This is a genomic window from Salinivibrio sp. MA351, assembly GCF_001996065.1.
Taxonomy (GTDB): domain Bacteria; phylum Pseudomonadota; class Gammaproteobacteria; order Enterobacterales; family Vibrionaceae; genus Salinivibrio; species Salinivibrio costicola.
This window is the reverse complement of the sequence record NZ_MUFG01000007.1, coordinates 1-57,671: the sequence shown is the minus strand read 5'-3', so window position 1 is coordinate 57,671 and position 57,671 is coordinate 1. Positions and strand designations below refer to the sequence as shown.

The 57,671-nt window shown below is 49.7% G+C and carries 49 protein-coding genes and 3 tRNA genes (1 of these 52 running past the window's edge); 19 read left to right on the top strand and 33 right to left on the bottom strand.

Translation table 11 applies throughout. From position 1 onward, the window contains the following. The 3 genes from BZG78_RS05900 to BZG78_RS05890 all read left to right on the top strand — a co-directional run. Positions 1–1,420 carry the 3' portion of an NADPH-dependent 2,4-dienoyl-CoA reductase gene (locus tag BZG78_RS05900; RefSeq protein WP_021022291.1) on the top strand. Its footprint begins 593 nt before the window's first position, so the window shows 1,420 of its 2,013 coding nt (coding positions 594–2,013); the start codon falls outside the window, past its left edge; its stop codon occupies positions 1,418–1,420. A gap of 127 nt (positions 1,421–1,547) precedes the next feature. Then, positions 1,548–2,096: an NAD(P)H nitroreductase gene (locus tag BZG78_RS05895; protein ID WP_021022292.1), complete on the top strand. Its 549-nt coding sequence runs from the start codon at positions 1,548–1,550 to the stop codon at positions 2,094–2,096. Between the two features lie 115 nt (positions 2,097–2,211). Then, the gene (locus BZG78_RS05890) at positions 2,212–4,164 is read left to right on the top strand and encodes a DNA topoisomerase III (protein WP_077660650.1); all 1,953 of its coding nucleotides are present in this window, start codon (positions 2,212–2,214) and stop codon (positions 4,162–4,164) included. Between the two features lie 59 nt (positions 4,165–4,223). Here BZG78_RS05890 and BZG78_RS05885 read toward each other — a convergent pair whose 3' ends face one another. Then, entirely contained in the window at positions 4,224–4,982 is a 759-nt protein-coding gene (locus BZG78_RS05885) for a sulfite exporter TauE/SafE family protein (RefSeq protein ID WP_077660649.1), read from the bottom strand. A 232-nt stretch (positions 4,983–5,214) separates the two neighbouring features. Here BZG78_RS05885 and BZG78_RS05880 point away from each other — a divergent pair, with 232 nt between their 5' ends. The 3 genes from BZG78_RS05880 to BZG78_RS05870 all read left to right on the top strand — a co-directional run bounded on the left by BZG78_RS05880 (position 5,215) and on the right by BZG78_RS05870 (position 10,373). Next, positions 5,215–6,543, top strand: coding sequence for a PAS domain S-box protein (locus BZG78_RS05880; protein WP_077660648.1), 1,329 nt, complete (start codon positions 5,215–5,217; stop codon positions 6,541–6,543). Beyond that, positions 6,537–8,183, top strand: a complete 1,647-nt coding sequence (locus tag BZG78_RS05875) for an EAL domain-containing protein (protein WP_077660647.1) — start codon at positions 6,537–6,539, stop codon at positions 8,181–8,183. Before BZG78_RS05880 ends, BZG78_RS05875 begins: the two co-directional genes overlap by 7 nt. Positions 8,184–8,351: 168 nt before the next feature. Beyond that, a complete protein-coding gene (locus tag BZG78_RS05870; protein WP_199877168.1) occupies positions 8,352–10,373 on the top strand; it encodes an alpha-amylase in 2,022 nt (673 codons plus the stop codon). Positions 10,374–10,460: 87 nt separating this feature from the next. Here BZG78_RS05870 and BZG78_RS05865 read toward each other — a convergent pair. From BZG78_RS05865 to BZG78_RS05855, 3 genes are all read right to left on the bottom strand, one after another. Further along, positions 10,461–10,537, bottom strand: a tRNA-Pro gene (locus tag BZG78_RS05865). 104 nt (positions 10,538–10,641) lie between these two features. Further along, the gene (locus tag BZG78_RS05860) at positions 10,642–12,522 is read right to left on the bottom strand and encodes a DUF3413 domain-containing protein (protein WP_077660645.1); all 1,881 of its coding nucleotides are present in this window, start codon (positions 12,520–12,522) and stop codon (positions 10,642–10,644) included. 39 nt (positions 12,523–12,561) lie between these two features. Continuing rightward, positions 12,562–12,780, bottom strand: coding sequence for a YejL family protein (locus tag BZG78_RS05855; RefSeq protein ID WP_021022298.1), 219 nt, complete (start codon positions 12,778–12,780; stop codon positions 12,562–12,564). A gap of 77 nt (positions 12,781–12,857) precedes the next feature. On the opposite strand from BZG78_RS05855, the gene yejK reads away from it, so the two are divergent. Further along, positions 12,858–13,877, top strand: coding sequence for a nucleoid-associated protein YejK (gene yejK, locus BZG78_RS05850; protein ID WP_077660644.1), 1,020 nt, complete (start codon positions 12,858–12,860; stop codon positions 13,875–13,877). A gap of 56 nt (positions 13,878–13,933) precedes the next feature. Here the strand turns inward: yejK and nhaC are convergent, their stop codons facing one another. Next, on the bottom strand, positions 13,934–15,382 hold the full coding sequence (gene nhaC / locus BZG78_RS05845) for a Na+/H+ antiporter NhaC (RefSeq protein WP_077660643.1): 1,449 nt from the start codon (positions 15,380–15,382) through the stop codon (positions 13,934–13,936). Positions 15,383–15,945: 563 nt separating this feature from the next. On the opposite strand from nhaC, the gene asd reads away from it, so the two are divergent. Continuing rightward, positions 15,946–17,070 (top strand): aspartate-semialdehyde dehydrogenase, encoded by a 1,125-nt coding sequence (gene asd, locus BZG78_RS05840; RefSeq protein WP_021022301.1) that lies wholly within the window; start codon positions 15,946–15,948, stop codon positions 17,068–17,070. Positions 17,071–17,281: 211 nt separating this feature from the next. Here asd and sodB read toward each other — a convergent pair whose 3' ends face one another. After that, positions 17,282–17,866, bottom strand: coding sequence for a superoxide dismutase [Fe] (gene sodB / locus BZG78_RS05835; protein WP_021022302.1), 585 nt, complete (start codon positions 17,864–17,866; stop codon positions 17,282–17,284). 302 nt (positions 17,867–18,168) lie between these two features. Between sodB and grxD the strand changes: the two genes are divergently transcribed. Beyond that, on the top strand, positions 18,169–18,507 hold the full coding sequence (gene grxD / locus BZG78_RS05830) for a Grx4 family monothiol glutaredoxin (RefSeq protein WP_021022303.1): 339 nt from the start codon (positions 18,169–18,171) through the stop codon (positions 18,505–18,507). A 127-nt stretch (positions 18,508–18,634) separates the two neighbouring features. Here grxD and BZG78_RS05825 read toward each other — a convergent pair whose 3' ends face one another. The 3 genes from BZG78_RS05825 to rnt all read right to left on the bottom strand — a co-directional run bounded on the left by BZG78_RS05825 (position 18,635) and on the right by rnt (position 22,636). Next, on the bottom strand, positions 18,635–19,957 hold the full coding sequence (locus tag BZG78_RS05825; protein ID WP_077660642.1) for a Na+/H+ antiporter family protein: 1,323 nt from the start codon (positions 19,955–19,957) through the stop codon (positions 18,635–18,637). A 275-nt stretch (positions 19,958–20,232) separates the two neighbouring features. After that, positions 20,233–21,531 (bottom strand): outer membrane protein transport protein, encoded by a 1,299-nt coding sequence (locus BZG78_RS05820; RefSeq protein ID WP_077660641.1) that lies wholly within the window; start codon positions 21,529–21,531, stop codon positions 20,233–20,235. A 436-nt stretch (positions 21,532–21,967) separates the two neighbouring features. Beyond that, entirely contained in the window at positions 21,968–22,636 is a 669-nt protein-coding gene (gene rnt, locus BZG78_RS05815) for a ribonuclease T (protein WP_021022306.1), read from the bottom strand. Positions 22,637–22,849: 213 nt separating this feature from the next. Here rnt and BZG78_RS05810 point away from each other — a divergent pair, with 213 nt between their 5' ends. Continuing rightward, positions 22,850–23,761: an OmpA family protein gene (locus tag BZG78_RS05810; RefSeq protein WP_021022307.1), complete on the top strand. Its 912-nt coding sequence runs from the start codon at positions 22,850–22,852 to the stop codon at positions 23,759–23,761. Between the two features lie 192 nt (positions 23,762–23,953). Here BZG78_RS05810 and gloA read toward each other — a convergent pair whose 3' ends face one another. The 10 genes from gloA to BZG78_RS05760 form a co-directional block, all read right to left on the bottom strand. Continuing rightward, positions 23,954–24,370 carry a lactoylglutathione lyase gene (gloA, locus tag BZG78_RS05805; protein ID WP_021022308.1) on the bottom strand — a complete coding sequence of 139 codons (417 nt, stop codon included), beginning with the start codon at positions 24,368–24,370 and terminating at the stop codon, positions 23,954–23,956. Between the two features lie 44 nt (positions 24,371–24,414). Further along, positions 24,415–25,056 (bottom strand): endonuclease III, encoded by a 642-nt coding sequence (gene nth / locus BZG78_RS05800; protein ID WP_021022309.1) that lies wholly within the window; start codon positions 25,054–25,056, stop codon positions 24,415–24,417. 12 nt (positions 25,057–25,068) lie between these two features. Continuing rightward, positions 25,069–25,767: an electron transport complex subunit E gene (locus tag BZG78_RS05795; protein WP_274533714.1), complete on the bottom strand. Its 699-nt coding sequence runs from the start codon at positions 25,765–25,767 to the stop codon at positions 25,069–25,071. Next, on the bottom strand, positions 25,764–26,402 hold the full coding sequence (gene rsxG / locus BZG78_RS05790; protein WP_077660640.1) for an electron transport complex subunit RsxG: 639 nt from the start codon (positions 26,400–26,402) through the stop codon (positions 25,764–25,766). The genes BZG78_RS05795 and rsxG overlap by 4 nt, the downstream gene beginning before the upstream one ends. Beyond that, a complete protein-coding gene (gene rsxD, locus BZG78_RS05785; RefSeq protein WP_077660639.1) occupies positions 26,399–27,478 on the bottom strand; it encodes an electron transport complex subunit RsxD in 1,080 nt (359 codons plus the stop codon). The genes rsxG and rsxD overlap by 4 nt, the downstream gene beginning before the upstream one ends. Positions 27,479–27,483: 5 nt before the next feature. Further along, on the bottom strand, positions 27,484–29,640 hold the full coding sequence (rsxC, locus tag BZG78_RS05780) for an electron transport complex subunit RsxC (protein WP_077660638.1): 2,157 nt from the start codon (positions 29,638–29,640) through the stop codon (positions 27,484–27,486). Further along, a complete protein-coding gene (gene rsxB / locus BZG78_RS05775; RefSeq protein WP_021022314.1) occupies positions 29,640–30,215 on the bottom strand; it encodes an electron transport complex subunit RsxB in 576 nt (191 codons plus the stop codon). Before rsxB ends, rsxC begins: the two co-directional genes overlap by 1 nt. Beyond that, positions 30,212–30,796 (bottom strand): electron transport complex subunit RsxA, encoded by a 585-nt coding sequence (gene rsxA / locus BZG78_RS05770; RefSeq protein ID WP_021022315.1) that lies wholly within the window; start codon positions 30,794–30,796, stop codon positions 30,212–30,214. The genes rsxB and rsxA overlap by 4 nt, the downstream gene beginning before the upstream one ends. Positions 30,797–31,148: 352 nt before the next feature. Further along, positions 31,149–31,224, bottom strand: a tRNA-Asn gene (locus BZG78_RS05765). A 36-nt stretch (positions 31,225–31,260) separates the two neighbouring features. Next, positions 31,261–31,336: transfer RNA gene (locus tag BZG78_RS05760), tRNA-Asn, on the bottom strand. A gap of 646 nt (positions 31,337–31,982) precedes the next feature. Here BZG78_RS05760 and uvrB point away from each other — a divergent pair. From uvrB to BZG78_RS05740, 3 genes are all read left to right on the top strand, one after another. Next, the gene (gene uvrB / locus BZG78_RS05755) at positions 31,983–34,010 is read left to right on the top strand and encodes an excinuclease ABC subunit UvrB (RefSeq protein WP_021022317.1); all 2,028 of its coding nucleotides are present in this window, start codon (positions 31,983–31,985) and stop codon (positions 34,008–34,010) included. Between the two features lie 401 nt (positions 34,011–34,411). Continuing rightward, positions 34,412–35,875 carry a quorum-sensing sigma-54 dependent transcriptional regulator LuxO gene (luxO, locus tag BZG78_RS05745; RefSeq protein ID WP_242412989.1) on the top strand — a complete coding sequence of 488 codons (1,464 nt, stop codon included), beginning with the start codon at positions 34,412–34,414 and terminating at the stop codon, positions 35,873–35,875. 13 nt (positions 35,876–35,888) lie between these two features. Further along, positions 35,889–36,248 carry an Hpt domain-containing protein gene (locus BZG78_RS05740; protein WP_021022320.1) on the top strand — a complete coding sequence of 120 codons (360 nt, stop codon included), beginning with the start codon at positions 35,889–35,891 and terminating at the stop codon, positions 36,246–36,248. Here the strand turns inward: BZG78_RS05740 and BZG78_RS05735 are convergent. Further along, positions 36,195–37,187 carry a YvcK family protein gene (locus BZG78_RS05735; RefSeq protein WP_077660636.1) on the bottom strand — a complete coding sequence of 331 codons (993 nt, stop codon included), beginning with the start codon at positions 37,185–37,187 and terminating at the stop codon, positions 36,195–36,197. The genes BZG78_RS05740 and BZG78_RS05735 overlap by 54 nt on opposite strands. Positions 37,188–37,408: 221 nt before the next feature. Next, a complete protein-coding gene (locus BZG78_RS05730) occupies positions 37,409–37,981 on the bottom strand; it encodes an LON peptidase substrate-binding domain-containing protein (RefSeq protein WP_021022322.1) in 573 nt (190 codons plus the stop codon). A 779-nt stretch (positions 37,982–38,760) separates the two neighbouring features. On the opposite strand from BZG78_RS05730, the gene BZG78_RS15400 reads away from it, so the two are divergent. The 4 genes from BZG78_RS15400 to oppC all read left to right on the top strand — a co-directional run bounded on the left by BZG78_RS15400 (position 38,761) and on the right by oppC (position 43,193). Next, positions 38,761–38,925 (top strand): hypothetical protein, encoded by a 165-nt coding sequence (locus BZG78_RS15400; RefSeq protein WP_158009963.1) that lies wholly within the window; start codon positions 38,761–38,763, stop codon positions 38,923–38,925. 601 nt (positions 38,926–39,526) lie between these two features. Beyond that, positions 39,527–41,197 (top strand): ABC transporter substrate-binding protein, encoded by a 1,671-nt coding sequence (locus BZG78_RS05725; protein WP_077660635.1) that lies wholly within the window; start codon positions 39,527–39,529, stop codon positions 41,195–41,197. A gap of 153 nt (positions 41,198–41,350) precedes the next feature. Beyond that, positions 41,351–42,271, top strand: a complete 921-nt coding sequence (gene oppB, locus BZG78_RS05720; protein ID WP_021022324.1) for an oligopeptide ABC transporter permease OppB — start codon at positions 41,351–41,353, stop codon at positions 42,269–42,271. A gap of 10 nt (positions 42,272–42,281) precedes the next feature. After that, positions 42,282–43,193 carry an oligopeptide ABC transporter permease OppC gene (gene oppC, locus BZG78_RS05715; protein ID WP_077460389.1) on the top strand — a complete coding sequence of 304 codons (912 nt, stop codon included), beginning with the start codon at positions 42,282–42,284 and terminating at the stop codon, positions 43,191–43,193. Positions 43,194–43,300: 107 nt separating this feature from the next. Here the strand turns inward: oppC and BZG78_RS05710 are convergent, their stop codons facing one another. From BZG78_RS05710 to BZG78_RS05690, 5 genes are all read right to left on the bottom strand, one after another. Continuing rightward, positions 43,301–44,449, bottom strand: coding sequence for a cupin domain-containing protein (locus BZG78_RS05710; RefSeq protein WP_077660682.1), 1,149 nt, complete (start codon positions 44,447–44,449; stop codon positions 43,301–43,303). A 109-nt stretch (positions 44,450–44,558) separates the two neighbouring features. Further along, positions 44,559–45,926 (bottom strand): adenylosuccinate lyase, encoded by a 1,368-nt coding sequence (gene purB, locus BZG78_RS05705; RefSeq protein ID WP_077660634.1) that lies wholly within the window; start codon positions 45,924–45,926, stop codon positions 44,559–44,561. Between the two features lie 25 nt (positions 45,927–45,951). Then, a complete protein-coding gene (hflD, locus tag BZG78_RS05700; RefSeq protein WP_021022328.1) occupies positions 45,952–46,596 on the bottom strand; it encodes a high frequency lysogenization protein HflD in 645 nt (214 codons plus the stop codon). A gap of 13 nt (positions 46,597–46,609) precedes the next feature. After that, positions 46,610–47,719, bottom strand: a complete 1,110-nt coding sequence (mnmA, locus tag BZG78_RS05695; RefSeq protein ID WP_077660681.1) for a tRNA 2-thiouridine(34) synthase MnmA — start codon at positions 47,717–47,719, stop codon at positions 46,610–46,612. Between the two features lie 311 nt (positions 47,720–48,030). Then, a complete protein-coding gene (locus tag BZG78_RS05690) occupies positions 48,031–48,678 on the bottom strand; it encodes a pseudouridine synthase (protein WP_242412988.1) in 648 nt (215 codons plus the stop codon). Between the two features lie 235 nt (positions 48,679–48,913). Here BZG78_RS05690 and icd point away from each other — a divergent pair, with 235 nt between their 5' ends. Beyond that, the gene (icd, locus tag BZG78_RS05685; protein ID WP_077660632.1) at positions 48,914–50,164 is read left to right on the top strand and encodes an NADP-dependent isocitrate dehydrogenase; all 1,251 of its coding nucleotides are present in this window, start codon (positions 48,914–48,916) and stop codon (positions 50,162–50,164) included. Between the two features lie 85 nt (positions 50,165–50,249). Here icd and pseI read toward each other — a convergent pair whose 3' ends face one another. The 7 genes from pseI to BZG78_RS05650 form a co-directional block, all read right to left on the bottom strand. After that, on the bottom strand, positions 50,250–51,299 hold the full coding sequence (gene pseI / locus BZG78_RS05680; RefSeq protein ID WP_077660631.1) for a pseudaminic acid synthase: 1,050 nt from the start codon (positions 51,297–51,299) through the stop codon (positions 50,250–50,252). Then, positions 51,283–51,861 (bottom strand): UDP-4-amino-4,6-dideoxy-N-acetyl-beta-L-altrosamine N-acetyltransferase, encoded by a 579-nt coding sequence (gene pseH / locus BZG78_RS05675; protein WP_077660630.1) that lies wholly within the window; start codon positions 51,859–51,861, stop codon positions 51,283–51,285. The genes pseI and pseH overlap by 17 nt, the downstream gene beginning before the upstream one ends. Next, positions 51,852–52,946 (bottom strand): UDP-2,4-diacetamido-2,4,6-trideoxy-beta-L-altropyranose hydrolase, encoded by a 1,095-nt coding sequence (gene pseG / locus BZG78_RS05670; RefSeq protein WP_077660629.1) that lies wholly within the window; start codon positions 52,944–52,946, stop codon positions 51,852–51,854. Before pseG ends, pseH begins: the two co-directional genes overlap by 10 nt. Continuing rightward, entirely contained in the window at positions 52,943–53,647 is a 705-nt protein-coding gene (pseF, locus tag BZG78_RS05665; RefSeq protein WP_077660628.1) for a pseudaminic acid cytidylyltransferase, read from the bottom strand. Before pseF ends, pseG begins: the two co-directional genes overlap by 4 nt. Before the next feature lie 3 nt (positions 53,648–53,650). Beyond that, positions 53,651–54,796, bottom strand: a complete 1,146-nt coding sequence (gene pseC, locus BZG78_RS05660) for a UDP-4-amino-4,6-dideoxy-N-acetyl-beta-L-altrosamine transaminase (RefSeq protein WP_077660680.1) — start codon at positions 54,794–54,796, stop codon at positions 53,651–53,653. Between the two features lie 12 nt (positions 54,797–54,808). Further along, positions 54,809–55,804, bottom strand: coding sequence for a UDP-N-acetylglucosamine 4,6-dehydratase (inverting) (gene pseB, locus BZG78_RS05655; RefSeq protein ID WP_025738853.1), 996 nt, complete (start codon positions 55,802–55,804; stop codon positions 54,809–54,811). A gap of 88 nt (positions 55,805–55,892) precedes the next feature. Next, positions 55,893–56,207 carry a HigA family addiction module antitoxin gene (locus tag BZG78_RS05650; protein ID WP_077660627.1) on the bottom strand — a complete coding sequence of 105 codons (315 nt, stop codon included), beginning with the start codon at positions 56,205–56,207 and terminating at the stop codon, positions 55,893–55,895. Positions 56,208–56,705: 498 nt separating this feature from the next. On the opposite strand from BZG78_RS05650, the gene BZG78_RS05640 reads away from it, so the two are divergent. Beyond that, positions 56,706–57,668, top strand: coding sequence for a Gfo/Idh/MocA family oxidoreductase (locus BZG78_RS05640; RefSeq protein ID WP_077660625.1), 963 nt, complete (start codon positions 56,706–56,708; stop codon positions 57,666–57,668). Positions 57,669–57,671 lie beyond the last annotated feature (3 nt).

Here is a 57,671-nt window from a genome sequence, read left to right as displayed (position 1 = left end):
GGTTGAAGTGATGCGAGCGGTGCGTCAAGCGGCCGGTGATGACTTTATCGTTATTTTTCGTCTGTCGATGCTGGATTTGGTCGAGCAAGGCAATACCTTTGAAGACGTGGTCACGCTCGCGAAAGGCCTAGAAAAAGCAGGCGTCACTATTATTAACACCGGTATTGGCTGGCATGAAGCGCGAGTGCCTACTATCGCGACCCAGGTGCCACGAGGCGCATTTAGCTGGGTCACTGAAAAACTAAAAGGCGAGGTATCGGTGCCGTTAGTCACCTGTAACCGTATTAATACCCCAGAGGTTGCCGAGTCGATTCTCGCCAAGGGGCAAGCGGATATGGTCTCCATGGCGCGCCCATTCTTAGCCGATGCTGAATTCGTTGCGAAGGCCAAAGCCGACCAGTCGAATGACATTAATACGTGTATTGCCTGCAACCAAGCCTGTCTGGACCATGTCTTTAAAGGCAAGCGTGCCAGTTGTTTGGTTAACCCTAAAGCTTGTTATGAAACCGAGCTCGTGGCAACGCCTGTACGCCAAGTGAAACAAGTGGCGGTAATTGGTGGCGGAATGGCCGGGATAAGCTGTGCCACTGAAGCGGCTGAACGCGGACATGACGTGACCTTGTTCGAAAAAGCGGATCGGCTCGGCGGCCAGTTTAATTTAGCGATGACGATTCCGGGAAAAGAAGAATTTAAAGAAACCATTCGCTACTACCTTAGACGATTGGAAAAAGCAGGCGTGACGGTCAAGCTTAATCAAGCCACTGATGTCGATACATTGCGTGCGTTTGACGATATTGTTGTCGCCACGGGTGTGAAGCCACGCCGTCCCGCCATTGAAGGCATTGATCACCCGAGCGTTATTGATTATCAAACCTTTATTCGTGAACAGCCTGAGCTGGGGAGTCATGTCGCCATTATCGGTGCTGGTGGGATCGGCGTTGATGTCGCGACCATGATTACCGAACCCAAAAATCAAAGTTTGGACGCTTGGCTCAATGAGTGGGGAATCGATAAGACTATTACCCACGAAGGCGGACTCTACCCTGGGCACGATACGCTTAGCGACAAGCAGGTGTGGGTATTGCAGCGTCGCGAAGGACGAGTCGGAAAAGGTCCGGGCAAAACCACCGGTTGGATCCATCGAAAAACGTTACAAAAGCGTGGTGTGAATCTTGTCGGTGGCGTGAGCTACCATAAAATTGATGATGAAGGCCTGCATATCAGTGTTAAAGGAGAAGCACACCTGATCCCTGCCACCCAGATCATCTTGTGTGCGGGGCAAGAATCTGTGAATACGTTGGCCGAGCAGCTTGATGATGCCAATGTCTCTTACCATTTAATTGGTGGTGCCGAGCATGCGGGAGAGCTCGATGCGAAGCGAGCCATTCGCCAGGGGATTGAGACAGCCTTGGCACTTTAGTCTCGGACGCTTTCATTCTGGTTGCTCTAAACCCGGATAATCTTCACGTCTTTAGCGGCGGACGTCTGTGCTAACATGCTGCTATCCGCTCATGCAGTGAGCACTAAACGGTTAAAAAGGATAAACCATGGACGCACTTGATTTGCTATTAAAGCGCCGCTCTGTGCCACGATTAGCAGCGCCAGCGCCGAGCGGTGAAGCACTAGAAAACATTATTCAAGCAGGATTACGAGCCCCTGATCATGGCGCACTAACGCCGTGGCAGTTTGTGATTTGCGAGGGCGATGGGCTGACGCGGCTTTCAACCATTTTAGCCGAGGCAGCACAGGCCAACGGCGCGGATGAAACGGCAGTGAAAAATGCCAAAAACGCACCCTTTCGGGCCCCGATGGTGGTGGCCGTGATTGCGCGTACACGTGTGCATGACAAAGTTCCGACCATTGAGCAGCATATTTCTGCGGGATGTGCGACGCATGCGATGCAAATGGCAGCGGTCGCACAAGGGTATCAGGGCTTTTGGCGCACCGGCGCATTTGCATACCACCCTGCTGTGAGAGAGGCGTTAGCCGTTGAAGGCGATGATCATATCGTGGGTTTTTTGTACTTAGGAACGCCTGATTGTGCGGCGGCTAATGCGCCTAAACGCGATACTAGCCAGTTTGTCTCTTATCTTTAAGCCACGAGAAGGGCTTGGTTAATCGAGAAAACCTGTGCATATGTACAGGTTTTTTATTGCGCCTCGATCGTGCTTTGCATACCATGCGGACAGCGACTGATAAAGAGACTCTGTCATGGCACGATTATTTATTGCGGAAAAACCGAGTTTAGGGCGCGCAATTGCCGCAGGCCTGCCTAAGCCTCATAAAAATCAGAAAGGATACATTGAAACAGGGCAAGGCGATGTGGTCACCTGGTGTATTGGCCACTTACTCGAACAAGTCGAGCCCGAGGCTTATGACAGCCGCTATAAAAAATGGCATCTGGCTGACCTTCCTATCGTGCCTCAACAATGGCAATTGCGCCCACGCAAAGCCGCCTCGGGCCAGCTGTCCGTGGTTAAAAAACTGATTAAGCAATTTGATCAGCTGGTTCATGCCGGCGACCCAGACCGCGAAGGGCAGCTGCTGGTGGATGAAGTGATTGACTATGCGAAGGTCAGTCAGAGCAAAAAAGCCAATATAAAACGCCTTTTGATCAGTGATTTAAACCTCTCTGCGGTGAAAAAATCACTCAGCAACATGCAAGACAATAAGGGTTACATACCCTTATCTGTTTCCGCGTTAGCTCGGTCACGTGCCGATTGGGTCTATGGGATGAACCTAACGCGCGCTTATACCCTGCTAGGGCAACAGGCCGGTTATCAAGGCGTATTGTCGGTCGGGCGGGTACAAACGCCGGTGCTTGGCCTGGTGGTGCGACGCGATCAAGCAATCAAACATTTTATTCCCCATCCGTATTATCAGCTCGACGCCATCATTGCTCATCAAGGGAGTGAAATACGCGCACGATGGCAGCCCAGTGACGCCTGCGCCAAATGGCAAGACGAGCAAGGGCGCGTACTTTCTCGGTCACTCGCCGACAATGTCGCCAATCGAATTACGGGGCAGCCAGCTACGGTCACTGACGCGGAACGTCAGCAGCGAAAGCAAGCGGCGCCACTGCCTTATAACTTGTCAGCCTTGCAAATAGACGCATCAAAGCGATTTGGTTTTAGCGCCCAAAAAGCCCTGGATGTGTGCCAACAACTGTATGAGCGCCACAAGATCATTACCTATCCGCGATCGGATTGTCGTTACTTACCTAAAGGGCACTTCGCTGAGGCGCCCAAGGTGTTGGCAGCGATTAAAAAGGGGTGTCAGACACTGATCCAGGCTTGTGACAATGCGGATCCAAAACGCAAAGGCAAAGCATGGAACGATGCCAAAGTTGGTGCGCACCATGCGATTATTCCAACCGCGAAAGCTGCGCCTGCGAGCTTGTCAGGCGATGAAGCGAAAATTTATCAGCTGGTGGCGCGCCAATATGTGATGCAGTTTTATCCGCCTGCCGAGTATGCAGAAGGAAAACTGGTGTTCGATATTGCCGGTGGCTGTTTTATTGCCAAAGGCAAGGTGCTCACTCAAGCGGGCTGGCGCGCGCTATTGCCCTCCACGCAAACCGCAGACAGTGACGCCACGCCTTTGCCCTTAATGGAGAAAGGTGAGCAAGCGCAGTGTGAGCGTGGCGACATTAAAGACTGCATGACCGAGCCACCGGCTGCGTTTACCGAATCCAGTTTGTTACAAGCGATGACCGGCATTGGCCGCTATGTGCAAAACAAAGCACTGAAAGAGATACTACGAGAAACCGATGGGCTCGGGACCGAAGCCACTCGGGCTGGGATTATTGAGCTGTTGGTAAAACGTGGTCTTTTGAATCGACAAGGAAAAACACTTCACGCGACAGCCAGTGGAACGGGATTAATTGATGCCTTACCCGACAGTGCGACCTACCCGGATATGACCGCTGATTGGGAGCGGCAGCTGCAAGATATGGCGGACCGACAATGCGCGTATCACCCCTTTATGCAAGCGTTAACCGACAAGGTCGCTGGCTTGATTGAAAGTGTAAAAACCTCACCACCGCCTGCCTCTTTGCAAGGTTTACCGGCTGCGCCGGCAAAAACATTTAAACGTAAAACACGGCGCACCAGCAGTCGTCGTAAAGGAGCGGCGAAATCAACGGGTAAGACCGCGGCACAATAACCGCACCAGTATACTCGAGCAAAAAATGCAGTGATCGCCCGATAACAGACTCGCTGTCACTAAAATAAATAGGCGGCGAGACAACCGACCAACGTCATCACAAACAAAAAGAGTTTTAATAGCTTGGGATTCGCGGAGATAGCAAATCGTACCGCAATCCGTGCCCCGACCATGGTCCCTATCGCCAGGATCAGCCCTGGCGCCCAGCGGATCAGATCATCGGCAATAAACACCAGCAGTGAAAGAGAGGTGAAAGCTAAGGTGCATGCCAGTTTGAGTGCATTACCACGGACCAAGTCGTAGTGTAAGGTGCCACATAGCGCGGCGAGCAAAACAAATCCGACCCCTGCTTGTACGAATCCGCCATAAAAGCCTGCGAGCATAAGGCCAAACCATGCGGTGGGTGTGTCAGCCACCTTTTTGACTGGCGTACCGGCGGGGGGGCCAAAAGTGGCTGGCTTAACCAGCATCACTACCGTCATGGTCAGCAAGGTACCGAGTAGCAAGGGTTTGACCCAACTGGTTGGCAACCATGCAGCGGCCAATGCGCCGCACAAGCCCCCGATTAAATTCGGTATCAATACCGGAATGATATCCTGAGTATCGAGCTTGTCATGTTGGCGAAACCCGCTCATCCCTGACGCACACTGTAGCCATACCGCCACCCGATTGGTGGCGTTGGCGACATCGGCAGGCATGCCCATCACCATCAATGCAGGTAATGTTAGGTTAGAGCCACCACCCGCGAGGGTATTGATAATCCCGGCGATCACGCCCAAAACCACCAAGATAAAACTGTATTCGAGGCTGATTGCCATACACGCTCCTTGTTTGCAATCTCTTGTGTTTTTTGGATAAAGGCGGTTTGATTGTATCGCCAATATGTGTATGTAACCGTTTGATCCTACGCATACAGAGCCTGTGTAATGCGGTGAAACTGACCGGTAACACTGGCGATTCTCTCTATGCCCTTTATAATCACGTGCTACACCTGAGGTTTTTGGTTAATGTTCGCTCCATAAGCAGAGCGAGATAAGGTTGTACCAGGTCATGCAGCAAGCTGTTCCATCGGCACTTGATAAAGTCGCCCGCCGCTCGGTGCGAGTCGGATTCATTTATAATGTGGTTATCTCCGTGATGGTTTTCATGTTTGCGGTGGCTTCCGTGGAGTTTTGGCTATATCAACAAGCCCATGACCAAGAAGTAAAAGACGTCCGTAACGCCTTGTTGGCCTACCGCTCGCGGATTGAGCTTAAAGTGACGCAGAATGTCGATTTAAGTCATGGACTAACCACCTATATCAGCTTAAATCCAGATCTGACGCAAGACCAATTTTCCCGCTTTGCCAGCCAGTTAAAAGCCAAATCTGCTCATATCCTCAATTTTGCCGCTGCCAGAAATTGGGTGATCAGTCATGTGTATCCTGCGTCGTTAAAGCGTATCTTAGTCGGGACGCGTTACCATGATGTGCCTGAGCAATTAGCCAGTGTACGTGCGGCGTATGCCTCCAGTGAGCCCGTGATTTCAGGGCCGGTCGATCTTCTTCAAGGCGGAACCGCCTTAATTGCACGTCAATCGATCATCAATCAAAACACAGGGTTACCCTGGGGCGTGTTATCCACGGTGCTCGATATCGATAGCCTTTTCTCCGCAAGCTTTGCCGAAGGCGAGGCGTATCCAGTGCGTGTGGTGTTGCAAGAAAAATCGACCGCCGAGGGGAGGTTTACCCCCATTTACGGTGACCCCTCGATCTTAGCGCAATCCCCTGAATCCGTCGCAGTGAGCTTGCCCTCCGGCCACTGGCGCTTATTGGGGATCCCGCAAGACGGTTGGAAAAGCTTGCACCCTCACCCCATGGTATGGGGAGTTGGCTTGATTATCTTAGGGTTTTGGCTCGGCGGATTATATGCTCGATTAAATGCTGGACGCAGCTTTGCGCAGTCGATTGGTCGCATGGTTGATGATAGTTACCGCTTTAGGAGTATCTTTAAACGCCATGATGCGGTGATGATGTTACTGGATGCCAAAAGTGGCGAAATTTTAGATGCTAATGACAGTGCCCAACGTTTTTATGGCTATGACCATGCAACGCTCACAGCGATGCGTATCAGCGAGATTAATACACAAGTCGACAGCACCCTCAAACAAAGCCTTTCACAGGCGAGACAGCGCGAGAAAAACTGCTTTATTTTTGAACATCGGCTAAAAAACGGTGAGAGTCGCCAGGTCGAGGTTCATTCATCCCCGATCACCGTTGGTAACGCCCGCCTGCTGTTCTCGGTTATCCACGATGTATCTGAACGGTTAGAGGTTGAACGTAAGTTGATGCTCAATGCGAAAATCTTTGAGCAATCGAGCAATCGAGCGAAGGGGTGCTGATCACGGATGCGCAAGGTGCTATCGTCGCCGTCAATGGTGGCTTCAGTGCGATCACCGGGTATCAAGAAGAAGATGTCGTCGGCGCAATGCCATCCATCCTGAATTCGGGCCGTCATGACGCACATTTTTTCGCCGAAATGTGGCAGCAGATACATCAAGAGGGACATTGGAAAGGCGAAATCTGGAATCGCCGTAAAGATGGTATCGTGTATCCACAGCTTCTCTCGATCAGTGTGGTAAAAGATGACGCCGGTGACGTGGTGAATTATATCGGTGTTTTCTCTGATATCACCCAGCTTAAAGACTCAGAAAAAAAACTGATTGATTTGGCCCACTATGACTCGCTAACCGGATTACCGAATCGCCTGCTGCTTACGTCGCGCATTCGTCAAGCGATGAATAGGCAATCGGTCCAGCGTAACCAGCTGGCGTTGATGTTTCTCGATCTTGACCAGTTTAAGTTCGTCAATGATAGCCATGGCCATACCGTCGGTGATGAACTCCTTAAATTAGTCAGTCAGCGCTTAGAGGGTCTGTTAGAGGAGGGCGATACCTTAGCCCGTCTCGGTGGCGATGAATTTGTGATCCTACGGGTGATTCATGCTGATGATAATGCCTGTATTCGCTTATCTGAAGATGTGATCCATGCCATGAATCGCCTGTTTATGCTCAAAGGTGGGATCGACGCTCAAATCGGTGTCAGTATCGGCATTGCCCAATATCCAGAGAATACCGCGAGTACCGATGATCTGCTGACCTTTGCCGATTCGGCGATGTATCACGCGAAAAAATCGGGGCGAAACACCTATGCGTTTTACAATGATGCGTTGACGGTAGAAGCGAATCACAAGTTACGTTTGGCGGTCGAGCTACGTCAGTGTGTGCAAAATGAAGAGTTAGAATTATATTACCAACCCCAGGTCGATCTGGTGACCGGCGATATTATTGGCGTCGAGGCGTTATTGCGGTGGCATCACCCAGAGCGGGGGCTGTTATCACCGTTTCACTTTATTGATGTCGCCGAAGAGCGCTCGATTATCCACGATATCACGCAGTGGGTGGTTGAGACTGGATGTCAGCAATTAAAAGCCTGGCAGGATGCGGGCCTCAACGTGTCTATGGCGGTGAATATCTCGCCGCGCAACCTTGCCGACGTGGCCTTTACGCAAGTGGTGTTTGAGGCCTTGGACCGCACCGGCGCCGATCCGCGCTTTTTAGAGTTAGAAATTACCGAAAATACCTTGATAGAAAACCAAGCCAACGCGTTAAAAGTGCTGGAGCAATTACGTGATAAAGGGGTTGGGATTGCGATCGACGATTTCGGCACTGGCTATTCATCGATGGCTTATCTCAAGCGCTACCCCATTTCAAAATTAAAAATTGATCGTCATTTCATTAAAGACATACAAAGCCAATCACCCGATGAACAAGAAGTGGCAATTGTGTCGGCTATGATTGCCATGGCCGATAGCCTTGGGATGGGGGTCGTTGCTGAGGGCATTGAGACCTTGCATCAACAGGCGATTTTGCATGAATTGGGCTGCACCTTTGGTCAAGGGTTTCTCTATCGCCGTCCTATTCCCGCCGTGGAGATGAGCGAATTGTTAGGTCTGGATCCAGAGGGAGAGTGCGGCGCGTAATCGGCTCCTCCTCTAACTGTCATTGCTCACAGTTTTAGGGCGCAGAGGCAGGAATGATGTCAATGCCTTGCTGTTTTTTTACCCTGATAGAAAATGGCAAGGAGCACAATCATGACTTTTTTCTTTCCTCGACAGCGGCTGGCCATCGCGGTAGCGGCCTCGTTGACTATGGCAGCGTCGTTTTCCACTGCGGCGGCCCCGCATATCACGGTAACCACAGCAACGACACAGTCTGACCGACCGCTTGATCCCAACGCCCCAGCGGTCTTCTCGTTAGGTAAGAACACCTACCAAATCAGTGTGGAAGGGATAGAAGGTGACTGTCAGGCCGCGTCTCCCGAGAACGCGAAATTTAATACGCCTATTCCGCTTTCTTGCCAAGATCAGACAAACTTTGAACTTACCGTGCGTTTTGCTGGGGATTATGGGTTTTATTATCAGCCAGAGACGCAAACAATCCGCGTTAAACGTGAACCGAAAAAGACCGCATCAAGGTTTAAACGCCCGTTGCCCGATGTCCAGTGTCACCGCTATCAAGGTGGGCCGGTCACCCTCTCTTTGGGAGAGAGTTTTGCCGATGGCACGCAATTAAAAGAGGCGCTCAGTGGGCAGGTTGTCACGGTGAAAAATCACAGCGTGACGCTCACCCCAGCCTCTGAAAGTGGCGGGTTGGTGTTGCTCGCCCCGGTTACAGCACCAGAGCCAGATTTTACCTATCGCAATGCAAACATTTATTTTGTCATGGTGGACCGATTCAGCAATGGCGATCCGAGTAATGATCACAGCTATGGGCGGCGTCAGGATAAAGCGCAAAACATTGGTACCTTTCATGGCGGAGATCTACAAGGCGTGATCGACAAATTGGATTATATCCAAGCGCTCGGCACCGATGTAATCTGGTTATCACCGATCGTAGAGCAGGTTCACGGGTTTGTCGGTGGTGGCAGTCAAGGGGACTTTCCGTTTTATGCCTACCACGGCTATTGGTCGCGTGACTTTACCCAAGTAGACAACAACTTTGGTGATGATGCCACACTAAAAAAATTGGTCGACGAAGCGCATCAACGCGGACTAAAGGTGTTTCTGGACGCAGTCGTCAATCACCCAGGTTACGCAACGCTCGCGGATTTACAGCAAGACGGGATTGAGGTAGTCAATGACACTGAATTACCGGCGCAATGGCAAAATTGGCAGCCCGGTGACGGACAAAGCTGGCATGACTTTCATGATGCGATTGATTATAAGAGCACGAATTGGCAGCAGTGGTGGGGAAAAGACTGGGTACGCGCAGGATTACCGGGGTACGATGAGCCTGGCAGCAGTGATAAAACGCTGACCTTAGCCGGATTGCCTGACTTTAAAACTGAATCTTCGCAACCGGTGACCCCGCCACAATGGTTGCTCAACAATCCCGGCACGCGAGTAAAGGTGCGAGACAATTACACAGTGAGTGATTACTTACTTGAATGGCAAACCCAGTGGGTTGCGCGTTTTGGTATTGATGGTTTTCGTGTTGATACCGTCAAGCATGTTGATGGTGAGGTTTGGCGAGCGTTAAAAGCACACGCCTCGGAGGCATTGAAAAGCTGGCGCGCCGCTAATAATCAAACGGGCGAGCCCTTTTGGATGATGGGAGAAGTATGGGGGCACAATGCCTACCGGAGCCCTTATTTTGACCAAGGCTTTGATGCACTGATTAACTTTGATCTGCAAAAGCGGATGGACAAAGGGGCGTATTGTTTAAGTGAAATGGAAACCACGTATCACGCGTACGCTGAGACCATGCAAACAGAAGCGGATTTTATTCCGGTTAGCTATATGTCGTCTCATGATACCGAGCTCTTTTTTAGCCGTTTTAAAGATGCCAGCATGCAACGCGGTGCTGCCAACGCATTACTTCTGGCGCCCGGTGCGGTGCAAGTCTATTACGGTGATGAAGTTGGACGTGATTTAGGCCCTTACGGCGATGACTTTCACCAAGGAACACGCTCGGATATGGTGTGGCAGCGTAACGCCATGCAGGCGGGGTTATTAAACCATTGGCGAAAAGTGGGGCAGTTTAGGCAACGCCACCCTGCGATAGGCGCGGGCGCGCACCAAGTGATCCCTCAACCAGGCGCGTATGTCTTTTCCCGGCAATATGGAGAAGACACCATTGTTGCCGCGTTTGTCGGGCGTCAAGCCGAATAAGTGTCCGCCGCGAACAGGATGTTTATCCTTGTTGAACGTACCATACGAAAAAGCCCGTCACTCATTGAGTGACGGGCTTATATGTATTGGTCGGTCTGACTGGATTTGAACCAGCGACCCCTGACACCCCATGACAGTGCGCTACCAGGCTGCGCTACAGACCGACTAAGCGCTATATTACGAATCGACCTAATGGCTGTCAATTGCTAAACGCGGTTGTTTCCCCGTTTTTCAATTGTTTGGCTACTTATGCGCCACTTATTGGCCATTATTGCGGCTCGTGATCCTCAGGATAATAGAAACGCTTTAATTCGTGCATCACTTGCATCAATAGTGACAACTGGGGCTTACCTTCGGGAAGTGGGGTATAGTGGCGATCATAGACTTTATAATTGCCAAATTTATCCACCACCGTGGTTTTTTGTGGCTGTATCACCACAATGTCGCGACTGTCACCGGCCAACACCCATTTGCGTGATTGGCTCTCGAGTTCAAACAGATTCACACCGCTACTGTAACTGTTGGCGGGTGAGCTCACCGATAGCATCGACTCCATCAATGTTGGTGCCACATCAAGGTGGCTACTGTAATGATTGATCTGCTCGGCCGGTTGATTAGGCCAGTGCATCACCATCGGTACTTGAAGCTGATAACGGCTGTAGTTTGAGTTCGAACCCCAACTATTCATCCCGGTTTCATTAAATTCCATGCCGTGGTTTGCCGTAATCATCACTACGGTATTGGCTAGCTTTCCCGAAGCCTCGAGCTGTTGAATCAGTTCGCCCAATTGCTCATCCAGATAGTGAGCGGCATTGTTATAGCTATTTTTGAGGACCAAGCCTGTTTGCTGGTCGACACCGGCCATTCCACTGTTAAGCGCCGGTTGGAAAGGTTGCGCATAGTCGCCGCCTTGCTCATATTCATTCACCGTGGCGAGCTCTAAATAACCAAACCAAGGTGTATTTGCTTGGCGCCCTTGTAGCCAGCTTTGCATCGAGGTGATCGCACTGGCATCGGCCTGCCAAGCCGGTGCCTCTGACTGTGTATCTCGGTCGAGTGCGCGACTAAAAATACTTTGATAGTAAATGGGGTTAGAAAAGTTATCGCCACTGAACAGCCCGAGTTGATAGCGACGTTGATTGAGTGTATCCATCAATACAGGACGCAAACCCTCAGTTCGCGCGCTTTGCGCATAGCTGCCCGGCAGTCCATAAAAGAAACCAAACAAACCGGCCATATCATCGTTGCTGCTACTGAAGTGATTCTTAAACCACAGATTATCGGTAGCGAAACGATGCAGGTGAGGCATGGTGACTGGGTTAAGCATATCGGCACGCAACCCTTCAACCATCACCACCAATAAGTTTGGGCGGTATTTGTTGGCATCTGGCGCAAACGACAGTGGCTCCAACGGATAACGAATCACCTCGCTGGTTTCTTGGCCGCGCTGCTCGCGTAGGCGTTGATACTCTTGTCGATCGAGCAAGCCATACTTTTCCATAAAGGTTTTTGCTGTCATCGGATACGAGACAGGAAAGGTCGAACGCTGTGCCGTGACCGGGCTATAAATGAACGCATCGGCCCATATATGGATTAAATGGCTGGCAATAAAGCAAAGAGCAAACACGCTGGCAACCGGAACACCAACGCGTTTACGGGTTAATTTACGCAGCTTACGCCACACCCACTCGGCCATGACCAGCTCTAAGATAAAGATCACCGGCCCAGCAATAAATAAATACTGCCAGTGGGCATTCATATCGGTTTTTTCGCCGCTTAAAAGCAGCTCCCACACCAAGGGATTAAGATGTAGGTGTAAGGTTTGATAGGCGTAAATATCTAGCAGCAATACCATCATTCCGACAGTCGCGACTATTACCGCAAAAAGCCGCATAAGACGCTGAGACGGGATGATAAAACTGGCTGGAAAAATGATCAGAATATAAAGCGCAAAAACCAGGAAACCGAAGTGGCCGACCCAGTTAAAGATCAAGTAGCTTTGCCCTAATAGGGTGTCTGGCCACCCAGATTGGCTGATATAGCGGGTGCCCAGCAACATAGCGGCAATGATGTTGAAAAAGCTAAACCAATGCCCCCAACTGATCAGCTGGGATACTTTGTCGCGATACGATGTTCCGCTATCAACCATACAAATTTATTCTTCTCTGATTAGATACTGCTGCAAGCGTTATTGGTTATCGATGGATGCCATTAATGCTTGGGCGAACTTCTCGGCAAATGCCTGACGTTGTGCGGCAGGAATATTGTGGTTAAGGATATTGGTGGCGACATTCCCAATCACCATCAGTGATAAATCCGTCGATGCATCGTGTTGCTCTAACACATTGACAACATCACTGATAATACGTTCCACTTGCTTATCATCATATTTTGAGGTTACAGGCATAAAATCGTCTTGTCTTCTTAAAACCAAAGCAGCGTATAATAACCCACACTTTAGTCTTACTGAAAATCTTTTCAATCATGACCCTCACGCTTTCTAACGTAATATTACATCAAATTGTCAAACAAGCTGATGATTCGCTTAATGTTCAGCTTCGCGACGGACCATTACCGCTCAACGAACAAACCGAAAATCTGATGGCCGATGTACATCGGGTTTATCATGCAAAAGCAGGCAAAGGGTTTGCGTTGTTCGACACCGAGAGTGAATTCCAGCAATGGTTAAAGGCTTACCGCGCTGACGAACTGGACTTTCGAGCCTTTTCTGAACGTGCCGTTGAACGTCTGCGCGCTGAGCTCGCGAAATACCCATTTGCCGATAGTGGCACCTTGGTGATGGCGCATTATCGTGCCTTAGCCACTGACTACGTATTTATTGGTGTGGTGGAATCAAAGCACAGTTTACGTGTCACGGACGAGCTTGACGTTAACGCCACCGAATACCTAGATGTCAGCAAAATGGATATCGCGGCACGGATTGATTTGTCTACCTGGGAGACGGATCCGGCATCAAATCGTTACTTGTCGTTTATCAAAGGGCGAGTTGGGCGCAAAGTTGCAGACTTCTTCCTTGATTTTTTGCAAGCGGAAGTGGGCATGGACAGTAAACAGCAAAACCAAGTGCTGATGCAGGCGGTTGAGGATTACTGTGATGATGCCCGTTTGGATAAAGAAGAGAAGAACAACTACCGCAAGCAGGTGTATGACTACTGTAACGATCAGCTTAAAGCGGGTGATGAAGTGGTGGTCAAAGAGCTCGCGGAGGAATTGCCAGCGACCCCCGAAGGAACGGACTTTTATCAATACACCAACCAGCAAGGCTATGAACTGGAAGCGCAGTTTCCTGCCGACCGCACCACCATGCGCAAGTTAACTAAATTTGTCGGATCGGGGGGTGGCTTATCGGTCAACTTTGATGCCATGTTGATGGGGGAGCGCGTGTTCTACGATCCAGACACAGACACCCTTACCATAAAAGRGACGCCCCCAAATTTGCGTGATCAACTACAACGCCGTTTATCCAGTCGAGACGATGAATAAAAAAAGCGGGACACGGCTAGCGTGTCCCGCTTTATTTTAAGCGCTTCTATTGCTCGTTAGGCACGCTCTGGCGCAGACGCTATTGCGGTTGTATCTTCTTGCGCTTGCGCTTGCGCGGCCTGGTTTGGCTCAACCTTATCGACAAACCAACCGAAGTAGCTGGTCACGATGGTGACGGCAATACACACAAAGCTTAACCACATGAAGGGTGCATAAGACAAGGTGGCGATGCCAAGAATACTGGCCATATAAATACCGTTATCACTCCATGGCACCATGCCTGAGGTTAACGTGCCACCAAATTCAGCGTTACGAGACAAGTTTTTACGTTGATAACCCAGTCTATCGTAGTTTTTGGCACAGATTTTAGGGGTTAAGATCAGCGACACATACATGGCCGAGCCGAATACGTTCCCCATAAAGGCGGTGCCGATGGTGGAGGTTGCCAAGCTACCTGCACTGTTAACGCGACGCTCAAACAAGCTGGCAATGGTATGCAAGACCCCGACTTTTTCGAGTAAGCCACCAAAACCCAGACCAAACACAATCACAGCCACGGAACCGAGCATTGAAGACATGCCACCGCGGTTGAGAATGGCATCGATAAAGTCGACACCCGATGAGATAGAAAACGGCGCCCACGCGGTATTAATGGCGTTCACGGGGGTCATATCTTGCAGCATTACAGCCCAAACCACACCCAGTAATGAACCAAAACTAATGACTGGGAAAGACGGTAATCGCATTGCCAGCAGCGCGAGGACAATCAGCACCGGCACAAAGGATAGTGGTGAAATCACAAACTGATCTTGCATCGCTTGCTTCACCATTTCTACTTGGCTCATATCCACATTGCCTGCGTAGTGCCAGCCAATCAGAGTAAACAGAATACCGGTAATGATGTAACTGATCAGTGCAATCGGCAGCATGCCTTTAATGTGCTCAACGATTTCGACGCCAGACATTGACGAGGCAAGGATCACTGAATCAGACAATGGCGACATTTTATCACCAAAGTAGCACCCTGAAAGAACGGCACCTGCCGTCATTGGGGCAGGGATCCCAAGGCCTTGACCAATCCCCATCATAGCAATACCCGCGGTTCCGGCAGCCCCCCAAGAGGTGCCCGTCGCTAAAGCGGTTAACGAGCAAATCAACATGGTCGCTAAAAGGAAGATAGAAGGGTGGATAGCTTTAAGACCATAGTAAATAATAGTGGGGACGATCCCGCCTGCAATCCAGGTACCTACCAATGCGCCAACCGATAGAAGTATTAAAACGGCGCCTAAGCCGTTAGAAATTCCTTTCGTGGCAGCACTTTCAAGATCTTTGTATTGATGGCCAAGTTTTAACCCCAATCCCATAATCACAAACCAGCCGATAAATAAGGCCAGTTGAATGGGGAGGTCTAATTTGGCGGTAAACGAAAACGCGAGCGCCAAAAAGGCGCCAAGTGCTAATACCACCTGAATGATGGAGGGTAATCGAGCTTGCTGTGTTGTCATAACTTAACCTTCTTCACGTCGCTTGCTGGGTAACCGGTCGCTTGCGGGTTACCGATAGCGTTGAGCGAGTCAATATCATTATCGGAAGGTGGATCGTCTGTGATTGCGCGACTACTCCCTGCGCGATTTAGCGATGCCTTAAGCAACAACCAAACTCACATCACTGTCCTTGTTTCAGTATCCTTTGTTCCATTTGTGAGGGGCCCTACTCTAGCTAACAGAGTAAAGTGATGGGAAACATTTTTGTCGCTTATGTGAGTCGCGCGCGAATTAAGTTACATCCTGACATAATTAGTTAATATATGGTTATTTTAAGGGTGTTTAAATGTTTCAATATTTTGTTTTGTCTGTGTTTTTCAGTTTGTTTTTTAGACGCCTGTACGTTAAATCAAGTTAGACATAGGTGACGGAAACTTGAAAATGAGGTCATTTAATAAGCAGGCAGAGGCGTTAACCTGACGACCGTGATAAGACGTGTTAGTATCAAAAACGTTTTTTCACTGACTGTCAGGCAACCATATGCTGTTGTTAACGGCGGTCACACAACATGGAGTGTGAAAATTATGATGCGAGTAGGTTTAGTTGGCTGGCGCGGCATGGTGGGATCGGTGCTGATGCAGCGCATGGTAGAAGAAAAAGACTTCGACCATATCGAACCTGTGTTTTTTAGCACCTCACAAGTCGGGATTGCAGCGCCGAATTACGGCAAAGATGCAGGCATGTTACAAGATGCTTATGACATTGAAACGCTCAAAACCCTCGATGCTATTATCACCTGCCAAGGCGGCGATTACACCAACGATGTTTACGCAAAACTGCGTGAATCAGGTTGGAAAGGCTATTGGATTGATGCAGCGTCATCATTACGAATGGCAGATGATAGTATCATCACCTTGGATCCGATTAACTTCAAACACATCCAAGCGGGGATCCATAACGACACGCGCACGTTCGTCGGCGGTAACTGTACGGTTAGCTTGATGCTGATGGGCTTAGGCGGTTTGTATCAAAACGGTCTGGTTGAGTGGATGACCGCGCAAACGTACCAAGCGGCGTCTGGCTCAGGCGCAAAACACATGCGCGAGCTGATCAGCCAGATGGGTGTCATCAATGATTCAGTGAACACTGACTTAGCAAGCCCTGCAACATCTATTCTAGATATTGACCGCAAAGTGGCTCAAACCCTACGCTCGAGCGATTTTCCTAGCGAGCAGTTTGGTGCGCCACTCGCAGGCTCATTGATCCCTTGGATTGACGTCAAGCGTGACAACGGCCAAAGCAAGGAAGAGTGGAAAGCTTCGGTTGAAACCAACAAGATCCTAGGGTTACAAAACAATCCGATTCCTATCGACGGGACTTGTGTCCGTGTGGGAGCCATGCGCTGTCACAGCCAGGCGCTGACCATTAAGCTGAAAAAAGCGGTGCCGATGGATGAGATTGAAGACATGATTGCGTCGCACAATGACTGGGTGAGCGTGGTGCCTAACGAGCGTGACGTGACCATGACGGATCTGAGCCCAGCGAAAGTGACAGGCACCATGTCTGTGCCAGTGGGTCGTCTCCGTAAGCTGGCGATGGGGGATGATTTCCTTAATGCCTTTACTGTGGGTGATCAGCTGTTATGGGGAGCGGCAGAGCCGCTACGCCGCACGCTGCGGATTATCTTGTCAGAAAAAGAACAAGATTAATTCTCTTGGACTTATCAAGTTCCGTTAAGCCGTCAACCTAGTTGGCGGTTTTTTTTGCCTAAAATGCGAGTTTGCAAAGCGTATCAGGCATAAAAAAGGAGGCGATAAACGCCTCCTAGTGATTGGTAAGCCTGGGGTTACAAGCGCCTAGGTTTGCAAGAGCCAGGGCTTGCAACAGACCTTTTTCGTGCTCGGTCTGTTGGCGATTGGTTTAGCCTGCGAAGTTTTTCGCGACGAAGTCCCAGTTAACCAGTTTCCAGAATGCAGCGAGGTAATCTGGACGCACGTTACGATAATCGATGTAGTATGCGTGTTCCCAAACGTCGACAGTCAACAATGGCGTTTCACCATCGTGAGTCACGGGCGTTTCGGCATTCGAGGTGTTGACGATTGCAACTGATCCGTCTGCTTTTTTCACCAACCAAGTCCAGCCTGAGCCGAAGTTAGTCACAGCAGCATTGGTGAACTGAGTTTTAAACTCGTCAAACGAACCAAATGCTTTGGTGATCGCGTCTGCAACGTCACCTGTTGGCTCACCGCCGCCATTTGGGCTTAGGCAGTGCCAGTAGAAGGTGTGGTTCCACACTTGGGCCGCATTATTGAACACGCCACCTGACGAGGTCTTGATAATGTCTTCGAGTGATTTACCTTCGAAATCTGTGCCTTCGATCAAACCGTTCAACTTCACCACATAGGTGTTGTGGTGCTTGTCGTAGTGGTAGTCGAGTGTTTCTTTTGAGATATGTGGTTCTAGTGCGTCTTTTGCGAAAGGTAATTCAGGTAGTTGGAATGACATTGCTATATATCTCCGTTTTTATCGTGAGAGTGCTTCCTGTAGTCGATCACTGACAGTGCAGGGGCAAATACGAATGACTGACAACGGATGATCACTGACTACCCATTGCCGCTATCGCCACCTAACCATCGAGTGTGACTACTATTTTCGTTTTGCTAAGTCTAGTTTAGCAAGTTTTTACTTTATTAAAAGGAGCGCAGCAAAATTTTTACGCTTAATCCCACAAAACATTTAGGCATTTTTTTCCAGCCTGTTAACCAGTAGAATCAAAATAAGATTCACAGACAGTGTTCGAGGAAGCAATGGAAACAATGGACAAAATTAAGCAGCAAATCGAAGAAAACGCGATTCTGCTATACATGAAAGGGTCGCCGAAACTACCAAGCTGTGGTTTTTCGTCACAAGCCTCTCAAGCGCTGATGTCGTGTGGCGAGAAGTTTGCTTACGTGGATGTGTTGCAAAACCCAGAGATCCGCGCAGAGCTACCTGTTTACGCACAGTGGCCAACATTCCCACAGTTGTGGGTTGACGGAGAGCTGGTTGGCGGGTGTGACATCATCTTGGAAATGTTCCAAAAAGGTGAGTTACAGCCACTGGTCAAAGAAGCGGCCGCGCGTCGTGATGCGAGTGAAAACGAGTAATTGTTCGCGTTTATCCGGCTCTCGCCGTATCACTGAAACGAGCCGTATCAGGTAAAAAGCCACGTTATAAAACGTGGCTTTTTTTCTTGTCTATACCGCCTTTTTACTCACATAGCGCGTTTACGCCCTAGAGCATCATCGCGGCTAACCAGCCGAAGGCAATTAATGGCAGGTTATAGTGGATAAAGGTGGGGACCACGGTATCCCAAATGTGTTCATGTTGGCCATCGGCGTTCAGGCCCGACGTTGGACCCAAAGTAGAATCCGAAGCGGGTGAGCCAGCATCGCCCAGGGCGGCGGCCGTTCCCACCAAGGCAATGGTTGCCATCGGCGAGAAGCCAAACGCCAGTGAGAGTGGCACATAAATGGTAGCGATAATGGGAATGGTCGAGAACGACGAGCCGATCCCCATGGTCACTAGTAAACCGACAATCAACATCAAAAACGCCGCGAGCGGTTTGTTATCGCCAATCGAGCCTGACAAAGAAGCGACTAAGGACTCCACACCACCCGTTGCTTTCATTACCGCGGCAAACCCAGCAGCGGTGATCATAATAAAGCCGATCATCGCCATCATGTGTACCCCTTTGGTAAACACATCCTGGGTGTCTTTCCAACGGATCACGCCGCCAAAGGTAAACACCATAAAGCCGGCCAATGCGCCGACAATCATCGACCCTGCCATCAGCTGCACGCTTAACGCCGCGACAATCGCAATGCCTGCAACCCACAGGTTACGGGGGCTAATGGCGTGGTTTTCCGGCTCAGCAGTGAGGACGTCCCCTTCACTGTATTGGCGTGGCTGGCGATAGCTGATAAAGGTTGCGATCAGCAAGCCGACTACCATCCCGGCTGCCGGTAATAACATTGCCGTCGGCACTTGGCTGGCGACCACGTTTAGGCCATTGTCATTGAGGTTTTTCAGCAAAATATTATTCAAAAAGATGCCGCCAAAGCCGACCGGCAACACCATATACGGCATGATCAAACCAAAGGTCAGCACACAGGCGACCAGGCGACGATCGAGCTTTAAGCGTTGGAACACATGCAATAAAGGTGGGATCACAATAGGAATAAAAGCGATGTGGACCGGAATCGCGTTTTGCGACGAAATAGCCAAAAGGCCTAATAAGACCAAGACCACATATTTAAAGGCGGCGGTATTGGCATCGGTGGGGCGCGCGTTAAGCTTGCGGATCACCGAGTGCGCAAGCACATCCGTAATACCTGAGCGACTAATGGCGACCGCAAAGGTACCGAGCATTGCATAACTGAGCGCAATAGTGGCACCACCGCCAAGGCCGCCTTCAAAGGCACTGATGGTCTCGGAAATACTGAGCCCACCGACCAGGCCACCAAGGACAGCACTAAAGGTGAGTGCGACGACGACATTGACGCGCATAAGGGCCAGTGCCAGCATGACACAGACTGAAATGACTACCGGGTTCATGGAAACGTTCCTGTTATAGGGGTTATCACTGCAGCGTTGCCGCAGGGGTTATCTATGATTTTGTAATTAAGCTACCCAGTTTGCGCAAAATTTTGTCTGTGTCGAGGGGAAATCGTTTTTTTTTGGTTACTTTCTTTCATGCTTGTCGGTTTTGCTCGCGTTATTCCATCATAGCGGCCAGCAATCGCTTCTAATGTCATTTAGGGCGGGATACTAGATCGAAAAAAGCCGGCCTATGTAGGCCGGCTCGTTGGGTTATGGCTAGGTAGCAGTATTTAGAACAAGTAGTTCAGCTGCAAACCGTAGATGTAAGCATCGCCACCGGCACTAAAATCGGTCGCCGTTGCGGCGTTACCAGATACTAGTTCCTCGGTACCACCGACTTGATCACCATCAAGGAAGGCAAAGCCGGCATCAATCGAGAGGTTTTCATTGGCAGTATAGGTGGCACCCAGGCTCCACCAGTGACGGTCAGAATCTGGAATACTTAGCGTGCGTTTTTCTGCTGACACCGGGCTTTCATCATAGGCATAGCCCGCACGGAACGCCCAGTGATCGTCCATGGTGTAAGTCGCACCCAGCGCATAACGCCAGCTGTTATCCCAACCTTCTTCTTTTCTCAAGCACTGGCCTGACGTTCCATCATTACATTGTGCGCTGGTTGCTTTCAGCTCTTTAAAGGTATCCCAACCGACATACATCGCACTATAGTGCATTGCAATTTGTTGATTCAGTTGGTGGAAACCAGAGAATTCAATAACCTCAGGAAGGCTGAGCTCCAGTTCACCATCGACCTTTTGGTTGGATGATGATAATCCCTGATAATCACCTTCAAGGGTTACATCGGTTTGTGAGCGATAGGTGAGACCAAAGCGATTATTTTCATCCACTTCCCAGAGGGTACCGAGATTCCAACCAAAATCCCAACCATCACCTTTAAGGTGCGCGATACGATCCGTTGGTGACGATGTACTAGGTAGTGTTCCCGCGGCGGAGCCTGCAAATCGATTCAACTCTGCATCGGCGTAAATGGCACTGATACCGGCACCGATACTCCACTGTTCATTAAGCTTGTAGGCTATGTTGGGATTAAAGTTCATGGTGACTAATGATGTATCACCCGCTGCGGGTCCTGCTGCGAAATCTTTAGAATATTCGGTTGATAAACCGAAGTTAGAAAAGGCTGAGAAGCCAACGGCGAGTCGATCATCAATCGGCTGAATTAAATGGAAGTTCGGGACATACTCAGTAGGAGCCAGATCTTTTTCATTTGTCGATAGCCCTGCTTGTTGCAAAGTAGCGGCATTAGCAGCCCCTACATTATCTACGTCCGCATGCACATCGGGATCAATAATGGTCAAGCCGCCCGAGAATGCGGTGGTGTTAAAACGGGTTAGGGCAGCCGCGTTGCGTGCGCCGACGGCGGCATTGTCTGCGATAGCGGCTTCACCGGCAAAAGCACGCCCCAAACCGGATACCGAGGTTTCTGATACTTGGAAGCCGGCACTGTGTGCTTGTACGGCTAACAAAGATAAACTGGTTGCCACTAGCGATTTCTTAAATAGTGATGACATAACGCGCCTCACTCCTATGTTAATTAAGCTTCTTGTTCTTTGGGGCCGCMGCTTCAAAGCCCATCTTACGTGGGCGAGAGAAGTGGTCGGATGTTCTACAGGTTCAATACTGGCACCAATTTCGCGTTTGTTAAAGGTTGGTTTCAAAACGGATACCGCACGATGTCACCTGGTTGGGCTGATAATGTTTCTATCGATTGTTTTAAGTAAATACTCTAAAGCGTTTATTGCTCATCTCAGCCCGTGTTTGGCGTAATATGGATAAATTAATTCTGTCGCTCACTCCTTATGTGCCTGTTTAATCGTGGTTAATATGCTGGCTAAACAGAGGCCAAAATAAGATCACAAAAATGTGACAACAAACAAGTTGTTAACAATTAAAGCATGCATTTATTGCTGCAACGGATAACCGTGGGTCGACTCACGCGCTGGGGTTTTATTCGGGCGTCTCTTCCTGCGCGTCAGGCGCAGAGGGCAAAGGCCAGCCGCCTAGGCGCTTCCAGCGATTAACAATTTCACAAAATAGCTCGGCCGTACGCTCGGTATCGTAAAGGGCGCTATGGGCTTCTTTGTTATCAAAAGCAATATCAGCGGTTTTACAGGCTTTAGCCAGCACGGTTTGCCCGAGAGCCAAGCCGCTTAAAGCCGCCGTATCAAAGGTGGCAAAAGGGTGGAAGGGGTTACGCTTTAGTTTCGCGCGCTCGGCGGCGGCCATCACAAAGCTGTGATCAAAATTGGCATTGTGGGCGACCATAATGGTGCGCTGGCACTCTGCCGCTTTTTGCTCTTTACGGATCAGTTTAAAAATCTCTTTTAAGGCCTCGCCCTCATCAACCGCGCCGCGCAAGGGGCTGTAGGGATCACGAATGCCGGTAAATTCAAGGGCCGCTGGCTCTAAGTTGGCGCCTTCAAAAGGCGTGACATTAAAATGCAATGTTTTATCCGGAGCGAGCCAGCCTTGCTCATCCATTTTTAAGGTTACCGCGCAAATTTCGAGTAATGCATCGGTGTTGGCGTTAAACCCGGCTGTCTCCACATCAACAACAACGGGAAAGTAACCACGGAATCGGGCCTTAAGGCTGTTTAGATCGCTTTCTTGGCTCATGCAATGTCACTTTACTTACAATAATCAGAGCGTGATTATCGCAAATCCGGACGATAAGCTAAAGTCACCATCTTGCCGGTCGATATCTTTATCGTTACTCTTGTTGGTTAAACCGTCTCTCACTGCTGGGTGCATCCTCTTTAGGTGTGCAAATATGCCACTCCAAGGATCATAAAGCCTGTGCAGAGCCTCATGCGAAGTTCGGAGTCCAGAATGGCGTCTCGCCTTTTTAAGCCATGCCTGATTAATAATGTGTTGCCGGGCGCGCTGGCCCTCACCGTGGGTCTATTGAGTGCGGGTAATGTTTATGCAAACAAGCAATATGTCGCATCGCTTGGCGAGTCGAACTGGGCGGTGACCATAGATACACCGATCGAGTGCCGCCTGCAGCACAATATTCCTGGATACGGGCTCGCGTCGTTTACCTCGCGCGCCAGCAAAGACATGAATGTAGATTTCGAGTTGGAGATGCAGCGCCCTATGGGCGAGACAGCGCCGGTATCTTTGCTATCCATGCCGGCCGATTGGATGCCCGGTGAACCGGCCCGATACATGGACCAGCTTAAGTTTTTCCAACAGTTTGATGGTTATGTCGGCGGCCAAACGGCCTGGTCGATGTTGAGCGAATTGGAAGAAGGTCGCTTTCCTACCTTTAGTTTTCAAGATTGGCGGCGCCAACAGCGTCAAATCGATGTTGCCCTGTCTGCGGTGGCGTTTGGGGCACCGTACCAAGAATTTAGCCAATGCTTAAACACCTTATTGCCTTACGCGTTTGAGGACATTTCCTTTACCGTGTTGCGCTATCAAGAAAACAGCGATGAACTCACCAAAGCGAGCCGCCAACGCTTAACCCAAATTGCCGAATTTGTCCGCTATAGCGATGATATTGATTTGGTCCTGGTCGCCACTTATTCCGATGCACGAGGCACACGCGCCGCCAATCAACAAATGTCGGAGCGGCGGGCGAAGAAATTACGTGACTACTTTACCTCTTTGGGCTTGCCTGAGGACAGGATCACCGTTGAAGCCTATGGCGAGCGCCGGCCGGTCGCCGATAACGAGGATCCCATTGGCCGAAGTAAAAACCGTCGTGTGGTGATCTCTCTGGGTAGGACCTTGTTATAAGGCACAGTCAACGTTCAGCGAGTAGGCGGACGTTCAGCCGAGGTGGGATGACAAACCAAAAGCAAACCTTGTTTCCGAGCGACAGAAATAACAAAGCCCTGCGGTTAAAGCAGGGCTTTGTTGTCTTGGCTATGTCGCTATCACTAAGGCTCACTCTGTTAAGCGTGTGAGCTTCATGAGAGCAGGTGTCAGTTAACCGTTTAGGCCAGCAGACGCGCTCTTGTTTTGAATAAGTTCGAGCTTATAACCATCAGGGTCAGTGACAAAAGCGATTTCAGTGCTGCCACCTTTTACTGGACCTGGCTCGCGAGTGATATTGCCGCCGGCTTGGCGAATTTGATCACAGGTGGCGTAAACATCGTCGACACCGATCGCAATATGACCAAAGGCGTTGCCGTGATCGTATTCCGATTCGCCCCAGTTATAGGTCAATTCGATTACTGCACCGTCAGACTCATCGCTGTAACCGACAAACGCCAAGCTATATTTATACTGCTCGTTTTCATTGGTGCGTAACAAACGCATACCCATTACGTCGGTGTAAAATTTCACTGCGCGATCCAGATCACCGACGCGGATCATGGTGTGTAGAATTCTGCCGTTAGACATGACGTTGCTCCTTTATTACTTGCCAGTGCTCGCCTGAAATAGCGTTAGCTGTCTGGATAGACTTTATCTTTATATTCACATAAATCTTCAATGATGCAACTGCCACAGCGGGGTTTGCGTGCCAGGCAGGTATAGCGTCCGTGCAAAATAAGCCAATGGTGCACATCGACCTTAAACGCTTTGGGCACCACCTTGTTCAGTTTCTCTTCCACGTCATTGACGTTTTTACCCATCGCAAACTTGGTGCGATTAGATACCCGAAAAATATGGGTATCGACCGCAATAGTGGGCCAACCAAATGCGGTATTGAGCACAACATTGGCCGTTTTTCGCCCGACACCGGGTAAGGCCTCCAGCGCTTCGCGGTTTTCTGGCACCTCACCACCGTGCTGTTCGATCAGCGCACGACAGGTCTTAATCACGTTCTCGGCTTTGGAATTAAACAGGCCGATGTTTTTGATATAGGACTTCACCCCATCCACACCTAGTGCCAATAAGCCCTCTGGAGTGTTGGCCACCGGGTAGAGTTTATCGGTAGCTTTATTGACACTCACATCGGTAGCCTGGGCAGACAGTAACACTGCAATCAACAACTCGAAAGGGGTAGACCAATGCAGCTCTGTTTGCGGTGTTGGATTGTTGTCTCGCAGCCGCTCCAAAATCTGTTGTCGTTTTTCTTTATTCATTTCCCTATCCTGTCACTGATTGCCGGTGATCCGCGCGCGTTCAATCACTGGTTTCTGCTCGGATTCTGTCTTACTGGCAAGATGGGTATCAATGATGTTCTTCAGAGCGATCAAAAAGCCCACCGCTAAAAATGCACCGGGTGGCAATATCGCCAATAAGAATTTGGTATCGAATTGGAAAATTTCAATCCGTAGCGCCGCGGCCCAGTCACCGAGCAACAGATCGGCGCCATCAAACAAGGTGCCGTTACCAATAATCTCTCGAATCGCGCCGAGTATCACCAGCGCTGCAGTCATGCCCGTTCCCATCCAAAACCCATCACTAACCGATAAGCCAACCGGGTTTTTTGAGGCAAAGGCTTCAGCGCGGCCGATAATAATACAGTTGGTGACAATCAAGGGGATAAAGATCCCGAGTGACTGATAAAGGCCGTAAGCATAGGCATTCATCACCAATTGCACACAGGTGACCAATGAGGCGATCACCATCACGAAAATTGGGATACGCACTTCTTTAGGCACCCATTCTCGGATCACCGACACGATTAAGTTGGAACCCACTAGCACAGCCAGTGTTGCAATGCCGAGGCCCAGCGCATTGGTGACGGTGGCAGAGACTGCCAGCAGTGGACACAACCCCAGCAGCTGCACAAAGGCGGGGTTGTTGCTCCATAAGCCATTTTTCATCAGCGCTTTGTGGTCACTGTTCACGACGCACCTCCGCAATTGACAGGTTGGTTAAGCAAGGTAGCTTGTTGCTGGCTGACAAACCAGGCCGCTTTTTTTACCGCAGTAACCACCGCCCGGGGGGTAATGGTCGCACCGGTAAACTGATCGAACTGACCGCCATCTTTTTTGACCGCCCAGCGTTTATCGTCTTCACTGGTCACTGTCTTGCCGCTAAAGCTCCGTACCCAGTCCGACACACGTAAGCTCACTTTGTCTCCCAGGCCTGGGGTTTCATTGTGCTCGAGGACCCGTACGCCCAAGACTTGATGACTGGTGGCATCCATCCCGATCAGCACTTTTATCGCGCCATTGTAGCCATTGGGGGCGATGGTTTGAATGGCGACCGTGGTCACCTCATCGTTCAAGGTGCCGACATAAAAAGGTTGCGCCTCGTCAGTGCCGAGTGCGTCCGAGTTTGTCACCAGGCGGCAGCTTTGGTGAAGCGGATTATCATGGCGCGCTTTTGGGATCACTTGATTGAGCGCTTTGGATAACTGAATTTGTTGTTGCTCTTTTATCGTGTCTTCAGTCAGCGCATTGGTAACCGCCACTAATGCGGTGGATAAGAGGGCTGCGATCGCCAAGATGCCCCCATGTTTTCGTATTGTTTCAATCATGACGGTGACTTCTTCTCTGCCCGCTTATTCGCATGGCCGTAAGTTCTCGGTTTGGTGTAGTAATCAATCAAAGGCACGCATAAGTTAGCGATAATCACTGCAAACGCGACACCGTCGGGGTAGCCACCCCAAGTACGGATCAAGTACACCAACACCCCAATGAGGCCGCCGAACCACAAGCGCCCTTTGTCCGTCGTGGATGCGGAAACCGGATCGGTGGCGATGAAAAATGCCCCCAGCATGGTCGCACCAGACAACAAATGAATCAGCGGCGACGCTAATTGATCGGGCGCAATCAAGTGGCCCAACAGTGAGCTTGATAATAAGGCGGTGAGTACCGCAACCGGAATATGCCAGTTGATCACACCGCGTTGAATCAATACCAAACCACCGAGCAGATACAGCGTATTCACCCAGGCCCAGCCTTTGCCACCAACGGCAGAAAATATAGGCTGTTGCAAGGCCTCACTGACGGTTTGTCCGCCGGCTAATGCGGTTTTTATGGTGTCCAGTGGCGTGGCCATGGTCGCACCATCGACGGTCATACGGAGTTGGTTAACACTAAAACCGTCCAACGTATAGCCACTGAAAATAGCGGCTAGGGTATCACCGAACGTTAACGCATGGGTGGCAAGGCTTTCGGGTGGTAGCCAGGTGGTCATTTGTACTGGAAATGCGATCAACAGTACTACATAGCCAACCATAGCAGGATTAAACAGGTTTTGACCCAGCCCGCCATAAATATGCTTGGCAACGATGATAGAAAACGCGGTACCAATTACGATCACCCACCAAGGTGCCATCGGGGGGATCGCGACGGCCAAAAGAAATGCAGTGAGCAGCGCGCTATTGTCACGTAAATAGGCCATCACCGGGCGGCGACGTAACCGCATCACCAGTGCTTCTGTTGTCCAGGCGGTTAACACGGCGAGCGTTAGCTGGATTAATACTCCCCATCCAAAGAAATACCACTGTGCCGCGAGTCCTGGTAATGCGCACAGGAGAACGGTCAGCATAATATGGCTGGTGGAGCGCTTATTGTGGGCGTGTGGTGAACTTGCAATGAAAAACGCCACGTTGATTATTCCTTATTATCTTGTTTTTGTTGAGCGGCTTTACGCGCTTTGGCACGGGCAACGGCAGCGGCGACAGCGGCTTTTTTATCGCTGGMYTCGCCAGTGTCTGACGTKTTGTTGGCTGTTGCGGTTTGGCTTTCAGYYGAAGCCGAYGAATCAGCGCTTGATTCGCCTTGTTGCGCCGCTTTTCGGGCCTTAGCACGGGCAACGGCAGCGGCGACAGCGGCTTTTTTATCGCTGGMTTCGCCAGTGTCTGACGTTTTGTTGGCTGTTGCGGTTTGGCTTTCAGYYGARGCCGATGAATCAGCGCTTGATTCGYCTTGTTGCGCCGCTTTTCGGGCCTTGGCGCGGGCAACGGCAGCCGCTACGGCGTCTTTTTTACCATCTTGGTTGTCAGTGTTTTCTGATCCTGCCTGCGACGCTATGGCTTGCGCGGGTTTTTGCGTCTCTTTCGCCGCCTTACGCGCTCGGGCTTGTCGTTTGCGCTCCTCGCGCAACTTCATCATTTCACTGTTATCTGGCTCATCACTGCCGGTTTTCGCTGCCTCGGCTTGCTTGGCTTTTGCGCGTGCAATCGCAGCGGCGACTGCAGGTTTCACGTCGTTATCGGCCGATTGCGCCGCTTTTTTCGCCTTCACCCGTTCAACTGCAGCGTTTAAGGCATCGCCAGAGCCGGCATTTTGCTGTGCAGCTTGTTTGCGACGTTCCGCTGCTTGGCGGTGTTTTTCTTCTCGCTCTTGCTTTTCTCGTTCCATCCGCGCTTTTTTGGCTTCAAAGCGTTGGCGCGCCCGTTCGGCCGCCTCTTTTTCTGCTTCAATCTCGCGGATTTCGGCTTTGGCTTGGCGATAATATTGCACCAGCGGAATCTCACTAGGACAGACGTAGGCACACGCGCCACATTCAATACAATCAAATAGATCGTAGTCTTGGCATTTGTCATAGTCTTGATCTTTCGCGTACCACTGCAGCTGCTGCGGGAGAAGATGCGCGGGGCACACATCGGCACAGGCACTGCACCGAATACAGGCCATTTCTTGTTTGGCTGGTGCTATTTCTTTGCGGGTTGGCACCAACACACAGTTAGTCGTTTTGGTGATGGGCACCTTGGCGTGAGGCACCGTAAAGCCCATCATCGGGCCGCCAATAATCACCCGTGGCTGTTTTTTATCCGCTTTATAGCCGTGCTGAGCTAATAGTTCGCCAATCGGCGTGCCCAATAGTGCCCAGCGGTTTTGCTGGGTTTTGAGCGTTTTCCCGGTCAGGGTTACCACGCGCTTGATAAGCGGCTCACCGTCTAGCACGGCGCGCTTAATCGCGTATGTGGTGCCAATATTTTGCATCAACACGCCGATGCTGGCCGGAAAGGCTTTGGCCGGTACCTCTTTTCCTGTGATCAGTTGGATGAGCTGTTTTTCACCCCCTGATGGGTATTTGGTCGGCACCACTTGAATGAGGATGTCGTCCTCAACCGCGTCGACGGCGGCGTTTAACGCAGCAATCGCCTCGGGCTTGTTATCTTCAATACCAATCACCGCCAGTTTTGGCTTCACAATGTGGTTGAGAATTTGGATGCCCGCGACGATTTCATCGGCGCAATCTTGCATCAAGCGATCGTCGGCGGTGATATAGGGCTCACACTCGGCGGCGTTGATGATCAGTATCTCGGTTCGTGCGAGGCCGGTTTGTAGTTTACGGGCGGTAGGGAAACCCGCTCCCCCCATTCCCGCAATGCCCATAGCGCGAATATGGTCAATCAGGCGTTCAGGTGTTTGGGTGTGATACTCAGCAAAAGCGGGTTTTGCGCCCCATGTATTGTTACCGTCCGGTTGAATCACAACACAGCGATCGGATAACCCAGAAGGGTGGGCGATGGTTCTATCTTCAATTGCAATCACGGTGCCTGAGGTTGGAGCATGCACCGGCACACATTGCTGAATGTCGGTTTCGGTGAGAGCTTGTCCAGCGAGGACCTGATCGCCTTGGCTAACGAGTAGTTTGCCTTTACTGCCAATATGTTGTTTTAACGGAATAACCAGTTCAGATGGCAGTATGTGCTCAAGAATCGCGTTTTGGTTAGATTGGGTTTTGTGCTCGGGTGGATGAATACCGCCGTGAAAATCCCAGATCTGACCGTGTTTAATTTGTTCAATGAGACTTTCCATCAGGCGCGTGCCCCCTGATTGTCGGTTATGTTTACTACCGGAATTTGGTCGAGCTGCCACTTCCAGGTTTCTGGTGTGTCCTGGACGGGGATCATTTCAATGCAATCGGTCGGACAGGGTGCTACACAGAGATCGCACCCAGTGCAATCTTGTTCAATCACGGTATGCATGGCTTTGGTGCTACCGACAATCGCATCAACAGGACACGCTTGAATGCATTTAGTGCAGCCAATGCAGTCTTCTTCGTGGATAAAGGCAACGGTTTTGATGCTTTTTTCTTCATCATGCGCCAATTCTGTCGCTTCAACGCCCATCAGGTTGGCGAGGTTCTCGATGGTTTGTTGCCCGCCAGGGGGACATTTATTGATTTCATCGCCATTAGCAATCGCTTCGGCATAGGGTCGACAACCAGGATAACCACATTGGCCACATTGCGTTTGTGGCAGGATGGCATCAATTTGATCGACAATGGGATCGGCCTCGACTTTAAAGCGGATCGAGGCAAAACCAAGAATTGCGCCGAAAATAGCGGCGAGGGCAGCGATAACAATCACTGCGATCACGATTCCACTCATGATAAGGTCACCAATCCAGTAAAGCCCATAAAGGCGAGCGACATCAGACCTGCGGTGATCATAGCAACAGACGCGCCCCGGAAGGGAGCCGGCACATCAGCCGCGGCAATACGCTCACGCATCGCGGCAAATAGAATCAACACCAGCGAGAAACCACAAGCCGCACCAAAACCATAAATGATGGATTCAATAAAGCTGTGCTGCTGTTTTACGTTGAGCAAAGCAACACCCAACACCGCACAGTTTGAGGTGATCAGTGGCAAGAAAACGCCCAATAACCGGTGTAACGTAGGGCTGGTTTTGTGTACCACCATCTCAGTGAACTGCACGACCACGGCAATGACGAGGATAAAGCTCAGTGTGCGCAAGTAGCCAAGATCTAACGGAATGAGGATATAGGTTTCAACCAGGTACGAGCTCACCGATGCCAGGGTCAGCACAAAGGTTGTGGCTAAGCCCATGCCAATCGCTGTTTCTAGTTTTTTTGATACGCCCATAAATGGACACAGGCCCAAAAACTCCACCAGAACGAAGTTATTGACCAAGACAGTGCCCACTAATAGCAACAAATACTCAACCATGCTATTTAATCATTTAGTGTTTTTGTGATCTGCCTATTATCGACCTTTGAAGCGGCTATAACAACCGCCATCAAGCAGGGTTTTTGCCTGATCCGTTGTAAGCTATCAGTGACGCTTGATTTGCGACCGGCTTAGTAAAGGGTAGTGGTAGAACAGAAGGGGCGATCAATATAAGAATGCTGTTTCGAGGGAGAGAATAGTCGAAGATCAGACAGTGACTTGGAAAGAGTAGAATTAAAACGAAGGAAGTGGCTCCCCCTGCGGGATTGAACGGGGACGCCCAGTCCTGCGACATAATCTGCGAAGCAGATCAGACAGTGACTTGGAAAGAGTAGAATTAAAACGAAGGAAGTGGCTCCCCCTGCGGGATTCGAACCTGCGACATACGGATTAACAGTCCGCCGTTCTACCAACTGAACTAAGGGGGAATCGATTTACTGATGTATTCTTTTTGATTTCAAGGTTGGCTCCCCCAACTGGACTCGAACCAGTGACATACGGATTAACAGTCCGCCGTTCTACCAACTGAACTATGGGGGAATTGCCTTGAGAACGGGGCGAATCTTAGCGAGCCCCTGAAAAAGTGTCAACTCATCAACCCTAAGAAAATCCATCTTTTCAACTGACTGCTGAAAAGCTAGCCGTTGGCGTTGATAAAAGCACCACAATGGCGATCGATTAAGCATTGATGCGAACTTGGACTTGACTTTTATTCACCCCAGTAAGGCAAGGGCTTTCAGTGGTTACCCACAGATTCTGTGGATAACCATGTGTGTGAATCTTGATAAACTCGCTACATGGTTGATTTTATGCAAAACATCGATAATCACGAAATTGTTTTGTGTTTTTATGGTTATGATTTTATTGATTTTTTATGGGTAAGTGCGCACGAGTATGACGAAGGCGGAATGTCAATATTATGCACAGATTGTTTTTTCGTCAGTCATTGAGTATCGGGGATAAATACAGTGATGATCATTGAATGTTGCGATTTTTTTGCGGGAAGGAGGGGTAAGGGTTCCAAAAGAGGACCGACAGGTTACCTAGGTCCGATTTTCAGATCAAGAACTCTACGCGAAAAAGATCGCATTTTACACGTAACCAGTAAGCAGTCAGAGTCGTTGACTCCGTCAGGTGAGTCAGGACAATAAGATGACTTGGTCAGACGACCCAACAGGACAGCCTCATGAGTAAAACGTTTTCGCTGCATTCTGCTTTTCAACCATCGGGCGATCAGCCTGAAGCCATTCACCGATTATGTGAGGGGCTCGATGCGGGGCTCGCGCATCAAACATTATTGGGGGTAACGGGCTCAGGTAAAACATTCACGATGGCCAATGTGATTGCGGAACTGAATCGACCCACGATGATACTGGCGCCCAATAAAACCCTAGCGGCTCAGTTATATGGTGAAATGCGTGAGTTTTTCCCGGATAACGCGGTAGAGTATTTCGTTTCTTACTACGACTACTATCAACCAGAGGCCTATGTGCCTTCAACCGACACCTTTATCGAAAAAGACGCGTCAATCAATGATCAGGTTGAACAAATGCGGCTTTCGGCAACTAAAGCCTTAATGGAACGGCGTGATGTCGTCATTGTGGCGTCGGTATCGGCCATTTACGGCTTGGGGGATCCCGACGCGTATCTGAAAATGATGTTACATATCCGACGCGGTGATATTCTGGATCAGCGCACTATTTTACAGCGTCTCGCGGAACTCCAATATACCCGTAATGATCTGGCATTTGAGCGCGGCACATTCCGAGTTCGCGGTGAAGTGATTGATATTTTCCCCGCCGAATCAGACAAAGACGCGATCCGAGTTGAGCTTTTCGATGACGAAGTTGAAACCATTAGCGTTTTTGACCCATTGACCGGTCAAGTCAGCGTCAAAGATATGCCACGCTGTACCATTTACCCCAAAACGCATTATGTCACCCCGCGAGAGCGTATCTTGGAAGCGGTTGAGCAGATAAAAGTGGAGCTCGCTGATCGCAAAAAAACGCTGCTTGAAAATAACAAGTTGTTGGAAGAGCAGCGGATAACTCAGCGCACGCAGTTTGATATCGAGATGATGAACGAGCTGGGGTATTGTTCCGGGATTGAAAACTACTCACGTTACCTGAGTGGCCGGACTCAAGGCGAGCCGCCGCCGACGCTATTTGATTATTTGCCGGCTGATGGCTTGCTGATTATCGACGAATCTCACGTGACTGTGTCTCAGATTGGTGCCATGTATAAAGGCGATCGATCACGTAAAGAAACACTGGTCGATTATGGGTTTCGCTTACCGTCGGCGCTGGATAACCGGCCACTTAAGTTTGATGAGTTTGAAGCACTCGCCCCACAGACAGTTTATGTCTCGGCGACACCGGGCAATTATGAGCAAGAGAAATCAGGGTCAGACATCATCGATCAAGTGGTGCGACCGACGGGGCTTATTGACCCTGAAATTGAAGTGCGCCCGGTCGCCACTCAGGTCGATGATTTACTCTCAGAAGTACGTGCCCGGCGCGAACTGAATGAACGGGTGCTTGTGACCACATTAACCAAGCGTATGGCCGAAGACCTAACCGAATATATGCAAGAGCACGATGTGCGCGTGCGCTATCTACACTCTGATATTGATACGGTTGAACGCATGGAGATCATTCGCGATTTACGGCTTGGCGAGTTTGATGTCTTGGTGGGGATCAACCTGCTACGAGAGGGGTTAGATATGCCAGAAGTCTCTTTGGTTGCCATTTTGGATGCCGATAAAGAAGGTTTCTTGCGCTCTGAACGCTCGCTGATTCAAACCATAGGCCGTGCTGCGCGTAACCTACGCGGCAAAGCCATTTTATATGGTGATCGGATCACCAAATCGATGAAGCGTGCGATTGATGAAACCGAGCGGCGTCGCGTCAAACAAGTGGCTTACAATGAAGAACATGGCATCACACCGCAGAAATTGAACAAAAAAGTGATGGACGTGATGGAAATCGGCACCGGTAAGCGAAGCAAGGCGAATAAATCGTCCGCGAAGTCGTTACGTGCTGTTGCCGAGCCAGATGCAGATTATGCACTGAAATCCCCGCAAGCGATTGATGCGGAAATTAAAAAGCTTGAAAGCCAAATGTTAGAAGCGGCACAAAACCTTGAGTTTGAAACGGCAGCACAATTGCGCGATCAGCTCCAGGGGCTGCGCGAGCAGTTTATCGCCAATAGTTAGATAAAAAGCTAGATAAAAAAAAGCCAACCTAAAAGTCAGGTTGGCTACAGTGTTTCAGTGAGTAATAACTCACAAACAACGTCAGTTGGCTAGGTGACCCCTTAGGGTCACACAATAGGATGCATTTGGCGTGCCAAAAATTAAAAAGGCGATTACATCGACAAAACGTGTGGTTTTAAGCCACAAGCAAAGATACAATGTGGGAAATTTTGCATAATGCAACGCATTTCGCATACGCTCGTGCAATTGAGCCAATGAATATTACAGGCTCAATGAAGGCTATGGGCTCAATGAAGGCTATGGACTCAATGAAGACTATGGACTCAATGAAGACTATGGGCTCAATGAAGACTGTATGCTTTATGAAGACCCCAGGCAGCGATGTGATTCTTGGAGGATAAATGCCAGCACTGTCACCCAATAAACGAATATTGATGGTGGAAGATACAGCGTCGGTCGCGGCGTTATACAAATCGTATTTAAATCCCTTGGATGTCGACGTCACTATTGTGGGCAAAGGGCAGGATGCGCTGACTTTCTTTGAACAAGAAGGCGACCAACTTGCGTTGATCATTCTGGATCTTCGCCTGCCCGATATGTCAGGGATTGATGTGCTGGCAAAAGTCCGTGCTGTCGCGCCAGACTTGCCGGTGATCATCATGACAGCTCATGGCTCGATTGACGCGGCAGTCGACGCGATGCGCCATGGCGCCAATGATTTCTTAATTAAGCCTTGTGAAGCGGATCAATTGCGCGTCACGGTGAATAAGTCGCTCAAGCCTAAATCCAGCCATCAATCCAACACCAGCAAGCACGAAAGCGAATATCATGGCTTCATCGGCAGTAGCTTACCGATGCAAGCGGTTTACCGCGTGATTGAATCCGCCGCCCCCAGCAAAGCGACTGTTTTTATTACAGGTGAAAGTGGCACCGGGAAAGAAGTCTGTGCCGAGGCCATTCATGCAGCCAGCACCCGCAGTAATAAGCCTATTGTTGCATTAAATTGTGCCGCTATTCCCAAAGATCTGATTGAAAGTGAGCTGTTTGGCCATGTCAAAGGCGCGTTTACCGGGGCGGCGGCTGAGCGTGAAGGGGCGGCAGAAATGGCGCATGGCGGCACTCTCTTTTTAGATGAAATTTGCGAAATGGATATGGATTTGCAATCCAAATTGCTACGTTTCATTCAAACGGGTAGCTTTCAAAAAGTCGGTTCTTCGCATGTCAAAAACGTGGATGTTCGATTTGTTTGTGCAACCAACCAAGATCCTTGGCTTCAGGTTCAGCAAGGAAAGTTTCGTGAAGACCTCTATTATCGTCTGCACGTGATTCCACTTGAACTGCCGCCTTTAAGCGCACGCGGTGACGATGTACTCGCGATTGCCAATGCCTTGCTCGCTGTATTTTCTGCAGAAGAGGGTAAAGATTTTTGTCGCTTCAGTGATGAGGTAGCCGATCTCCTGCTGCGTTATGACTGGCCGGGTAACGTTCGTCAATTGCAAAATGTGATTCGCAACATTGTTGTGCTGCATAATGGTGAAGAAGTCAGCAAAGAAATGCTTCCTCCTCCTGTGAATCGCGTTTCTGGTGCCGAAATTGCATCACCGCAGCATAACGCAGGGTCTGACGTCACGACGAGTGCCTTTTCGCCGAATCACCTGGTGACGCGAGAGTCACCAGATTCAACGCCATCGTCGTTGAGTAAAGCGGATATCGAGCCTTTATGGAAAATTGAAAAGCGCGCCATTGAAGCGGCGATTGATGTGTGCAATGGCAATATCCCGCAGGCGGCCGGGTTACTCGAAGTGAGTCCTTCAACCTTGTACCGAAAACTGCAAGCCTGGCAAAAAACTGCGGCGAATGAATGATAGGAACGGATGTATGGCCACCACAGTAAATACTGAAACATTGCGTCGATTGGCATTAGAAGTGGGAGAGGATACGGTGACCGTTTTACTCACTGTATTCAGTGATGAATTATCTCAGTATCACTCTCAACTGGCTGGTTCGCCATCAATTGAGCAAATCCGTGAAATCAGCCATGCGATTAAAAGCAGTGCCGCCAGTTTTGGTGCCGATGATTTAGCCGAAATGGCGCGCGAGTGCGAATCGCGTGTTAAGCAAGGCCAGCGCGAGTGGATGTCACATCACCTGGATGAGCTTACCGAAATGCTGCAAGGGACGGCGTCAACATACCGGGAGATGGCAGTCGAGCAGGACTTCATCAATAGCTTGACGTAGCTTATCCCGGTCGTGACGCCAATGATGATTTGAAGAGGCCAGCTCGGCCTCTTTTTGTTGATAGTCTGGGTCAAGCTGTGTCGCGCTTTTCTCTCCGAGTATAACATCAACCTTTTTGCCTCCCATCGCACGTTCGCACCATGCCAACATAGTATCGAGAGACATCTCGCCCGCCGGACCGATTTCTTTGCCTAAATTACGGATAAAAACAATTTTTGCCTGCGTATGTTTGAGCGCTCGTCCCAATTCGGGAACCAGTAAAGGTGGCATGACACTGGTTAAAAAACTGCCGGGGCCGAGCAGTATCATGTCTGCCTGTGCAATTGCATCCATGGCTTCACGTGTGGCCGGTACGGTTGGCGAGAGAAATAAACGTGTGGGGGGCGCAGAGAGCTCATCAATGTGTGTTTCCCCCGCGACGGTTTCGCCGTCGGCCGTTAATGCGGCTAATTCTGCTGGGTGTTCAGACATCGGCAGAAGATGCGGACGTACATCTAATAGATCGCGAATCAGCTGAATCGCTTCTAAGGGGCGAACGGATAAATTATCGAGCGCCGTCAGGATTAAATTGCCTAAATTATGCCCATTCAGTTCGCCTTTGCCTTTAAATCGGTATTCGAACAGCATAGAGCCCACTGATGGTTCGGTAATTAATTGATTCAAGCAATTACGAATATCACCCCAGGCTATTCCTCCCTGGCAGGCGCGAATACGGCCCGTTGATCCGCCGTTATCTGTCGTAGTGACAATGCCGGTCACGCGATTTCCATGCTCACTTAATGCAGATAATACTCGCCCTAAGCCATGTCCACCGCCAAGGGCGACGATACGTGTTGAAGACGTGACGTTTGCTTGGTGAGACGAACTTTGCGCTGATCGATCTTGATCAGACACGGTTTGGTGGGAAATCGCTGGATCAGAAAGCGTTGGATGGCGCATTGCCGAGAGACCTAAACAGACAGAAAAATTACACTAATGTTACCTTAATCGTCCGAATTAAGAAGAAACGCTTGGTGCGAAAATGTGAGCAAGGGAAGAAAAGTACGATAAAAAGTGAAAAAATGGGATAACGCAGCGCATTATCCCTCACCCTAAAAAGACAGAAAAATGGGCGCAATTGGCAAGGCAGCATAGAAAGCACAGAAAGCATCGTCCTCTATCTAGTGAGGATCCTGCATCATACTCAGTAGGTAATCGCGTGTAGCGACACAAGAGTTATTGGCCATTAATGCTTGTTTTTCATCGGTTGGCAGCGGTAACAGCTCTAACCAGCGTTGGCATAACCAGGTTAAATTGGAGAACTCTGCCTCACGATGCATGCTTTGTAGCTCTGGGTGGCGCTCAAACATGGATTGTAAGCGCTCAACCAGTGGTTCGCTTTGCTTATCGACGTGGCAGTCAGGCCAGCGAGGGAGTGGACTCACGGTCGCGAATAACATCTCATCATGCTGGTGGTTGAAGGCTCGAATCGCAAAACGCGCAATGCCGCGGGCAGTGACAACCAAACACCCATCCTCTTGACTGCGGGTGTAATCTTCAATCTCGATAAAGGTACCAATATTGACATGCTGACGCTGAGCCTGGCTTTCTGCCATACACACCCCCAAAGGCAGACCGTGTTTTAAGGCAAAGACCAGTGTTTGCAACGCTTCCCCGGTTGGGATCCGGAGTGGAATGCGTCCACCCGGTAATATATGGCGATCGTTGAACAGAATGGGTGTTGATTGTCCCATGGTACACCTCCTGGTGAGCAATGGTTTGGTCTAATAATCTAGATACTGCAAAAGGGGTGCCTACTTTTTAAAACTCAACTGTATCGGGGGGTTGGCACGTTTCTAGCGGCTTAAGCCATAACCGACGGTTGAATAAATCGCAATTTGCAATGCAAATCCGCTTCATGGCCTGCATTGTGCAATCGCGTATTGTGCAATTAAAAAAATAGCCTCCAACATGGGAGGCTATTAGATTGACGCATCGTCACTTCAACACCGCGTTAGCGATTAACCTGAGGTTTTTTTCCTTTGTATGGATTGTAACCATGGCGAACGCGTGCGCACAGGGGGCGCGAGGTTGAACTTTGTGGTCTCATAGTCTTGCTTGTCACTCTTTTGTCGGAAGAAAAATAAGATGGTGATAGGAAACGTCTCACCACTTGTACAAGGATGGGGGAGATAGCAATGAATAACAAGATAGTCTGGTTAAAAAGTGGTCGATATTGGTATTTCGTCTAAAAAGCGAATTATTATCAGTTAATCTTCTTAAATTTGGTTGATAAAACGCCGATAACCGCGTGGCTGTTGAGATGGCCATCATCAGGCTCGTGTCGATGCAATCGCTAACATGATCATCTTTTGCTTTCTTGGAGACAAGGGTGTAGCTTAAAAATTGCACAAGCGGTTTGTACCAAAGTAATAAAAACGCAATCGAGGTTGTGATTGCCTAGTTTGTGATTACCTAGTTTATGATTACTTTGTGTGACTGTGCCAAACACTGATCCGTTCAGGAGGACACAATGAAACACAAGCGCTATAGCAATAAGAAAATGAAAGAGATGTTGAACAATGTGATGCCGGAGATGGAGAAGGCCCGCGAGGAACACCATGCCCTCAACGATCAGGCGCATGATCACTCGCCTGATGAAAGTCCGACATTTACCCCGGATGAGGCCAAAAAGTAACAGGCATCACGTATAGCCAGCGTTTTCACGCTGGCTATACAGAGAGAATGACACCGCAAATACCCTCCCGCAGCAGTCACTTGAAATACCATCCATTTTGTGACCTTGATACCTGTCTGACATCACACGTGCGCTTTTATGTTGAGTTTTTTTGACAAATAGCGTTTATTATCGTCGTTACAATTGATTAACATTGATGTGGTTTGCCAGTTAAAGTCACTGAGGTGAAAGTGTTCGGTAGAGGCTTGTGTGCTTTCTAAACGGTAAGCCAGTGAAGTCTTAGCCTCAAAGTCCGCAGATTCAGTATAAACAGCAATTTGTACCGTTTTTTGTTACTGGTGATGAATAAAGCGCTAAATTTGCCTTGTCTTACCAGCTGAACGTTTTTTTATGTGACTTAAGTGTAGTGAAAGATAAGTTTTTAATCTCATTTTATGGCAAAATACTTCAGGTTTATGGCAAAACACAGTATTGATTGGTAATGTTTTGCCTTTAGTCGCGCGGCACGGCGTAGTACAACTTCTAGAGTTGTGCAAATGGATTCTCCCGCTGGCTGCGACGATTGTCATGGATGCAATAGCGATTGTTATGGAGTTACACGATGAAGCTAAACACGATTACCCGAACCCTTTTTATGGGCGCTGGCCTTTCTCTGGCTCTCGCAGGATGCAGTGAGCCCGAGCAAAAACAAACCTCCCAAACAGCCCCTGAGCAAAAAACTGAAACCGCCGCCGGCGAACCCCAACTTGCTGATGTACAAGAGCTCGTTCGTGGTAATGGGGCGGAAGTGGCTTCTCTCGATCCACATAAAACCCAAGGCGTGCCAGAGTCACATGTTATTCGTGACTTACTCGAAGGTCTGGTTAACCAAGACGCCGACGGTAATGTGATTCCTGGTGTGGCTGAGCGCTGGGAAAACAAAGATAACAAAGTCTTTACCTTCTACCTGCGCGATGAAGCCAAGTGGTCAAACGGCGATCCCGTTACTGCGCAAGATTTTGAATACAGCTTTAAACGTGTCGCTGACCCAATGACGGCGTCGCCTTACTCATGGTATCTGGGTTATACCCACATGGAGAATGCCAAAGCCATCATCAAAGGTGAAAAAGATAAAGACACATTGGGCGTTGAAGCGCTAGACGATCACACACTTAGGGTAACGTTAGATACTGCTGTGCCTTACTTTGTGAAGATGATGGGCCACACCACCATGAAGCCGGTGCACAAAGAAACGGTGGAGAAATATGGTAATGAATGGACCAAACCAGAAAATTTCGTTGGTAATGGCGCGTTTGTGGTCGATAACTGGGTAATCAACGAGCGTATCGAATTAACGCGTAATGAGCAGTACTGGGATAACGACAATACCACACTCGACAAAGTCACTTTCTTGCCGATTGAAAACCAAGTCGCAGAAATGAACCGCTACTTGGCCGGTGAAATTGATATGACTTACGAGATCCCCAATGAGCATTTCCGTCGTTTGAAAAGCGAGCATCCAGACGATCTCTCTATTGTGGGTAACCTGTGTAGCTATTACTACATCTTTAACACCAAGCGTGAACCTTTTGATGACGTCCGCATCCGTAAAGCATTGTCTTATGCCATTGATCGCAATGTAATCACTGACGCTTTACTGGGTCAGGGCCAAAAACCGGCTTATTTCTTAACACCAGAGATCACCGCTGGCTTTGAGCCTGAATTGCCAGAATACGCCAAAATGACCCAAGAAGAGCGTGATGCAGAAGCTAAGCGTTTGCTTAAAGAGGCAGGATTTGGTGAAAATAATCCGCTTGATTTCTCACTGCTGTATAACACCAGTGAAAACCACAAAAAACTGGCCGTTGCGATTGGTCAAATGTGGAAAGACAAGCTCGGCGTGTCTGTCGATCTGAACAACCAAGAGTGGAAAACCTACCTAAGCACCAAAGACGAAGGTAACTTTGACGTGGCGCGTGCCGGTTGGTGTGGTGATTACAACGAGGCGTCGACCTTCCTCAGCTTAATGCGAAGCACCAATACCTCAGGTGGTGTGCACTACGATAGCCAAGCTTATGACGCTATCATGCAAAAAGCGATGACCACCACCGATGAGGCGGAACGTAGCAAACTATACCTTGATGCAGAAGAACAAATGGCGAAAGACATGCCGATTGCGCCAATCTATCAGTATGTAAAAGCGCGTCTGCTTAGCCCCCAAGTCGGTGGCTTCCCAGCCAATAACGCGGAAGAGAAGATCTTCTCCAAAGATCTTTACATCAAAGCGGAGTAATCCCTGATTCACGGCTAAGTGAGGGAGTCGTTTATTACGACTCCCTTGATGGTTTCGCTGTTTGTGGAAATGCCCAAGGCAGCGCTTGCTGTGATGCTTAACTAACATGGAACAGCTCGTATTTATGCAAGAGCTAATGTTGACGGTAGAGCTATGTTGAAATTTATCGCGAAGCGAATATTGGAAGCGATCCCAACGCTGTTGGTCTTAATCACTGTTTCCTTCTTCTTGATGCGGTTTGCGCCTGGCAACCCTTTTTCAAGTGAACGTCCATTGCCCCCGGCGGTGATGGAAAATATTAATGCCAAATACGGCTTAGATAAGCCCGTGTTTGAGCAATACACCACCTATTTAGGCAATATCTTACAAGGGGATTTTGGTCCCTCGTTTAAATATATTGACTATAGCGTTAATGAATTGATTGCTGGCTCTCTCCCTGTTTCGGCGCAAATCGGCGCGATAGCATTTGTGTTCACACTGCTGTTTGGGGTCACGATCGGTACCATTGCCGCGCTGAAACAAAACACCTGGATTGACTACACCATTATGTCGACCGCGATGCTCGGGGTGGTCATGCCATCGTTCGTGCTCGCGCCTGTGCTTATTTATATTTTCGCCATTAATTTGGGCTGGTTACCGGCGGGTGGCTGGCAAGGGGGTGGTTGGCACTTTATGGTGCTCCCCGTGATTGGCATGTCGTTACTCTACGTTGCCACGTTTGCGCGTGTGACCCGTGGCAGTATGATTGAAACCCTGAACAGTAATTTTATTCGTACTGCACGCGCCAAAGGATTGAGTTACCCGACCATTATTGTCAAGCATGCGCTTAAGCCAGCGATGTTGCCGGTGGTGTCTTATATGGGGCCAGCCTTTGTTGGGATTATTACCGGCTCGGTGGTGATCGAGACCATCTTTGGGCTACCTGGCATCGGTAAGCTATTTGTTAACGCTGCGTTTAACCGTGACTATTCACTGGTACTGGGTTGTACGATTTTAATCGGGACGCTGACCATTCTTTTCAACGCCATTGTCGATATCCTACTTGCGTATATCGATCCTAAGATCCGTTACTAGGGGTGACATGATGCTGACGAAAAAAGAAAACATTGACGCCCTAGAAAACTTCGCAGAAGAAGTGGATGTAAAAGGGCGAAGCCTTTGGCAGGACGCAGCGATACGCTTTAAACGTAACCGAGCCGCGATGGCCAGCTTGGTGATCCTTGTCATTATTGGTTTGAGTGTTCTATTGGGTCCGTCCCTGAGTGCTTATGCTTATGATGCGACCGACTGGTACGCCATCCATGCGGCCCCGACATTAGGTCTTGATGGCCACTGGTTTGGCACTGACGCCCTTGGACGAGATCTGTTTACGCGCACCATGATGGGCGGGCGTATATCGATTATGGTTGGCGTGATGGGCGCCTTTGTCGCCGTCCTGATTGGTACACTATATGGTGCAACTTCTGGCTTTATTGGCGGCCGTACCGATGCGGTAATGATGCGCTTGGTTGAGATCTTACAATCGATTCCATTCATGTTCTTCGTGATTGTGTTGGTGACCTTCTTTGGTCGGAATATCGTACTGATCTTTGTGGCGATTGGTTGTATTGCCTGGCTGGATATGGCCCGTATCGTTCGTGGTCAAACGCTCAGCTTACGCAGTAAAGAATTTGTTGAGGCGGCGCATGTTTCAGGGGTGAGCACACGTCATATTATTACCCGCCACATCGTGCCGAACGTATTAGGGATTGTCGCAGTGTATTCGACCTTGTTGGTGCCGAACATGATTTTGTTCGAATCCTTCCTCAGTTTCTTGGGTCTGGGCGTGCAAGAGCCAATGACCAGCTGGGGTGCCTTGCTACAAGAAGGGGCACAAACGATGGAAATAGCAATCTGGCAGCTGCTGTTCCCAGCGACCTTTATGGTGCTGACGCTATTCTGTTTTAACTATGTCGGTGATGGTTTGCGTGATGCGCTGGATCCAAAAGATAGATAATCGACAACTTTTGGCGTCGTAAAAAACGTAATAAGAAAAAAAGCGCAGGTTTGTTTCCTGCGCTTTTTTATCAATCATCGAGCGCGATCTTTTGCAAAAAATCGCGGTTATTCTGGTGCCTCGTCTAAAGGATACCAGTAGCCGCGGTTTACCCACAGCGTGAGCATCGGCCAAAATAGGCTATTTTCAGCGGCTTCACCGAGCATTTCCCAATCGATAAAACGCTGATTGCACAGCTTAGGAGTCAGTGACTCACAGCCTTCCGGTAAGTCAAAGCTTTCACCGAGCATAAAAATTATTTCTGACTGATCAGCGTGATAAAAAGCACGTAAGCCACTGAGTTTTTCTAAACACAGACCATCTTGCATGGCGGCTTTGAGGCTATCAGGCTGCCACTGCGGATCGGGGCTGAGCAAATCGAGCTCGTGTCGAGCCTGAGAGAGAAACTCGCCAACCCAGCGTTTTTTAAGGGTTTCGTCCTGCATTAATGCCATCATCATCTCATCCATTTGGGCGAGATGTTGTGGGTCGAGTGCCGCTGGCGCATCGGGTTGCGCTGGCATGGCTGGCCAATGGAAATGGTTATCGCCCGCTTCATCAACAATCACTTGATCCGCGTAGCTACTGAGTAGCTCGCGCGCTTTTGGCGATCGATAACCAATCGAGTAACTGAGCGAAGGTTCTAGGGTATCGCCCTCGTGCGGGAAACCGGGTGGAATATAAAGAATATCCCCAGGGGCTAGTTCGACATCGATAATGGCATCAAAGCCAGTAATTTGCTTGAGACCGGTCTCGAGATTGGCATCTTGATAATCGCCTTTCGGCCCAACGCGCCAGCGACGACGCCCTTGCCCTTGAACAATAAAGACATCGTATTGATCGATATGGGGTCCCACGCCACCTTGCGGCTGGGAATAGCACACCATAAGATCGTCGAATAACCACTGAGGCAGTGTCGAAAAGGCACTGGCTAACTCGCGGGCGCCTGGGTGCCAGTGGTTGGCTGCCTGAACAATTAGTTGCGCGTGAGTATCAGGAAAGTTGCTAAAATCCGCAAACGGTCCGTGGGCAACCTGCCATTGACCATTCGCGTGTGTCACCATGCGAGAATCAATATCGGCTTCCATCGCCAAGCCTGCGACTTCCTCTGGGTCGATGGGATCCTCGAAGTCTATAAAGCCTTGACGGATAACGGTAGGCGCTTGGTGCCAATAGGTGGACATAAAGTCGGCAATGGAAAATTGAAACTGATACATAGCATCACAGGTTAAGAAATTTGCGGCAGTATAACGCGCTGAGCGGGGCGGTGCGAGGGGGATAAAAAACGGCCCCCAATGGAGGCCGTGAGGTATGAGAACGTTTTGCTTAAAGTTTGTCAGTGAGCTTGACCGCATCACCAATGTAGTTAGCTGGTGTCATTTGCTTCAAGCGCGCTTTTTCATGCTCAGGTAAGTCGAGGCCATCAACAAAAGCACGCATGCCTTCGCCATCCACCCGTTTACCGCGCGTGAGGTCTTTCAACTTCTCGTACGGCTTTTCAATGCCGTAGCGACGCATTACGGTTTGAATCGGTTCGGCAAGCACTTCCCAGTTCTTATCCAGCTCGGCTTCTAGCGCGGCTTGGTTGACTTCTAGCTTGCTGATCCCTTTAAGGGTCGAGGCATAAGCAATTAGGGTGTAACCCACGCCGACACCCAGGTTACGTAATACTGTCGAATCGGTCAGATCACGCTGCCAGCGAGAAATCGGCAACTTTTGCCCCAGGTGAGAGAAAATTGCATTCGCTAGGCCGAGGTTACCTTCCGAGTTTTCGAAATCAATCGGATTGACTTTATGTGGCATGGTCGACGAGCCAATTTCACCTTCAACCGTTTTTTGCTTGAAGTGACCCAGCGCGATATAGCCCCAGATATCACGATCAAAATCGATCAAAATGGTGTTAAAACGCGCCACGGCATCAAAGAGCTCAGCAATGTAGTCATGCGGCTCAATTTGAGTGGTGTACGGGTTCCAGTCGATACCGAGCGAAGTGACAAAGGCTTCGCTGTAGGCGTGCCAATCAATCTCTGGGTAGGCCGACAAATGGGCGTTGTAGTTACCCACTGCACCATTGATTTTGCCGAGAATTTCAGTGCTTTCGACTTGCTTAATCTGACGCGCCATGCGGTAGGCAACGTTCGCCATTTCTTTACCCATGGTCGACGGCGAAGCCGGCTGGCCGTGGGTGCGAGAGAGCATCGGCACATCGCGGAACTGTTGTGACAAGTCTTTAACTGCATCGGCAAGCTGTTGCATTTCCGGTAAGATCACCGTATCACGCGCGTCTTTAAGCATCAGTGCGTGAGATAGGTTATTGATATCTTCCGAGGTACAGGCAAAGTGAATAAACTCGCTAACCGCATGAATCTCTGGGTGATGAGCAATTTTTTCTTTTAAAAAGTATTCAACCGCTTTGACGTCGTGATTAGTGGTGCGCTCAATCTCTTTGATTCGGGCGGCGTCTTGCTCATCAAATTCAGCGGCAATCCGATCGAGGAGGGCGTTGGCGTCATCACTAAATGCAGGCACTTCTTTGATGCTGTCAGTGGCTGCCAAGCTTTGCAGCCAGCGGATTTCAACGATGGTGCGATACTTTAGCAATCCAAATTCACTGAAAATCGATCGTAACGCAATCGTTTTCGTACCATATCGGCCATCGACCGGGGAAACAGCAGTCAGCGCTGACAGTTCCATTTTATGTCTCCTGAGTTCAATCTGATTAGCTACGGGCTAGAATAGTTTTGGCCTGCTCAACCATTTGTTTACGACCAAAAATGAGATGTCGGCGTTTGCCGCCTACTTGGCGCCATAGTACGGTACTACGGATACCAGATAACAAGAGGGCACGCACACGATGCTGCACGCCGGTTTGTTGTAGGTGTTGCGGGTCGCCAGAAACCTGAATACGCGGGCCCAGTGGGCTGATGACGTCGAGATAAATACTGGCAAGATTACTGATCATTTGCTCATCAAGCAGATCAAAGTGGCTCGATTGGCGCTCGATGGTTTCGATCCGATCGCCCAATTGCGCCATGGCATCACGACGGCTGGCAAGCTTGCGCTCTAAGGCGAGCAAATTGATCAGATAACGCATTAGCTCGCTACCGTTGCTGCTATTATCCAGCTGGCTGATCAGCGCTTCCAAGCCTAAATGGAGCCCTGACTCACCGCCGCCAGTGACATTACCGACCTCACCGCGAAACACATCGAGCGTCGAGGACGGGTTCGTCATCACGATGCTGCTTAAGCTGGTACTGAGCGCGTCTTGGTCACAATAGCCCTGACGGGACACATCTTGCACCAGTTTCGCTGCCTGACAAATGCTCGCAAAAGCGAGGGTGCGATCATAAATCGTCTCTGCCACTGATCACGGCTCCTTAAATACGTTGCTCGATAATACCACCACCTAAACACACGTCGCCGTCATAAAAAACAGCGGATTGGCCAGGGGTGACCGCAATTTGCGGCTCGTCGAATGTCACTTTTATGGTGTCATTATCAACAGGCGTGATAGTACATGATATATCGTGTTGACGATATCGGGTTTTGACTGTGCAACGGCGTGTCTCGGTCACATTCTCGCGATCGACCCAGTGTAATTGGGCTGCTATTAAGCCTGCAGAGAATAAGCGTGGATGATCATGGCCTTGACCTACAATCAGTACATTGCGCTCAACGTCTTTATCGACCACATACCAGGGCGCTTCGCTACCGTTACCGCCTTTTAATCCGCCAATCCCTAAACCTTTACGTTGGCCCAGGGTATGATACATCAGGCCTTGGTGCTCACCGATGTTCTCGCCATCGGTCGTTTCGATGGGCCCCGGTTGCGCGGGTAAGTACTGCGATAAAAAGTCAGTAAATTTGCGCTCACCAATAAAGCAGATCCCAGTGGAGTCTTTTTTCTTTGCGGTCACCAAGCCTTGTTCTTCGGCAATTTGGCGCACTTGTGGCTTTTCGAGATCGCCGACTGGGAATAAGCTACGTGCAATCTGATCGTGGCTGAGTGTATATAAGAAGTAGCTTTGGTCTTTATTGCTATCAAGGCCACGCAGCATCTGTGCTTTTTCACCATTGTCGGGGAAAGATCGACGCACATAATGGCCCATAGCAATATAATCGGCGTCTAGCACTTCGTCGGCAAACTCGAGAAATGCCTTAAATTTGATTTCTTTATTGCACAGAATATCTGGATTCGGCGTACGGCCTGCTTTGTACTCGGTCAAAAAATGCTCGAACACATTGTCCCAATACTCAGCGGCAAAATTAATGGTATGTAGCTCAATGCCCAACTTATCGCAGACATCTTGCGCATCGGCCAAGTCTTCTGCAGCAGAGCAGTATTCTTCGTTGTCATCTTCTTCCCAGTTTTTCATAAACAGGCCTTCGACCTGATAACCCTGTTGTTTCAACAAGTAGGCAGAAACGGACGAATCAACACCGCCGGACATTCCGACAATCACTTTTTTGCTGCTGTTATCTGACATGGTGATCACAAATGCTGCTATCAATAAACGGACGCTGAGTTTAACAGAATCAAATCGCCGGATACAGATGTGATAAGGCTCACACGTTAACCGTTATCTAAAGTAGATAGATGGTTGCGTGGACGGCGACCGATGCAGCTTATGTTGATGCGATTAAATATCAATGGCGGACATAGTCTGTGATTGGGTGCCGCGCAAAGACCCTCCGCGCCATGGATGGCGCGGCGGAGCCTCCAGGGATGGATTCACGGCGTGTCTGTGCGTGGTATCTAATCTCAGAGCGGTGACGACAATTGCTGTGAAGCTTGGCTTTATCGAGCCTTCTTCGACGGTGCGCGCTTGGACGATCGAGTGCGCCCACGCGGTGCTTTCCCTTTTGGCCCTTTGGGTTTAGGGGTGAACTGCTCAAAGCCTTTCGGCGGATCAACCTCACACCACTGGCCTGGCTGCAAATCATCCAGCTGCCAGGCGCCGAGTTGGGCGCGAATCAAGCGCAGCGTCGGGTGGCCAATATGGGCAGTCATCCGGCGTACTTGTCGATTTCGCCCCTCGTGCAGCACCACCTTTAACCAGGTAGTGGGAATGTTGGCGCGATAGCGTACCGGAGGATGGCGTTCCCACACGGCGGGTGACGCCATTTTTGATACCTCAGCGGGTAGCGTTAGACCATCTTTTAGCTCCACACCGTCGCAAAGCGCTTGAATCGCTTCATCGCTGGGCTCACCTTCCACTTGGACCCAATAGGTTTTGGGAGATTTAGATGAAGGCTGGGTTAATCTGGCTTGTAAGGCACCGTTATTGGTGAGTACCAGTAAGCCTTCGCTGTCCTTGTCGAGTCGACCGGCCGGGTACACGTCTTTTACGGAGACGATGTCGGCTAATGTGCTGTCACCGGGCTCACCGCTAAACTGGGTCAACATGTTATAAGGTTTGTTAACAAGTATCACTTTAGTGGTCATCGCCGTCGCRCGTGAATCCTGTGCGTGTTGAGATGATTTGGCAGTGGTGTTTGAAACAGCCTTTGACGCTGGCTGAGAGCGGGATTTATATGGCATACGGGCTGTCAAATAGATTAAACGGCAAATGAGACTTTGGTATTATACACGTAATAATCTGTTTGGCGTGTTGTATGAATTCGAGTATCCTCGTTGCGCATCTTACACAAAGATAACAAATGGACGCTAGGAGATTAAAATGGAAAGTAAAGTAGTTGTACCGGCGGAAGGTGAAAAAATTACACTCGACGGCACAAAACTGGTAGTCCCTAACCACCCTGTGATCCCTTACATTGAAGGGGATGGCATCGGGATGGATGTTAGCCCTGCAATGATCAAAGTTGTTGATGCCGCAGTTGCTAAAGCCTACAACGGTGAGCGTAAGATTTCATGGATGGAAATCTACACCGGTGAAAAATCCACCAAGGTATACGGTGATGATCAATGGCTACCGGCTGAAACACTCGACTTTATTCGTGAATACAAAGTGGCGATTAAAGGCCCACTGACAACGCCTGTTGGCGGTGGTATTCGTTCTCTGAATGTGGCCCTTCGCCAAGAGCTCGATCTCTACATTTGTGCGCGTCCGGTACGTTACTTCACTGGCGTTCCTAGCCCTCTGAAAAAGCCAGAAGATACCGATATGGTGATCTTCCGTGAAAACTCAGAAGACATCTACGCGGGTGTCGAGTTTAAAGCGGGCACCGCAGAAGCCGATAAAGTGATTAAATTCCTGCGCGAAGAAATGGGTGCCAACAAAATCCGTTTCCCAGAGCAGTGTGGTATCGGTATCAAGCCGATTTCTGAAGAAGGTACCAAGCGTCTGGTTCGTGCGGCTATCGAGTACACCATCGATAACGATCGCGACTCACTGACCATCGTCCACAAAGGTAACATCATGAAGTTTACCGAAGGGGCGTTTAAAGATTGGGCATACGAAGTAGCCAATAAAGAGTTTGGTGCCGAGTTGCTTGATGGCGGTCCGTGGATGACGATGATAAATCCAAAAACCGGTAAAGAAATCATTATTAAAGATTCCATCGCAGATGCTTTCTTGCAGCAAATTCTGTTGCGCCCTGCAGAGTATGATGTGATTGCCACCATGAACTTGAATGGTGATTACGTATCTGATGCTTTGGCAGCGCAGGTTGGTGGTATTGGTATCGCCCCAGGTGCCAACATTGGTGACGGTGTGGCACTGTTTGAAGCTACCCACGGCACGGCGCCAAAATACGCGGGCCAAGACAAGGTAAATCCAGGCTCGCTTATCCTGTCAGCAGAAATGATGCTGCGTCACATGGGCTGGTTTGAAGCCGCTGATCTGGTGATCAAATCAATGGAAAAAACCATCGCCAACAAAACTGTGACATATGACTTCGAGCGTCAAATGGAAGGTGCGAGCCTACGTAAGTGCTCTGAGTTTGCAGACGACATGATCGCTCAAATGTAATAATAGTGTTATCGCACGATGATAAAACCCGGCTCATTCGCCGGGTTTTTTTGTTTGTGGTCTCGGGAATGACCCACTTAGACAATCAGTTTATATCCTCCCACGACAACGCGGTGCCTTTGGTTAACGCGCGTGTCGCTCGTTTTCCGAGCACCGCATCATAGTGTTTCGGCGCCAACCCAAAGCCAGGACGAATACTGCGCACATTATCGGGCGTGAGTGGCTCACCGGGCGCGATATCCTCACAGACATACAAAGAGCGCCTAAATTGACGGTTGCTTGCTTCGGCCTCTCGGGTGGTGAGGGCGCTTTCTCCTAACGCTTGCCACGCCGCGTGGGTTTGCTCGCAAAGCGCACTGAGTGCAGGTGGCGTAAGCGAGAAAGCGGCATCTGGCCCTCCCGAGTCTTCAGAGAGCATCACATGCTTTTCAATCACGCACGCGCCGAGTGCCACGGCTGCGATCGCGGCGGTATTGGTCAGCGAATGATCGGATAAACCCGTCAATGCTTGATAGCGGCTGGCTAAGGTTGGAATGGTTCGCAGATGGCTTTGTTCAATCGGCGCAGGGTAGGCGCTGATACAATGAAGCAACACCAGCTCACGACAGCCGTTATCACGGGCAGTCGCCACCGCCTCGGCGATCTCTGTCTCGTCAGCCATGCCGGTTGAGATGATCATCGGTTTACCGGTTTGCGCAGCATAGCGAATCAAGGACAAATCAATCGCCTCGAACGAGGCAATTTTATAGGCGGGCGCATTAAGGTCTTCGAGCAAGTCAATCGCTGAGCAATCAAAAGGAGAAGAGAATAGGGTGATACCCTCCTTTCGTGCGTGATCAAATAACGGCTTGTGCCACTCAAACGGGGTTTGTGCCCAGCGATATAGCTGGTGGAGACTATAACCATCCCACAGCCCGCCTTTGATTTGAAACTCATCGTGGTCGCAATCAAGGGTAATGGTATCGGCGGTATAGCTTTGCATTTTCACAGCATCGGCACCGCAGGCTTTGGCCATGGAAATGGTTTGTTTGGCAAGCTCAAGGCTACCATTATGGTTCGCCGACATTTCGGCAATGATATAGGGGGGATGCTGGGGGCCGATCAAACGGCCTGCAATCTTAATGTCGTTGTTCATAAACCGCATCGATATTCAGTTTGGTTTGAAGGACACTGGCGCCTTGCTGCCACTCATCAGCGGACAAAGACAGGCACACAATCTCGACTGTTTTTCCCTCAGGCAGGGAAAAGGTGCGTTGCCGACTTTGCGGCGTTTCACGAAAGCCAAAGCGTTGATGTAGCCGAACCACCCCCTGATTATGACTGAGCACTTCACAGTTCAATCGGGTCACGCCCAAGGTCTCAAATGCTAAACTTAATGCGCCAAATTCCATGAGCGCCCCGCTGCCACGCGGTGCATCCGGCGCCGCATAAAAAGCCCAGGTCGCACTTGTACTATTGTCGCTATTTAGGTCAAGGTTTACCACGCCAAGCGGGGTGTCCGGTTGGCTGTCTACGCGCTTGTAGACGATATAGAAATAACAGTGCGTATTGGCGAGCATATGGCTGAACCATGCCTTGTGCTCATCATGGCTAATTTCATGCTGAGTGTACATAAACTGGCGGACAGCGGGACGATTGCGCCAATGCCATAAGGTATCACTGTCCGCGTGACTCACCGCTTTAAAAATCAGTTGCATAAGTCATGCTCCAAGGCCGCGACCACGCGCTCTGCGCCTTTTCCATCGGTGATCGCTGGCAGAGTAGGAAGCTGATACCAATTTGCGGCAAGGTGCTGCAGTGCAGACGCGTAATCTTGCCAGCGGGTGTGCTCACCGCGTCCTAAGTATTGATAGCCCGGTTGTCCGGCGAGATACTCGGCCATGGCGTGTTGGTTTTCCGCCACACACACCAAGGTGCTCGGGACCCCCAAGCAGCTGCGCTCAATGGCGGTCACACCGGCCGCCCCAAACGCATAGCGTGCCCGTGCCATGTGGGTATCAAAATCCGACAGTGCTTCCACTACGCTAACCCCATCGGGGACAGGCTCTTTACACAATGCATCGCGGTCTGGGTTACGCCGGCCGGTGACAATTAATAGCGAGAAAGGCAGCCTATCGAGCTTCTGCCCTTCTTCTAGGTGTTGAACGGCTTCTAGGTGCTTCACCGCGTCCACGAGCTTGCGGCTTTCACCGGTCGGGTCCGTGCCGGAGAAAAAGGCGATCACCTTATCTTCCCGCGGCGGCGGAGACTGATGTAAGGCGGCAAATGCTGGACGCAATAGTGCATAGTAGGGCCCCAGTAAGCATCGGGTCTGTGGATTTACAAGCTGTGACACGTAGCGCGTGGTGAAATCAGGCCAAGGATTTTGATCGAGCAAAAACGCGCAATCGTGGGGCCGATTGGCTAAATCATCGACCACCATCACCGGACAGCCCAATTGGGTATGAATCGATTGCTCCCAGCGGGCATCTAAGGCGTAATGATCCACCACCATCAAATCCACCGGCTGGTTAGCCACGCATGCGGTTGCCTCTTCGGCATCTTGCCGCTGGCTCACACCAAGCCAGTCGGTGTTGCTAAGCGAGTTTTTGGGAGCAGGCAACACCGCCACCGTTAAGCCTTGTTCATGGCTGACCGCTATCAAATTGCCGGGCAAGTCGCGACATACCAAGGTTACCTGATGACCCGACGTTTGTAGCATGCTAGCCAACACGTGCATGCGGCTGACGTGCCCGGTACCTATCGCTTGGGAGGCATCGACTCGAATGGCAATATGGCTCATAGCAAGGCTTGTTGCTCCAACAGTTGATACATTAGCTCGGCGCGTAGCCAGTCATCCGGCTCATCAATGTCTTGCACGCGGTAATGAGGGATCAACACGGCTTTCGAGTGAGGGGCAAAAACCGGTTCGCGCGCTAAAAAAGCACTTGGTGTGCCCCAGTAAAACATTCCCGCATCGTGGTACGCCGGTTGTAAGTCTTGTGAACGGGTGGTGAAGTGCTCAGGCCACAACATGCTGACACTGCCATCGGCATCGACATGAATACTGCGCTGAATCGGAAAGGCGTAGCGGGTGGCGGCAAAACTGTATTTGACGGTGTCGCCGTTCAATAACGCTAAGCCCTGGCGCAAGTCATCCGTGGTGACAAAGGGAGTGGTAGCATACAGGCAGCATACCGCTTGTAAAGGCGTTTGCAGTGGCGACGGGTTAAGCCACTGGATCGCATGCTCAAGCACATCCAAGGTCGTAGCGTGATCACCGGCAATCTCGGCGGGACGTACAAAAGGCACTTCAGCCCCTGCATCGTGCGCCACACTGGCAATGTCGTCGCAATCGGTGGAAACTAAGACGCGATCAAATAGCCCACTTTGACGTGCTGTCGCAATGGCATAAGTGATAATGGGCGCACCGTTAAACAGTTTGAGGTTCTTGCCCGGAATGCGTTTGCTGCCACCTCGGGCGGGAATAATACATACATTCATCGGTCACGCGTCCTCAATGGCTTTTTGTAGCGCAGCAATCACTGTATCTTGCTGCTGCTCGGTTAAATCGGGGTAAAGCGGCAAAGTGAGTGCGCCCGCGTAATACTGCTCGGCAAGCGGGAAGTCTCCGTGTTGGAAGCCCAGTGCCTGATAGTAAGGTTGCGTATGCACGGGAATATAGTGCACGTTCACGCCAATGCCTTGCGCACGCATTGCTTCAAAAACGGCGCGGCGTGTATCGGCGTGCTCAAGCTCAATCAAATACAAATGCCATGCCGACTCGGGATCTAAAACGGGCCGCTTGACGGGCAAATCCGCCAGTGCCTGATGGTAACGCTCGGCGAGTGCAAACCGTTTGGCGATAAAGGAACGAAGCTGGGTTAATTGTGAACGGCCAAGCGCGGCATGAATATCCGAGAGGCGATAGTTCATCCCCAATGTATGCTGCTCATAACCCCAAGGCGGTAAACTAGCGTGGCTATCTTCTGCGTCACGGGTGATCCCGTGGCTACGCAACTGACGCAGTGCTTTCGCCAATGTGGCACTTTGGGTGGTGGCAACCCCAGCCTCTCCCGCGGTAACCACTTTGACCGGATGAAAACTAAACACGCTAATATCGCTGTACTGGCATCCACCCACCGTCGCGCCTTGATAGTGTGCGCCCATCGCATGTGACGCATCCTCAATAATGGCTATCTGATAACGCTTGGCAAGCGTGGCAATCTCGGCCATTGGTGCACTGGCGCCGGCCATATGCACCACCACCAGCACTTTGGGCAAGGTGTGAGTAGCGGCCGCTTGCGCTAGCTTTTTCGCGAGCTGCTGGGGGCATAGGTTACGTGTGTGCGGGTCAATATCGACAAAGTCCACCTCGGCACCACAGTATCGACCACAATTGGCTGACGCGACAAAGGTAATGGGCGAGGTCCATAAACGATCGTCTGGGCCTAACCCTAGCGCTAGACAAGCGAGATGCAGGGCAGATGTGGCGCTATTGACGGCGACCGCATGCGCAGCCCCGGTGAGTTCGGCGACGGCGGCTTCAAAAGCCGGAACTTGCGGGCCTTGCGTCAGATAATCACTTTTTAGCACCTCAAGCACAGCGGCATAGTCTTGCTCACTAAGATGCTGCTTTCCGTATGGGATCAACGCCATACTCCTTTACTGCTCGGTGTCGAGTTGCAAAATGGCCTCGACGGTTAACACATCTGGGTTAGTGCCTGATTGATACTCAAAGCCTTCTGGCACGGGCTGTCCTTTTTCGCCCAACGCATTTTCTCGATAGTCATCATCGGCATCGTAGAACTTAATGGTGGGGCAAATCACGTAATGATCGGCAAATTCGAGCGTCAGATGCGCATCGTCAGCCGGACACATCACTTCATGCATTTTTTCGCCGGGGCGAATGCCTATCACCTTGACGGGCGTGTTCGGGGCATAGGCGCTGGCGAGATCCGTCAGGCGAACCGATGGGATCTTAGGAACAAATATTTCTCCGCCATACATGCGCGAAAAGTTTTTCAGCACAAAATCCACCCCTTGCTGCAAGGTAATCCAAAAACGGGTCATTTCAGGATGGGTAATGGGCAAGTGATCCGCGCCTTCCGCTGCCTTTTTCTTAAACAAAGGCACCACAGAGCCGCGTGAGCCGACCACATTGCCATAGCGCACCACTGAAAAACGTGTCTTTTGGCCCCCGGTCATATTGTTAGCGGCGACAAACAATTTATCTGAACACAGTTTGGTGGCGCCATAGAGATTATTGGGGCTGGCGGCTTTATCGGTCGAGAGCGCAATCACCTTTTCCACTCCGTTGGCAATCGCGGCACGAATCACATTCTCTGCACCGTGAATGTTGGTCTTGATACACTCCATCGGGTTGTATTCGGCGGCAGGTACCTGCTTGAGTGCAGCAGCATGAATCACATAGTCAATGCCTTGCATCGCTTGCATTAAACGATCGCCATCACGCACATCGCCAATAAAATAGCGCATGCAAGGGGCGTTAAAGGTTTGCTGCATTTCATATTGCTTGAGCTCATCGCGAGAGAGCACCACGAGACGGCGTGGTTGATAGCGTTCAAGCAGGGTGCGGACGTACTTTTTACCAAAAGAACCAGTACCGCCGGTGATCAGAATGGATTTGCCGTTAAACATAAGACGCCTTGTCACTAACTGTCGGGAATACAGGCAGTTTAACTGATCTGAGCAGGATTTGGCGATCTGCTAGGGCCATGACGCGCGATTAAGCGACATCAAGCGATTTTATTTTTTCTACCTCGTGTTTAATTGATTGCGACGCCTCCCAAAGATCAACGGCCCTTTGCGCATTGAGCCAAAACTCAGGCGAGTTACCAAACAGACGTGCGAGACGAAGCGCCAGCTCCGGGCTCACGGCTTTACGCTCATCCAGTACGGCAGTCATCGATTGACGAGAGACGCCCAAAGCATCAGCCAATTGTTCTACACTCAAGCCGTAATCGGGCAGAAAGTCTTCGCGCAACATGGCTCCAGGATGCGTCGGTTGGCGTTGCATGCCAGCTCTGTTGAAAATCGTCATCACTGTTACCTCATTAGTGGTCGTCGCAAACCTCTGCTTTTCGACCAACGTACTCTTGAAGGTGGTTGCGTCAGTCTTAGGAATATGAGATTTCCTATTATAGTTCATTGATATTGAATGATTATATTGCTTTTGCATATTTCTTAAGAGCAGTGTCACATTTCCACCACTGTATTAAACTCCTTTCATACTAATCATTGAGAAATATTTCGTCACATAGTAGTGTCTTGATTGTTGTGCATTTGTTGTTTTTTTGAGCTAAAAGTTACGAAGGAATGTTGTAAATGGAGTCTAAAACTAATCCGCGTCTTTCTGATGATATTCTTAAAAGGATCAAGGTACTGTATGTCGTTCTTTATCATAAGCGTATGAAACATAATATTAAGAATGAGATGGTAAGGGGGTGTATACATAATTCATTTGCTTCTCATTTTTGATTAACATACATGGGTTTTTATATATATGATTCGTGTTTTTCGATAAGACAAGGAATATACAATGAAAGTTGCTGTGATCGGATGTGGAAATATTGTATTAAAGGAGCACATACCTGCCATGGTCTCATTAGGCATTAAAGTACATGCTTTGTGCGATATATCGTCAGGTAATATTGATGGTGCACAAAAAATCCTTAATTATAAAGTCCCTGCTTATACTTGCTATAAAGAGTTGATCGAGAATGTTCAGCCTGACACATTAGTCGTCGCTTTGCCCCATAATTTGTATCATGAAGTCTTAAAGTATTGCAGTGGTTACCCTTTGAAAGTAATAAAAGAAAAGCCGTTTGCGCTCAATTTAACACAAGCAAAAATATTTAGTGACTTTTCTCGTGGTAAAAATTTTAAGATATTCACAGTTTGCCAGAAGAGGTATACACCTGCCTATGAGTTACTTAAGAATGAGATACATAAGTCAGGAGAAAAAATTTCACAGCTAACGATTAGATATACAATTCCCAGTAAGAATCCTAATGCGAACTGGCGAAGTCAGTTCTCAACATCGGGAGGTGGTGTTTGGCTAGATATGGGGTACCACGTTATTGATATCGTAAATTATTTGTTTGATGGTAAAGATGTAGCTATCAATCATGCACGGCTAATAAATTCATCAGGAGAGAATTATAACGTCGACGATATAGCTTTTGTTGAGCTCGAGTGCGACGGCGTAATTATCTTCGCATATATCTCGTGCGTAGAAATTGAAAAACATGAAGATATTACTGCTTATGGTAAAAACAAAATATTCCATGCCGATAAGAAAAGCGTCACCATTAAAAATAAAAAGCAAGAGGTTATTAATTCACTTGAGGTTGAGCCCGCTTCACCGTTTGTTAGAATGTAWCAGGATCTCCTTTTTAACAGTGGTGAGGCAGGGTTTGAAAGGAATCTAAGTAGCTCAATGTCACTAATGCGTATTTTAGAAAAGGCTTTTAAAAATAGTAATTTTAATGTTGCTGCATAATAG

Excerpts from the sequence above, each read along its gene's own strand:
- BZG78_RS05895 (WP_021022292.1), top strand. The coding sequence starts at position 1,548 with ATGGACGCACTTGATTTGCTATTAAAGCGCCGCTCTGTGCCACGATTA.
- BZG78_RS05890 (WP_077660650.1), top strand. The coding sequence starts at position 2,212 with ATGGCACGATTATTTATTGCGGAAAAACCGAGTTTAGGGCGCGCAATT.
- BZG78_RS05885 (WP_077660649.1), bottom strand. The coding sequence starts at position 4,982 with ATGGCAATCAGCCTCGAATACAGTTTTATCTTGGTGGTTTTGGGCGTG.
- BZG78_RS05880 (WP_077660648.1), top strand. The coding sequence starts at position 5,215 with ATGCAGCAAGCTGTTCCATCGGCACTTGATAAAGTCGCCCGCCGCTCG.
- BZG78_RS05870 (WP_199877168.1), top strand. The coding sequence starts at position 8,352 with ATGGCAGCGTCGTTTTCCACTGCGGCGGCCCCGCATATCACGGTAACC.
- BZG78_RS05860 (WP_077660645.1), bottom strand. The coding sequence starts at position 12,522 with ATGGTTGATAGCGGAACATCGTATCGCGACAAAGTATCCCAGCTGATC.
- BZG78_RS05855 (WP_021022298.1), bottom strand. The coding sequence starts at position 12,780 with ATGCCTGTAACCTCAAAATATGATGATAAGCAAGTGGAACGTATTATC.
- nhaC (WP_077660643.1), bottom strand. The coding sequence starts at position 15,382 with ATGACAACACAGCAAGCTCGATTACCCTCCATCATTCAGGTGGTATTA.
- asd (WP_021022301.1), top strand. The coding sequence starts at position 15,946 with ATGATGCGAGTAGGTTTAGTTGGCTGGCGCGGCATGGTGGGATCGGTG.
- sodB (WP_021022302.1), bottom strand. The coding sequence starts at position 17,866 with ATGTCATTCCAACTACCTGAATTACCTTTCGCAAAAGACGCACTAGAA.
- grxD (WP_021022303.1), top strand. The coding sequence starts at position 18,169 with ATGGAAACAATGGACAAAATTAAGCAGCAAATCGAAGAAAACGCGATT.
- BZG78_RS05825 (WP_077660642.1), bottom strand. The coding sequence starts at position 19,957 with ATGAACCCGGTAGTCATTTCAGTCTGTGTCATGCTGGCACTGGCCCTT.
- BZG78_RS05820 (WP_077660641.1), bottom strand. The coding sequence starts at position 21,531 with ATGTCATCACTATTTAAGAAATCGCTAGTGGCAACCAGTTTATCTTTG.
- rnt (WP_021022306.1), bottom strand. The coding sequence starts at position 22,636 with ATGAGCCAAGAAAGCGATCTAAACAGCCTTAAGGCCCGATTCCGTGGT.
- BZG78_RS05810 (WP_021022307.1), top strand. The coding sequence starts at position 22,850 with ATGGCGTCTCGCCTTTTTAAGCCATGCCTGATTAATAATGTGTTGCCG.
- gloA (WP_021022308.1), bottom strand. The coding sequence starts at position 24,370 with ATGTCTAACGGCAGAATTCTACACACCATGATCCGCGTCGGTGATCTG.
- nth (WP_021022309.1), bottom strand. The coding sequence starts at position 25,056 with ATGAATAAAGAAAAACGACAACAGATTTTGGAGCGGCTGCGAGACAAC.
- rsxG (WP_077660640.1), bottom strand. The coding sequence starts at position 26,402 with ATGATTGAAACAATACGAAAACATGGGGGCATCTTGGCGATCGCAGCC.
- rsxB (WP_021022314.1), bottom strand. The coding sequence starts at position 30,215 with ATGAGTGGAATCGTGATCGCAGTGATTGTTATCGCTGCCCTCGCCGCT.
- rsxA (WP_021022315.1), bottom strand. The coding sequence starts at position 30,796 with ATGGTTGAGTATTTGTTGCTATTAGTGGGCACTGTCTTGGTCAATAAC.
- uvrB (WP_021022317.1), top strand. The coding sequence starts at position 31,983 with ATGAGTAAAACGTTTTCGCTGCATTCTGCTTTTCAACCATCGGGCGAT.
- luxO (WP_242412989.1), top strand. The coding sequence starts at position 34,412 with ATGCCAGCACTGTCACCCAATAAACGAATATTGATGGTGGAAGATACA.
- BZG78_RS05740 (WP_021022320.1), top strand. The coding sequence starts at position 35,889 with ATGGCCACCACAGTAAATACTGAAACATTGCGTCGATTGGCATTAGAA.
- BZG78_RS05735 (WP_077660636.1), bottom strand. The coding sequence starts at position 37,187 with ATGCGCCATCCAACGCTTTCTGATCCAGCGATTTCCCACCAAACCGTG.
- BZG78_RS05730 (WP_021022322.1), bottom strand. The coding sequence starts at position 37,981 with ATGGGACAATCAACACCCATTCTGTTCAACGATCGCCATATATTACCG.
- BZG78_RS15400 (WP_158009963.1), top strand. The coding sequence starts at position 38,761 with ATGAAACACAAGCGCTATAGCAATAAGAAAATGAAAGAGATGTTGAAC.
- BZG78_RS05725 (WP_077660635.1), top strand. The coding sequence starts at position 39,527 with ATGAAGCTAAACACGATTACCCGAACCCTTTTTATGGGCGCTGGCCTT.
- oppB (WP_021022324.1), top strand. The coding sequence starts at position 41,351 with ATGTTGAAATTTATCGCGAAGCGAATATTGGAAGCGATCCCAACGCTG.
- oppC (WP_077460389.1), top strand. The coding sequence starts at position 42,282 with ATGCTGACGAAAAAAGAAAACATTGACGCCCTAGAAAACTTCGCAGAA.
- BZG78_RS05710 (WP_077660682.1), bottom strand. The coding sequence starts at position 44,449 with ATGTATCAGTTTCAATTTTCCATTGCCGACTTTATGTCCACCTATTGG.
- purB (WP_077660634.1), bottom strand. The coding sequence starts at position 45,926 with ATGGAACTGTCAGCGCTGACTGCTGTTTCCCCGGTCGATGGCCGATAT.
- mnmA (WP_077660681.1), bottom strand. The coding sequence starts at position 47,719 with ATGTCAGATAACAGCAGCAAAAAAGTGATTGTCGGAATGTCCGGCGGT.
- BZG78_RS05690 (WP_242412988.1), bottom strand. The coding sequence starts at position 48,678 with ATGACCACTAAAGTGATACTTGTTAACAAACCTTATAACATGTTGACC.
- icd (WP_077660632.1), top strand. The coding sequence starts at position 48,914 with ATGGAAAGTAAAGTAGTTGTACCGGCGGAAGGTGAAAAAATTACACTC.
- pseI (WP_077660631.1), bottom strand. The coding sequence starts at position 51,299 with ATGAACAACGACATTAAGATTGCAGGCCGTTTGATCGGCCCCCAGCAT.
- pseH (WP_077660630.1), bottom strand. The coding sequence starts at position 51,861 with ATGCAACTGATTTTTAAAGCGGTGAGTCACGCGGACAGTGATACCTTA.
- pseG (WP_077660629.1), bottom strand. The coding sequence starts at position 52,946 with ATGAGCCATATTGCCATTCGAGTCGATGCCTCCCAAGCGATAGGTACC.
- pseF (WP_077660628.1), bottom strand. The coding sequence starts at position 53,647 with ATGAATGTATGTATTATTCCCGCCCGAGGTGGCAGCAAACGCATTCCG.
- pseB (WP_025738853.1), bottom strand. The coding sequence starts at position 55,804 with ATGTTTAACGGCAAATCCATTCTGATCACCGGCGGTACTGGTTCTTTT.
- BZG78_RS05650 (WP_077660627.1), bottom strand. The coding sequence starts at position 56,207 with ATGACGATTTTCAACAGAGCTGGCATGCAACGCCAACCGACGCATCCT.